Raw genomic sequence first — 56,790 nt, 5'->3', positions numbered from 1 at the left:
GCGAGCGTCGTCGCGCTGTCAGCGGTGAAGTTGCCGGAGATCTGGCCCGAACCGCCGGTGATCGGCTCACGAATGTTCGGCGCGCTCAGCACTTTGTTGTCGAGCACGATAGCGAAAGGCTTGCCGACGTTTTCGCGGGTGATTTCCGCAAAGCGGTTGGCGCCGGCGCTGTCGAAGCGGAAGGTGACGAGTGGCTCGTGCGTATTCGGATCGAAGCTGACGCGGGCGTCTGTGAGGCGGTCGCCGGCAAGCTCGATGCGATCGAGAACCGGATAGCTGTTGCCCTTGTCATCCTTCAGGATGGTAACACCGGGGCCGGGATTGTTCGGATCGACATTGTCGGCAAGCAGATGGAAGGACATCTTCGCGGTCGAGCCGAGCAGTTCGCGCAGACGCGACGGATCCTGTGCGCCCGGAAGCTGCACGAGGACGCGGTTGGGACCGACGCGCTGGATGGTCGGTTCGGCGACGCCCACCTGGTCGACGCGCTTGCGGATGACTTCCAGGCTCTGCTGGACGGCGGAATCGACGTTGGCGGCGATGCCGGCCGGCGAGAAGGACATGGCAATCGCGCTGCCGTTCGGCGTAATCGTCAGATCGGACTGGCCGGCGGAAAGGCCGGACGCGATCGTATTGGCGAGGGTCCGCAACTGAGTCACCGCATCGCCGCTCTGCGACGGATCAGTCAGAGTGACGACGATCTGATCACCATTGCGAACGATCGAACGGGTCAGGATGTTCTTGTCGCGCAGGACACGGCGCGAGTCTTGCAGCAGCGATTGCAGCCGGCCATTGGTCAGGTCCTTCTCGTCGACTTCGAGGACGAGATAGGAACCGCCACGAAGGTCGAGGCCGAGGGAAACCTGGCTGTGCGGAAGCCAGGACGGCATTTTGCTTAAGACCGACTGCGGCAGCACGTTCGGCAGGGCGATGAGAAAGCCAAGCACGATGATCACCGTATAGGTGAGCACCAGCCATCGTGAGGTGCGCATGAATATTATCCTTGAATACGCTAATGCCAGCGGAGCTTGCCGCTGGTGAACTTGGGGTCATGTCGGAGATGCGCCGTTAAGCGCGGGAACCGGTCAGACGAATGCAGCCGGCGGCGCGCGGGCGAGATAGGCGCGGAAAGGAAGCGATTCGTGCCGTGCGGCTGTGCCGCGTTCGCGCGGCTGCCGCGGATTGCTCAGAAGTCCGAGCGAGGGAAGGGTCGCAAGCGTTGCCGATCCGATATCGTGCCAGGTGGCTTTCGGCGTGACCGTGCGGTCGGCGACGACTATGCCGCGCACCGGATCGCGCAGGGCGACATAAAGCGGTTGGTTGTCCTTGCCGGAGGAGAAGGCCTCCGCATCCGCCCGCGCGGCGAGATTGATGCCGCCGCCGAGCGCCAGTCCGAGGTAGGCGAAAAAAGCGACAAACAGCGAGGCGATCACACGCGCTCCGGCGCGTCGCGTCATCCTGCTATCGTTCTCTTCGCTGTCGGCAGCGCCGAATTCGAACGGGTTCAACGGTTCAAAAGGCCTTCATTCCTTTGCCGGAGCGGATTCCGACGGTTCGGTGATGATATCAGGACGCTGCGCGTCTTCATAGTACGGCCTGTCATGATGCACTTGCGCAAGCCGGTCAACCATGCCCAGCGCGATTTCCCGCTCTCCCATGATCACCGTATCGGCTCCATATTGCTTGAGCACATCAACCTCGGCGTCGGAATGAGCGCGGGCGACGATCAGGATCGATGGATTGGCCGCGCGTGCCTGCTCGGCGGCACTGCAAGCTTCAAAGGTATTCGGAATAGCAATGACCAGGCTGCTGGCGCCGGAAATATTGGCATATGCCAGAACCTCCGCGGAGGCCGCATTGCCGTAGATCGCCTCGATTCCCTGCCGGGTGAGGTCGCCGATCCGCTTGTCGGAATCTTCGATGACCACAAAGGGCGTACCGGACGATTTAAGGCTCTCCCCGACGATGCTGCCGACGCGGCCATAGCCGATCAGCACCGCATGGCCCGTCAGTGTAACGGCGTGCAGCTCCTCACCGACCTCGTGGGCCATTGGCTGATCCGCGGAGGCAGGCGAGACTTCGCCCGCTGTCGACCGTTCTGCTTGCACCGCCGGCTCCGTGCTTTCCGGCATCTCGCTTTGCGGCCTGGTTTCCTGCGTCTTGCGCAGCCAGTCGCAGGCTATGAAGACAAGCGGGTTGAGAATGATCGAGATGATCGCGCCGCCAAGGATCAGATCGCGGCCTTCGCCAGGCAGCAGGCCGAGATCGAAGCCGAGCGCGGCGAGGATGAAGGAGAATTCGCCGATCTGCGCCAGGCTGGCGGAGATGGTCAGCGCCGTGCTCATCGGCTTGCGGAAGGCGAGCACGATGAAGAAGGCGGCAACCGACTTGCCGATCACGATGATGAACACGGTCGCCAGCAGCGGCAGCGGATTGTCGATCAGGATGTTCGGATCGAACAGCATGCCGACCGAGACGAAGAACAGCACGGCAAAGGCATCGCGCAGCGGCAGGCTTTCCTGCGCGGCTCGGTGGCTGAGCTCGCTTTCCGACAGGATCATGCCGGCGAAGAAGGCGCCGAGTGCCAGCGACACGCCGAAGAGTTTCGCGGCCCCGAAGGCGACGCCGAGCGCAATCGCGAGGACACCGAGGCGGAAGAGTTCACGCGAGCCGGTATGGGCGATGCGGTGTAGGATCCAGGGAATGATCCGCCGGCCGACGACCAGCATCAACCCGACGAAGGCGGCGACCTTCAGCAACGTCATGCCGATAATGCCGGTGATGCCGAGATCGAGGCCAAGCAAGCGGCTGAGGCCGGCCGATAGCGGCTCGGCCGTGCCATGACCGTCGGCCGAGATGCTGGCTGCAGCCGGGATGAGGACGAGCGCCAGCACCATGGCCAGGTCCTCGACGATCAGCCAGCCGACCGCGATCTTGCCGCGCTCGCTTTCGACCAGCCGCCGCTCCTGCAAGGCTTTCAGAAGGACGACCGTCGAGGCGACGGAGAGCGCGAGGCCGAAGACCAGGCTGCCACCCAGCGGCCAACCCATCAAGGCGCCAAGCCCCCAGCCGAGCAGGGTGGCGAAGGCGATCTGGACGATCGCGCCGGGAACTGCGATGCCGCGCACCGACAGCAGGTCCTTCAGTGAAAAATGCAGGCCGACGCCGAACATCAACAGGATGACGCCAATTTCGGCGAGTTCCGGCGCAAGGCTCTGGTCGGCCACGAAGCCGGGCGTATGCGGACCTGCAAGCACGCCCGCGATGAGATAGCCGACGAGCGGCGGCAGCTTGAATCGATTGGCGATGGCGCCGAAGATGAATGCCAGCACAAGGCCCATGACGATGGTCGAAATCAAGGGCGTGTCGTGCGGCATCGCTGTCTCCTTCGATACTGGAAATCCCGTGCGGTTTATGACATATTTGGCTTATGTTGACCAATATGGGTGAATTTTGATCGTGAATCAAGGCCGCTACCCGATGATTCTTACACCCGCACTCTGCCGCGCGGCACGCGGGCTGCTCGACTGGACACAGTTGGATATAGCCGAGAGAGCCGGCGTGTCGCGGAGTACGATCCGCGATTACGAGGGCGGGCGCCACGACATTCACCGGGCGACCGAGGCGCAACTGCGTCTGGCCTTCGAAGATGGCGGGGTCGTCTTCGTGGAAATGCCGGAACTTGGTTGGGGCGTCTGCCTCCGTCCGGCTTCCGACCGCGGTTAGAGCGGTTTCGCGTTTCACGGAATCGCTTTCCCGCTCTATCCCTTTGTTTTTACGCATTCCGGACGGAAAACCGCTTCGCACTTTTCCTGGAATTGCTCTAAGGCTTGGGCGCCAGGCAGCTTGGCGAGAGACGGTAGGCGTAGAGCGCCCTGCCTTTCATATTGCCGAAATCCGGCGACCAATTCTTGATGAGTTCCGAGCGCCCCGCGGTGCAATCGAACGGTTCGTCGTCGATATAAAGCACCTCGTCTGTCACGGTGGGTGGCAGCGAAAAATTCTGCTCGTAATAGCTCTTCGGGAAACCGCCGGAATTGCGGGCGTAGATATGATAGGGCTTGCCCTTCAGCGTATAGAACAGATCGGCAAGAATATCGCGGTTATCGGCGACGATGGTTGAGGTATTCGCCTGCGCGGCGATATCGGCGATCTCTAGGCTGATGGCGCTGCGGCCGACATATCGTTTCATGACCAGATCGCCGTTCGGCAGCTTGATGTCATAGGCAAACACGGTCAGGACCGGCAACAGGAAGGCAACGACCGAGCCGATGACCAGCGAAACGACGAGACCCTTCTTCGTCAGGCGGTGGAGGAGCCAGACGGCGAGGATCGTGCCGGCGGCATAGGCGGTAACCGCCCAATTGGCATAGGCCTTGGCAAACAGCGCCTGCAGCGTGATCAACGCCACGACCGGAACTGACAGCCAGACGAGCAGCTTTTCCCTGTCGTCGCTTTGCCCGCGGATCATCCGCCAGGCGGCCCAGAGCATGCCATAGAAGATGACGGGACCGACGACGCCGAACTGCGCGCCGACGAATCCGAGCGCGGCGAGCAGGTGCTTCACCAATCCGCCGCCTTTTCCATCGCCATTCCAATGGGCAATACTTTCGGTGTGGCGCACCGTTGCTGCATCATGAGCGAAATTCCACCAGAGATTCGGGGAAACGACGATCGCGCCAGCGATGGCGGCGATGAGCACGTCCCGCCAGGCAATGCGTGCCGAACGCAGTGTCAGCATGGCGATGCCGACGCCCGGCAGCAGAAACAGCACCGAATATTTCGTCAGGAAGGCGATCCCGAGGCTCACGCCGAGGATCAGCGCCTCGGTGATCGAAGAGCGCTTGGTGAGGCCGAGAAAGGCCCAGATGGCAATGGTGACGAACAGGATCTGGATCGTGTCCGTCGACATCAGCACGGCCGAAAGCGAGGCCGCCGGCAGGGTGACGAAGATGACACCGACCCAGGGCTCGATCTCCCGCCCGGCATCCCCCTCGATCAGCCGCCGCGTCGTGCGCATCAGCATCAGGGCGGTGGCGAGATGGAAGAGAGGCGCCGAAACGCGGATCCAGAAAGTCGAGTCCGATCCCGATATCGCATTGAAAAAGCGAATGACCCAGGCGATGACCGGCGGCTTCGAATAATAGCCGAAGTCGAGGTTCTGGCCCCAGAACCAATATTGAGCCTCGTCGACGAAAAGGTCCGTTCTATTGAAGAACAGCATCACCACACGCCAAAGCGTGACGCCGAAGATGATTGTAAGACCAAGCCGCAGTGAAAGTGTCTTGTGGCTCGTTTCGGTATAGGTGGTGTCGGACATCAACAGGTCGATCTCGGTGCCGGGTCGTCAGGCTTCATACGGAAGTATCGAGCCCGACGCTAGTTCTCGCAGAGAGAACGACGGTAAAAGCGCGGCCGATACCACGCGTTCAAGTATCTTCACAAGATATTTGGTCGTCTGTAGACGGCTGAAGCGGGATGCTCAGAGTACGCGCGGAGCGATTTTGCTGCGGGCCTCGTTGATGAGGCTCAGGAACACGAAGGCAGCAAGCGTCATGCCGGCCGTCAACGAAGCAGTCAAACCAAGAACAATCATTGCTCTCTCCGTATCGACATCGAAGGTGTCTCTACTTACCGGATTAGAGCATGAAGCTTGCCTGTGACTTGCGGCTACTTCGCTTTTTACTCAAAACGGCCGCCGACAGAATTCGAACCCGAAATAGTTTAAATCAAAACGGGATAGCGGACGGGGCTTATTAACCTTCAAGCAAGGAATTAACCATAAACATTGAACTAGCACGTCGGAATGGGAAAACTGTCACTCGTTCTCACCAGGCATGAAGCCGCCCCGTCGTACCGGGTCAGATCCGGTATCCATGTCATCAAACGGTCCGAACACAGACTGTGATGAACGAGCGAGCTTCAGCGTCCCGGTCAATAGCGGACCGGCGGCGGCGTGCGCCTTTCCTCGTCTCCTCATCGCATCTGAACCGGATCATTCAGTGGTTTCGCCGGCGTTGTCTACGCCCGGCAGTTCGGTGGGGACGATTTTGGCGCAGGATTCGCCATCAGATCAGGCAGGACGGGCGCAGGCGGGCAGCCTTCGCGACCGCTTGCGTTTTGCTGGTCTCGATGCCGAGCAGTGCGAAATCGTGCGCCGCAACCGGCCGATGCTGGACGCGCATCTGAAAGCCGGCCTGCGCGATCTCTTCCACCGTCTCCAGACTTTTCCGGACGCCGCCCGCAATTTTACGAGCGAAAGCCAGCTCGAACGGCTGCAAGACCTGCAATCCTCGCATTGGGGTGTGCTGACGGACGCCCGTTTCGACAGCCTCTATGCCGAACGCGTCAAGGTTCTCTCCGACAGCGAAAGCAAGATGGGGCTTGACCCGCGCTGGCACGTCGCCGGTCATGGCGTGGTTCTGGAGCATGTCCTTGCCGGTATCGTCGGTGAGATGGGCGGCCGCGCCATCCTGCCAAGCGCCAAGCGCCGAGCCCGCGAGCTGAGCGAGCTTATCACCGCCGCCGTCCGCCTCGTCATGGTCGATGTCGAAATCGCCGTATCGCTGCGCTTCAACGAGCTGCGGCTCAACCATCAGCGGGCGCTTGCCGAACAGCGCAGCGCCGATCATGCCGAAGCCGCCGGCCTCTTCGCCGATGTTATCAGCAGCCTCGCGGAACGCGATCTGACCTCCCGCTTGCCTGCCGATGGTCCGGAAGCCTATGCCGAACTGGCGCAGACGCTGAATGCCGCCCTGGACGATATCCACCAGCAATTTGCGGCATTGTCCGGCAGAGTGCAGGCGGCCGATGCGGCGACGGATGCCATCGCACGCGATTCCCGCTCCCTCGCTCAGAATTCGATGGAGCAATCCCAGGGGCTTGCCGCCTCGGCAAGGCAGCTTGCCGAACTGGCTGATCAGGTTCGCAGCAATGCCGCGAGCACCCGGTCAGCAGAGCGCGCCGCCGCCTCCACCCGTGTTGCAGCCGAAGACAGTGGCCGGGTCGTCGGCCAGGCGATTTCCGCCATGGCCGATATCGAAACTTCGGCGGAAAAGATCGGCCAGATCATCGGTGTCATCGACGAGATCGCCTTCCAGACCAATCTTTTGGCGCTCAACGCCGGTATCGAAGCCGCGCGCGCCGGTGATAGCGGCCGCGGCTTTGCCGTCGTCGCCCAGGAAGTCCGCGCGCTCGCCCAACGCTCCGCCGATGCGGCCCGGGAGATCAAGGTGCTGGTGACAGGCACCAAGGCGCAGGTCGATGCCGGCGTGCAGATGGTCGGCCGCACGCAGGAAGCGATCGGCGGCATCGTCCGCCAGGTGACCGATATTAACGACGCTATCTCCGGCATCGCAGCCGCCACCGATGAACAGGCAGCCGGTCTGCGTACGGTGACGACGGATATCGGTGGCTTCGGCGAACGCGCCGCTGCCACCGAAAGCCTCGCCCGTCGCTCGAACGAAGGCGCCGATCATCTTCATACCGTCATCCTCGAACTTGGTCAGACGATCCGCGAGTTCCGCCTCGAGCGCGAGCGCCGCCACGCGGCTGTGCCGCGGCCGGTGACCGCAGCGCAACGCTTGCCGATCGCCTGGCGCGACGAAGGGGCTGCCGGGCGTGACGAGGGCAGTGCTGCCGAATTCGAATTTCCGCTTCGCAGGGCCGGGCTTGGAGGCGAACGGAATGTTTACTGACATCTCTATTTTATGCGCATGCGGGCTGTGGGACCCGATTTTAGGCAACAAGGAATAAAGCGATGCCGAGCAGGAAGGGCGAAAAGACAATCAGTCTGGCTGCGGTGCTGGACCTCAATGAAGCCTCGACGCTTCGCGGCAAGTTGGTGGGGCTGCGCGGCAGCAATGTCGTGATCGACGCATCCGGCGTCGAGAGGATCGGCGCCTTGTGCGTCCAGGTCATCATGGCAGCCGCCAAGACTTGGGATGAAGACAAGCTGTCCTTCACCTTTTCGAAGGTGTCGGATGCATTTCAAAAAACGATGCAGTTGATCGGCGTCGACATCGATCACCTGCTTGCCAAGGAGATCCGGCAATGAAGAAAAAAGTACTGACCGTGGATGATTCACGGACCATTCGAAACATGCTTCTCGTCACCCTCAACAATGCCGGCTTCGAGACCATTCAGGCCGAAGACGGCGTCGAGGGTCTCGAGGTTTTGGAAGAAGCCAATCCCGACGTCATCGTCACGGACATCAACATGCCGCGCCTCGATGGTTTCGGCTTCATTGAGGGCGTCCGTCGCAACGACCGGTACCGGGCCATCCCGATCCTGGTGCTGACGACCGAAAGCGACGCCGAAAAGAAGAACCGTGCCCGTCAGGCCGGGGCGACGGGCTGGATCGTCAAGCCCTTCGATCCCGCCAAGCTGATCGATGCCATCGAGCGTGTAACCGCTTAAACAGGATCTGTTCCTATGGATATGAACGAAATCAAAGAGATTTTCTTCCAGGAGTGCGAAGAGCAGCTCGCCGAACTGGAATCCGGTCTCCTGAAAATGAATGATGGCGACCGGGATCCGGAAACCGTCAACGCTGTCTTCCGTGCCGTTCATTCCATCAAGGGTGGGGCAGGGGCCTTTGGTCTGGATGACCTTGTCGCCTTTGCCCATGTCTTCGAGACCACGCTCGATTGCGTTCGATCCAACAAGCTGGAGCCGACCCAGGATGTCCTGAAGGTCATGCTCAAGGCCGCCGACGTTCTGGCGGACCTGACCAACGCCGCCCGTGACGGCGGCAGTGTCGATCAGGCCCGTAGCAGGGGCCTGGTCAAGGAACTGGAAGCGTTGGCCCATGGCGAATTGCCCTCGGCACCGTCAGCCGCTGAAGCTGCGCCGAAGCCCGTGAAGGCGGCAGCGCCCGCACCGGCGCCTGCTCCTGTCAAAGCCGCACCCGCTCCCACGGATGACAGCGGTTTTCAGCCGATCCCCTTCAGCTTCGACGATGATTTCGGTGGCGACGAAGCGTCTGCGGGCATGCCGGAATACGAAGTCAGCTTCAAGCCGCGCTCCGACCTCTACGCCAAGGGCAACGATGCCACGCTGCTGCTGCGCGATCTCACGCGCGTCGGCGAAATGAGCATTCATTGCAATATGGACGCCCTGCCGGGCCTCGATCAGCTCGACCCCGAAGGCGCGTATTTCAAGTGGACGATCTCGGTCAAGACGGACAAGGGCGAAGACGCTATCCGCACGGTCTTCGAATTCGCCGAATGGGATTGCGAGCTGGATATCCGGCTGATCGAAGACGCTGCCTCGCCTGTCGGCGGTGATGAAGAGCTGCCGATGATCCCCGTGCCCTTCGATCTCTCCGCTCTGGACGGTGACGAGCCGGCTGTGGAAACTGCCGAAGCGCCGAAACCGAAAAGCGATGCCGCTGCCGCTGTTGCCGCCGCTGAAACGGCCAGCAATGTCACGCAGCTTGCCGCTGCCGCCGCTCGTGTCGAAAAGAAGGAAGCAGCGGCAGCCGCCGCCGCTGCCGCTGCCAACGCCGCCGCGCAGAACAATGCCGCCGCTGGCGCCGGGCAGACCATCCGCGTCGATCTCGATCGCGTCGACCGGCTGATCAACCTCGTCGGCGAGCTTGTCATCAACCAGGCGATGCTCTCGCAGAGCGTCATCGAGAACGATAACAATGGCGCGTCCTCCATCAATATGGGCCTCGAGGAGCTGCAGCAGCTCACACGCGAGATCCAGGACAGCGTCATGGCGATCCGCGCCCAGCCGGTGAAGCCGGTCTTCCAGCGCATGTCGCGTATCGTCCGTGAAATCGCCGACATGACCGGCAAGTCGATCCGCCTGATCACCGAGGGTGAAAACACCGAAGTCGACAAGACGGTCATCGACAAGCTGGCCGAGCCGCTGACCCATATGATCCGCAATGCCGTCGACCACGGCGTTGAAACGCCGGAAAAGCGCACGGCGCTCGGCAAGAACCCGGAAGGCACGGTTCGCCTGACGGCAAAACATCGTTCCGGCCGCATCCTGATCGAACTCGCCGACGACGGCGCCGGCATCAACCGCGAAAAGGTGCGTCAGAAGGCGATCGACAACGATCTCATCCCCGCCGATGCCAACCTTTCGGACGAAGAGATCGACAACCTGATCTTCCTGCCGGGCTTCTCGACGGCCGATAAGATCTCCGACATTTCCGGCCGCGGCGTCGGCATGGACGTGGTCAAGCGCTCGATCCAGGCGCTCGGCGGCCGCATCAATATCAGCTCCAAGCCCGGACACGGCTCGGTCTTCACCATGAGCCTGCCGCTGACGCTGGCCGTCCTCGACGGCATGGTGGTGACGGTCGCCGGCCAGACCCTGGTCGTGCCGCTGACGGCGATCGTCGAAACCTTGCAGCCCGAGGCTTCCGCCATCCACTCCTTCGGCGCCAACCACCGCCTGATCTCGATCCGCAACAGCTTCTGCCCGCTGGTCGATGTCGGCCGCATCCTGAACTTCCGCGCCACGCAGGCCAATCCGGTCGACGGTGTTGCGCTGCTGGTGGAATCGGAAGGCGGCGGACAGCGTGCTCTGATGGTCGATGCCATCCAGGGCCAGCGCCAGGTGGTCATCAAGAGCCTCGAAGCGAACTACACGCACGTGCCCGGCATTGCCGCAGCAACGATCCTTGGCGATGGGCGCGTTGCTCTCATCCTCGACGTTGATGCCGTGGTCGGCGCCTCCCGCGGGCAGTCGCTGAAGGCTGAAATATCGTACGCAGCGGCGGGTTGAGCCTATGTCATATGCCGTCAAGAACCTGACCCAGGGTGCCCGTGAGCTGATCGCCTTTCGCATCGGCGATCAGGAATTCTGCGTCGATATCATGTCGGTCCGTGAAATCCGCGGCTGGACGCCGGCGACGGCCATGCCGCATGCGCCAGCCCATGTCCTTGGCATTATCAACCTGCGCGGCGCTGTCTTGCCGATCGTCGATCTCTCGGCCCGCCTCGGCATGAAGCGCGCCGAGCCGACCGCGCGTCATGTGATCATCGTGGCGCAGGTCAAGCGTAAGGTCGTCGGCCTGCTGGTCGACGCCGTGTCCGATATTCTGACGGTCACCGACGACAATATTCAGCCGACACCGGAAATCTCTTCCGATTATGAGCGGCAGTTTGCACGCGGCATCCTGGCGATCGACCGCCGCATGATCTGCCTTATCGAACTCGAAACCCTGTTCCCGGACAGCGAAAGCGAAGCTGCATGAGCATTATGGGAGCGACAGATTTCAGGGCATCCCCGGACGAGGTGCTGGCCAGCGGCGAATATCCGCTGACACGGCGCGATCTCTCTGAAATTGCCGCCATGATCTACTCGGACGCCGGGATTTCTCTCAACGAGACCAAAGCCTCGCTGGTCTATTCGCGGCTGTCGAAACATATCCGCGCGCTGGGTTTGCCGGGCTTTCGCGATTATTGCCAACTGGTCTCCTCGCCGGCGGGCGCGGCGGCGCGGCGCGAGATGCTGTCGCATCTGACGACGAATTTCACCCGCTTCTTCCGCGAGAACCATCATTTCGATCATCTGCGCGACGAGGTTCTCCCCGGCCTTCTGGCGCGCGCCAAGAGTGGCGGTCGCGTTCGCATCTGGTCGGCTGCCTGTTCCGACGGACAGGAGCCCTATTCCATCGCGCTCACGGTTCTGTCACTGCTGCCGAACGTCGCCGAGCTCGATTTCAAGATTCTGGCAACGGACATTGATCCGAAGATCCTCGGCCTTGCTCGCGCGGGTGCCTATGACGAGACGTCGCTCGAGACGGTTTCGCCCGCCATGCGCAAGCAATGGTTCCAGGAAGTCGAGGTCCAGGGGCGCCGCAAGTTCCAGATCGACGATCGCGTCAAGCGGCTGATCACCTTCAACGAGCTGAACCTGATGGCGCAATGGCCGTTCAAGGGCCTGTTCGACGTCATCTTCTGCCGCAACGTCGTCATCTATTTCGACGAGCCGACGCAGACGAAGATCTGGTCGCGCTTCGCCGGCCTGCTGCCGGAGAACGGCCATCTCTATATCGGCCATTCCGAGCGCGTCTCCGGCGAGGCCAAGCACGTCTTCGACAATATTGGCATTACCACCTATCGCCGCATTGCCAATTCCACCGGGAGGAAAGCATGAGCGCTCCCGCCCGTGTTCTTGTTGTCGACGACTCCGCAACCATGCGCGGCCTGATTACCGCCGTTCTGAGCTCCGATCCGGAGGTCGACGTCATCGGTCAGGCCGGCGACGCGATGGAAGCGCGTGCGGCGATCAAGGCACTCAATCCGGACGTCGTGACGCTCGATATCGAGATGCCGAACATGAACGGCCTCGATTTTCTCGAAAAGATCATGACGCTGAGGCCCATGCCGGTCATCATGGTATCGACCATGACGCATCGCGGCGCCGAGGCGACCCTGACGGCCCTTGAAATCGGCGCGTTTGATTGCGTCGGCAAACCTGCTCCCGGCGAGCCGCGTCCTTTCGGCGATCTGGCGGAAAAGGTGAAGGCGGCCGCCCGTTCGCAGCGGCAATATAGCAAGCCTGCCGCCAACAATACACAGCCGCCGGCGACCGCGGATTTCCGCGTCGGCCGCAAGATTGTCGCGATCGGTTCGTCCACCGGCGGCGTCGAGGCATTGATCGCGGTCCTGCAGAAATTCCCGGCCAATTGCCCGCCGACCGTCATCACCCAACACATGCCGCCAAGCTTTACCCGCAGTTTTGCCGAACGGCTCAACCGCCTCTGCGCACCCGTGGTGCAGGAGGCGACCGATGGTGCGCGGCTGGAAATCGGCAAGATCTACCTGGCGCCCGGCGGCGATCGGCATTTGCAGGTCGCCAATACATCGGCACCCCATTGCCGCCTGGTCGACCGCGGACCTGTCAACGGCCATCGTCCATCCGTCGATGTGCTCTTCGATTCAGTCGCCGAGCTCGCCGGCCGCAACGCGGTCGGCGTGATCCTGACCGGCATGGGGCGCGACGGCGCCGCCGGCCTTCTGAAGATGCGCCATGCCGGCGCACGCACCATCGGTCAGAACGAAAAGACCTGCGTGGTCTACGGAATGCCGAGGGTTGCGTTCGAGTTGGGTGCAGTCGAGCAGCAGTTTCCGCTGAACGCCATTGGCGAGGAAATTTTGAAAGTAACAGCCGCCCGCAAGGAAGGGAGCGAATAATGTCTCTAGCGGAGAAAATCAAAGTTCTGATCGTCGACGATCAGGTCACCAGTCGTCTGTTGTTGAGCGACGCGCTGACGCAACTAGGTTTCAAGCAAATCACTGCTGCCGGTGACGGCGAGCAGGGCATGAAGATCATGGAGCAGCAACCACATCATCTGGTGATCTCCGACTTCAACATGCCGAAGATGGATGGTCTCGGCCTCTTGCAGGCCGTGCGCACCAATCCGACGACGAAGAAAGCGGCCTTCATCATCCTGACGGCGCAGGGCGACCGTGCGTTGGTGCAGAAGGCCGCCCAGCTCGGCGCCAACAACGTTCTCGCCAAGCCCTTCACCATTGAAAAGATGAAAGCGGCGATCGAGGCCGTGTTCGGAGCATTGAAATGATCGTCGAGGGTGCTGCCCGTCGCGTGCACATCATTCAGGGCGAGTACAAGGTCATCAACGACCCGGACGTGGTGCTGTCGACCATTCTCGGCTCGTGCGTGGCGGCATGCTTGCGTGATCCGATTGCGGGCGTCGGCGGCATGAATCATTTTCTGCTGCCGGGAACGGCTGCTTCGCCGACGAGTGGTGGTGATGCGACGCGTTACGGCGTGCACCTGATGGAGCTTCTGATCAACGGCCTCCTGAAGCAGGGCGCGCGTCGTGACCGGCTGGAGGCGAAGATCTTTGGCGGTGCGAAGACGATTGCCACCTTCTCCAATGTCGGCGAACAGAACGCTGCCTTCGCTATGCAGTTCCTGCGGGATGAAGGCATTCCGGTCGTCGGCTCCAGCACCGGCGGCGAGCATGGACGCAAGATCGAATATTGGCCGATCTCCGGCCGCGCCCGGCAATACCCGTTGACCGGCGCCGAAACGCAGAAGACCGTGGCTCTGGAACAGCGCCCCGTTGCCGCCCCGAAGCCGGTCGACAACACGATCGAATTTTTCTGATCAACGAGGACTACCTCATGACCACCATTCCGCGTCCCGAACCAATCGCCATGCAGGAAGCTCTCCCAGCCATCCTCATGCGCATAGTCTCGGAATTGCACGACGTCGCCTACCTGATCGAGCGCATCGAACCGCAACTGCTCGATCTCAGCGGCGTCAACGTGCTGGAATCGCCCGACTCTATGAAGGTCATGCAGGGCATCGATCTCGCCGTGCAGAAGACGCGGGGCATTGCCGAGTTCATCGACACCATCACCGGCGACATACCGGATGGCTGGATGGTCGATGTTGCGACGGCCCTGAGCCTGGTGAAGCTCGCCGAAATGCAGAAAGCTCTCGGCGGCGGCGGTCGCCATGGACATTCCCAACCCTTGGCCAAGGCCGCCGGCGACTTCGATTTCTTCTGATCGGAGCGCCGGCGCCTGATATTGTTTTTCTTATATTATCTCGGATAAATTTTTCGAGTTCTTCATTTTTCCTGCCCGGGACGAAACGCTCGCACAAGTTTCGATTTCTATCTTCGCTGCAGGGCACAAAGCCATCAGGTCTTTGACGAATCGTGCGAGAACAGAATGAATCTGTTAAATCAATTAGTTCCCTTGTTCAGGAATCTGCAGAACCTGGGGAGGACACGCCTGCTGATCATGGCGGGCGTCGGCGTCGTTTCCATGGCGCTGATTCTGTTTGCAGCCCTCTACGTCAATAAGCCTGCCCAGGAAACGCTCTATGTGGGCCTGGATGCAACCGATCTGAACCAGATCAGCATTGCGCTTGCCGAAGCCAACATCGGTTTCCAGGTGGGTACGGACGGCACCAGCCTCACCGTGCCGGCGGGCATGACCGGCAAGGCGCGCCTGCTTCTCGCCGAGCGCGGCCTGCCGAACAGCACCACCGCCGGCTACGAACTCTTCGACAATGTCGGCTCTCTCGGTCTGACCTCCTTCATGCAGGAAGTGACCCGCGTGCGTGCGCTCGAAGGCGAAATCTCCCGCACGATCACCTCGATCACCGGCATTAGCGCGGCACGCGTCCACATTGTCATGCAGGATGTCGGCAACTTCCGCAAAGCGGACCAGAAGCCGACGGCCTCGGTCATGATCCGGGCGAACGCCGAAGCGGGGCGCAAAGCGGCCCAGGCCATCCGCCATCTCGTTGCCTCTGCCGTTCCAGGCCTGGAAGTCGACGATGTTACGATCCTCGATTCCACCGGCCAATTGCTCGCCTCGGGTGACGATCCCGGCAATGGCGCGCTGAACCGCAATCTCGGCATCGTGCAGAATGTTCAGGACGAGGTCGAATCGAACATCAACAAGGCGCTTGCTCCATTTCTCGGCATGGACAATTTCCGCTCCAGCGTGACGGCGCAGCTCAATACCGATAGCCAGCAGGTGCAGGAAACCACCTACGATCCGGATTCGAAGGTCGAGCGCTCGGTTCGCACCACCAAGGAAGCGCAGAAATCGCAGCAGCGCCAGTCGGATACGGCAGCGACCGTTGAGCAAAACATTCCGCAGGCTGCCCCGCAGTCCGGTGGCAGCGGACCGACATCGAACGACCAGTCCGACAAGCGCGAAGAACAGACCAACTACGAAATCAACAGCAAGACGACCGCGACGACCCGCAACAGCTACAGGGTCGAGAAGCTCTCGGTGGCCGTGGTGGTCAACAAGGGCCGCATCGCCCAGATGGTCGGTCAGCCGGCCGATCAGGCGAAGGTCGACGCCTATATCGCCGAGATGCAGAAGATTGTCGCGACCGCTGCCGGCGTCGACACCACCCGCGGCGACGTGGTGACCGTCAATGCGATGGACTTCCTCGACAATCAACTGCTCGAGGACACCTCTTCCAGCTTCAACATCATGGATATGCTGAGCCGTAACATGGCTGGCATCATCAACTCGGCTGCCTTCGTCGCGGTTGCCTTCCTCATCGTCTGGATGGGCTTCCGTCCGCTGATCCGCTCGCTCGGCGGCGGTGTGGCCGGTGGCGCGGCTCTGCCGGAAGCGGCGGGCCTGGAACTGCCGGATTTCGCTCCCGCCGTCGGCGGGCCGGGTGCCGCCCTGATGGACGGCTTTGGCTCGGACTTCGGCTTCGACAGCACCGACGATCTGCTGACGATGGGCGAAGACGGCGGCACCTTCAACCGCCGCGTCAAGGAAGGGCCGGAACGCCGCCTCTCGCGCATGGTGGAAATCAGCGAGGAACGCGCCGCGAAGATCCTCAGAAAATGGGCCGTCGACAACGCTGCCTGATGAAAAGACCGGGAGATATTCCCGGTCTTTTCATGTCATCGGAAAGAACGCCGCTTGATCGTGCCAACTCTGGGTTTTCGCAAATATTTGCTTCACGTATGCGTACCGAAATCGAGTGACCGAACCTGTTGGCAAGACATTTCCTGGTCGGAAATTTCGTTGCTGGGTAGAAAGAATCGACTTACAATCATCATACCTATTCGGAGTTGCGTCGAAGCGGCGCGAATCAGACCATGAGATCCGTGTTTGGTGAATTCAGCGAATTTGGAGATGCCAGCACGCGGAGAAATCAGTCTATAGTTGGTTGATTGCGATTTGGGCGATTCGCATGCGCTTGCCGAAATCGAATTTATATATTAGCGCGCTTATCGCGTCATACGTCCGTATGGAATCGTATGGGGCGGAGTAATAAGTTGAGTTGGTGCAGATGCCTTTGCGAAGATCGATGCCGTCTTCGAGGTTATGCGCCGGGTCCAGACCGAGCAATGCTCTCGTTGGCGTTAGAGCGCCTAACAGCGGCAGGAAATGCAAAAAATGGACGTGCAGATATTGCAGGGGAGCAAAGGCGACAAGGATGTGCGATTGGCCGCGTCCGCCAATGCCATGTCGCGCGATCAACTCGTTCAGCAGTTGAGCGCCATTGCCGGCCCTGCCTATCTCCAATCTGGCCTGCGCGTGTTGACGGATTATGTCGGCGCCTCCCACTATCTTCTGGCCCGCTGCGACCTGATCCAGGAAAGCGGTCTCGACTTCGTCGTGTCCTCCGATTGGCCCTTCGATCTTGTTCGCCGTCTTGCTTCCGAGCTCACGAGCGGCTACGGCCGCACGGGCGAGCTTGAGAAATGCATGTCGCTGTTCCAGCCGAATTTTGCGTTCCTGCCGGATGATGTCGAGCTGCCGGAAGGCGTCAGCCGCCAATATTGCTCGCTGACCTTCAATGTTGGCCGCACGCGCTTCTCGCTGATGCTGCTTGCCCATGATGGTCTGTTGCTGTCGCCGGAGCGGCTGCGTGACGCCGGATTGCTGTCGGGTTACTTCGCGAGCTTCACGCGCTGCGTGGAAGGCAAGTCCGAGCGCGATTTCGATCTCACCGAGCGTGAGCTGGAATGCTTGTTCTGGATTGCCGAAGGCAAGACAAGCGACGAGATCGCCATGATCCTCGGCATCTCGCGCAACACCATCAACAACTATATCACCAGCGTCATGCGGAAGACCGCGACCAAGACGCGATCGGAAGCGATCGCCTTTGCTGTCAGAAACAACCTCGTTTGAAAGCCCGATGAATGCGATATCAGCCGGTTAGGACGACGGACACGCCAAGCGAAGGAAGGCTCGGCCGTTCGCATCGGATATCCAGCCGTTCTGATCTCTTCCCGAAGCTTGTGTCGATGCAGAAGCTGATCGACGCGCAGAATTTTGCAGTATATCGCCTCAGCGGCTCCGGCCTGCCGAGCAAGCAGCGCCTAGTCTGCGAGCTGGAAAATTGGGGCTCGACCAATACCGTCCTCAACAAGGCCTTTGTCGAAGCCTATGGCGAGGCGATGATCGAGCATATCGAAAAGTCGCTGCTGCCGCTGATGTGGAACGGCCGTGATAGCGACAGCACCGCCGAGACGCCCGATTTTGCCTCGTTCACCCAGCGCCTGAAACCGCATCTCCTGCCTTTTGCCGGCGTCGCCTTTCCGGTGCGCCTGGGATCGGTCGGCAACGGCTATGTCGTGTTCGCCGCAAAATTCATGGATCTGACGAGCGATATGATCGTCGAGCTGCATGGCCGTAGCTGCCAGATCATGATGGATCTCCTGTCGCTCGACGAGCGGCGGTCGCCGGCCGCCGAAGCGCTGAGCGAACGCGAGATCGCCTGCCTGCAGCTTGCAGGTGATGGCCGGATCAGCGAGGAAATAGCCGAAAAGCTGGGGCTGTCGGTGCACACCGTCAACGCCTATCTCGGTTCAGCGACGATCAAGCTCGACAGCGTCAACCGCATTCAGGCAATCGCAAAAGCTATCCGTTTCGGTTACATCAGCTAAAGCGCTTCTTTGGATCCAGAGCATCTTATCCGCTATCGGCTATTCCCAGCGGATAAGATCTTCCAGAAATTGTAGAAAGCAAAAGGCGAGCGGTTCCGCGCCTGACTGAAAGCCGAAGCGCGCACGAATGCCGAGATGCCTCAGCGGACCTTCATCATGAAAGTGGGGATGGTTTGAGCCTTGTTCAGGCTGCGCGCGTCGTTCCGCCGATCGCGTAGCGGGCGTCCCGCAGGCTGCGGGCGAGAAGCGCAGTGTTCTCGTCCGGATCGGCCGAGGCTTTGTCGAAGGCGATATGGTTGATTTCGATGCCGGCATGATGTTCGGCCAGCGCGAGCTTGGCATAGACGGTGACGCCGCGCGGTTTGATTTCGAGGTCGATGGTGACTTCCGCCGGCCCGCCCCATTCAAGCTTGTAGTCGCCCCCAAGGCCGAAATTGACGGTGCCCGGATGGAAATAAAGCTCGGCCGCCGACGCCACGAGGTCGGCAAGATTGCCATAGCGCTCGAAGCGCAGCAGCGAAATCAGATCGGCCGCGTCGAGGAGCCGCAATTCGCTGGCGACCGGGCTGATGGCTTCCGCGAGAATTTGTTCACGTTGGGCAGAGTAGGGGGATTTTTTCATTCGATTTATCGTACCCGTTTTCTGTTCGACTGCGTGGCATAGATCCTATGGATCAGCTCTGCGACGGCCTTGTAAAACACTGACGGGATGACACTATCTACCGAGACTTGCGCAAACATGGAGCGCGCGAGTGGCGGATCTTCGAAGACGGGGATGCCATTTGCCTCGGCGATCTCCCTGATTTTGAGGGCGATGAGGTCCTGCCCCTTGGCGACGACGATGGGTGCGTCGTTTTCCTCCCGGACATAACGCAGCGCCACGGCAAAATGGGTCGGATTGGCGATGACCAGCGTGGCACGCGGCACCTGCTTCATCATGCGCCGGCGGGCACGGTCGCGGGCGATCGAGCGCTGCCTCGATTTGACGATCGGGTCGCCCTGGGATTGCTTGTGCTCTTCCTTGACCTCCTGCTTCGTCATTTTCAACTGATCGACCCAGTGGTAGCGGGTCCAGAGCACGTCGCCGATGCCGACGACGGCTGTCGCCAGCAGCACGATGGTCAGAATTTTCTGGATGATGGTCGTCAGCCGCACGAAGATCGTCTGCGGATCGGAAACCAGCGAATCGATCGCATGGAAGAACTGCCCGCGCAGCACAAAGAACATGATGACGCCGACCAAGACGATCTTGGCAAGCGACTTGCCGAATTCCACCAGACCCGACGTGCTGAAGATGCGGCCCCAGCCCGCCACCGGCGAAATGCGGGAAAACTGTGGCGCGATGCGGTCGAGAACGGGTGTCGGCAGGTTCTGGAACATCGAGGACCCGATGCCGAAGGCGAAGAACAGCACGACCGCGGGCAGCAGCAGATTGCCGACTTCCCAGCCGATGCGGATGAACAAGGAAATGACGTCAGACCCCGTCTCGAGCTGCCACTGATCGGGTTTTTCGAAGAGGTCGCGCAGCACCTCGCCCATGCGCCCGACGCGCTCCGGCAGGAAGAAGGTGACGTAGATGACGGTCGCGAGCATCGACGCAAAGAGCGTCGCTTCCTTGGAGTGAGGCACATTGCCTTTCTCCATCGTGTCGCGGAGTTTTTTCTCCGTCGGTTTTTCTGTTTTACTGTCCTTGTCTTCGTCAGCCAAAGAAGCCGTCCTTCATGAAACGGAAAGAGGCCGTGCATCATGCACGGCCTTGTTCTGAACAGTCTAAGACGATTTAGGTGAGTCGCGCTGAGATCACGCGGCTTCTTCCACAGGCGTCTTGTCTTTTGCCTTGAGTTCGATCTGGCCGGAATTGGAAAGCCGGATGGCTTCCTGGGCGATGGCGCGCCGCGCGATGGCGATTTCGCGCGGATTGATGCCGGTGGTGATCTGCAGGTCGGATTCGATCATGCGGCGCTGGCGCGGGCTGATCGAACTGAGCACGATCTCGCGAATTTCGGACGAGGAACCACGCAGCGCCATGGTGAGAATGTCGGCCGCGATGTCGTTGAGCAGCATGACGCGGCTCGGCTGCGGCATGAGCGTGAGGTCGTCGAAGAGGAAGATCTTCGGACGCACCTTGTCGACCGATTCCTTGTTGAGCGTTTCCAGCGATGTGAGCAGCGTATCGACCTGCGGCTTGTCCAGCTCGTTCATCAGCTCCGCCACCTTCGTCGAGCCGGAAGCATTGCGTTCGGCATCGATTTCCGCCATCAGCCCCAGCACGCGGTTTTCGATGATCTGCGCCGCTTTCGGGCTGACATCCTTGAGATTGACGGTGCGGTTCATGATGTCGGCGCGTTGCGCCTCGGGCAGTTGCAGCAGAACCTTGGCGCCGAAGGAGGACGGCATCATCGACAGCACATAGGCGATGGTTTGCGGATGTTCGCGCAGGAAGAACTTGGCGACGAAAATCGGATCCGCCTCGCCGAGGCGATCCCAGATCGAAGTTTCGTAAGCCTGGAAGGCGGTGCGCCGGCCGAGAAGGCTGTCGACCTCGTCGGGTGTCAAGCCTTCCTCGAGAATGCTTTCGATTGCCTTGGCGTTGTCCATCAGACCCGCGCCTTCGGTGAAGAGATCCTCGAATTCCGCGACGAGCTGCGCCAGCTCGTCCGGCGGAATAACCCTCAGCGACTGCGCAGACGCGATGATGAGCTGCAATTCATGCTGCGTGAAATATTTCAGCAGCCGTCCCGCAACCTGTTTACCCATGGCAAGGAGAACAGCAGCAGCCTTCTCAGCCTGAGATAACGGTTGCTCGGCGAGGGCGCCGCCGCTGAAATCGTCAAAGTCCATCATGGTCTTCGTCTCCGTCCCGAACAGGGAGTGGGCTTATTCTGAACAGAGTTCAGTTTTTCTTCGTATTCGATACTTCGATGAGCTTGATACCGAACCTGGTGTCATCATGTTCCAGCACGGTAATTTCGCCCCGGCCGATTCTGCGGCCGTTCACGGTGATCTCGACGGGCTCGCCGATCTTCTTGTCGAGCGCGATAATTGCGCCTTCGGTCAGGTTCATCAGGCCGGAGACCTGCATGCGGCTGCTGCCGAGCACGATCTGAACGTCGATCGGGATGTCCATGATCAGGTCGAGATTGGCGGTCAGCGCGCTGCCCGGAGCTGACGGTTCGGCGAAGGAGGAGCCGCCGAAATCGCTGGCGCCGAAAGCGGAGCCTGCATTGTCGTCCCCGAAATCGCCGCCGAAGGCCGAAAGATCCGTGCCCGGCTCGGCCCCGAATGCATCGGCGCCGAAATCCGGCATGCCACCGTCGGTGTCTTTCTTCAGCACGCCGCGCAGGCCGTCGATGGCCTCATCCAATGCGGCGTCGCTGTTTTCAACTTCCAGCGATTCCTCGCCGCTTTTCTGTGTCGTCTTCCTAGCCATGAAATCACTATTCCAGTTGAAACTTGCCTCAAGCTGCCGTGGGTGCCCCAGGCACCCGCCAGCCGGTCAATTCATCAGGTGTCGAAGAAGCTCGTCGTCGGAATTCACATTGTCCTTGACGCGCACCGTGTAATTTTCGCCCGAACGGCCGAATTCGCAGATGTAGAGGTCCTTGCTGTTGGCGCTGACCTCGACGCGAACATCGCCTGCGTCCATGAAGGGAATGACATCGCCGACGGCGAGTCTCGAAATTGTGTTCAGCGTCAGCGATTCCAGCTGGATGCGGGCCTCGAGCGTCACCTGTGAGCGACGCACCTGTTCGCTGAGCTGCTCCGTCCATGCTTCCGACGCTGCGGACGGGTTCTTGGCTCGCGGTGGGCTGACGACGGTCCGCAGCAGAACCTGCTGCGGTATGATGACGACGATTTCCGAGACGGTCTTGCCGAGCGAAATCATCATGGTGATGGCAGCGGCGAATTCATCGACCTGGTCGGCAGCCGGCTTCGGGCGATTCTCGATATTATACGGCGGATCGAGATTGGGTTCGAAACCGCCAGCCGCATTGACCGCCGAGCGCAGCACGTTGGCGATCTTGTCGAACACCATGACGGCAAGGTCGAGCTCGATGATCGAAAGCGGCCGCGGAAGGGGTGCCTCGATGGTCTCGGGCAGCGCGCCCAGCATGTGCTCCATCAGGGTCATTATGAAGCCTGTGCCGCAGCCGAGAACGAATTGCGGTGCCCAGTTGCGTAGCGAACCGTTCACAAGCGCGCAGTTGCCGCCGAGGCCGGCGATAAGATCGTTCATCAGTCCCGACTGGCAGCCGGAATAGGCGACGGACACGTCGAGGCCCGTTTCGCTCTTGATGAAGTCGGGGAGGAATTCGCCGTAGACCTGGCCGAAGGCGGCGGCGAGCTTTCCGACGGTTGCCTGATCTCCGAGGCCGCCGGTCAGCTTGGCGAAGAGGGCGCGGTCCATCGTATGCGCCTTGGCGGATGATTGCTGGCTCATGGTCGTCAGGCCGCCTTGCTCTCACCGCCGGGATTCATCATTTCCTGCTCGACGGCATCGATCGACGGCCGTTCGTAGGAGGAGATGGTCTTGCGGCCGTATTCGAGTGCCACCTGCGGCACGGAGCCGTTCATGTAGGCCAGCAGCGTCTGCTTGACGATCACGTAGAGGCGATGCTGCTTGCTGCGTACGATCTTGATCTGCGACACGAGGGGCGCGCAGACGGAATAGGAAAGGAGAATGCCGAGGAAGGTGCCGACCAGCGCCGAGCCGATGAGGTGACCGAGCACTTCCGGCGAATCGTTGATGTGGCTCATGGCCTTGATGACGCCGAGAACGGCGGCGACGATACCGATGGCCGGGAAGGAATCGCCCATGATCGTGATGGCATGATAGGGCTTCATCTTGTCGTGCAGGATAGTGTTGATTTCCTCGTCCATCAGCGCCTCGATCTCGTGGGAGCGGGCGTTGCCGATGATGATGAGGCGGACATAGTCGCAGATGAAGGCCGTCAGTTCCTTGTTCTTCAGCACCGTCGGGGCGGCTTGGAAGATTACGGATTCGTCCGGGTTGTCGATATGGGCTTCGATTTCGTTGCGTGACTTGGTGCGCAGATCGCGCATCAGCGCGTAGAGCACGCCGAGCGTATCGAGATAATTGCGCTCCTTCGGAACCGAATGCTTGAAGGCCTCGCCCAGCGCCTTGCCGGAATCCTTCACGACCTTCATCGGATTGGCCATGATGAAGCCGCCGATGCCGGCGCCCGCGATGATGACAAATTCGAAGGGCTGGAACAGCGCGTCCACATGCCCGCCCATCGCCATGAAGCTGCCTATGATGCAGCCGCAGGTCACTACAAATCCGATAATAATATTCATCGCCAGTCCACACCTGAACGTTGCTTCCTCCGTTGAAGTAGGAGACCTGCCTTGCGTGAGGCTGTTCGGCGCGCTTCGAAGCGGCCTTTCGCCGTGTCAGCTTCGCACAAGCCAGTGCTGGCAGAGTATCGGGTAAGGGCATTCATGCCCGGCTAACGACATGTCGGAGCGCCGCGATATCTGGCGTTTCCTTTCCCGTTATTCTCCAATGTCCGGAGGGCTTGAAAAATGCAGTCTGGTATTTATGTGGCGCTGTCATCGCAGATGGCGCTCGAGCGGCGTCTGACGACGATCGCCGATAACATGGCCAACGTGAATACCACGGGTTTTCGTGGCACCGAGGTCAAGTTCAATCAAGTCCTCAGCAATACCGAAAACAAGCTCAACGCCAAAGTCGCCTTCGTCTCGCAAGGCAACGACTATCTCTCTACCGACAACGGCGAACTGGAAAACACCGGCAATCTCTTCGATTTTGCGGTCAAGGGCGATGCTTGGTTCGGTCTCAACACGCCGGCTGGCATGGTTCTGACGCGCGATGGCCGCTTTACCATGACCGAGAGCGGCGCCCTGGTCTCCACCAGAGGCTATCCGGTGCTTGATCCCGGCGGCGCACCGATCCAGCTCGACCCCGGCGGCGGCGCGCCGAGCGTCTCCTCGGATGGCACGATCGCTCAAAACGGCAAGCAGGTCGGCAAGATCGGGCTCTATAGCTCCGATATCAGCAAGGGCTTCCTGCGCTATGACAATAGCGGCGTGTTACCGACGGACTCCCCGCAGTCCGTCGTCGACCACTCCCATATCGGTATCGCCCAGGGCTATCTCGAAAATTCCAACGTCAACGGCATGCGGGAAATGACCCAGCTTATCGAAGTCAGCCGCGCCTTCGACAATATCTCGACGCTTACCAGCAGCAGCGAAAGCACGCTCACGGACGCCATCAAGACCCTCGGCGGCAGCCAGTAAGAGGGTCGGATGATGTTCGAGGATGGGATGCCCGAGGGCGCGATGTCGCCGAGATTCTCGCGGATGGCCGCTTTGGCGGATCAATATTTGATGGCGGAAAACACGGTTGCCGATGGCGGCCATGTACGCACCATCGCGGCCGGGCACTACACCGTCGCCGGCCTTTCCAGGCATGTGCGCCTCGGCGAGTTCGTCGCCCACCGTTCCCCGACCGGCATCCATCTCGGCGAAGTTGTCCGCGTCGAGCCGGAATTGACCTACGTCTGTCCGATCGAGCCGGGCGAGCCGATCGGCATCCACGACGTCATCATCCGCAAGGGCGCCTTCCGTATCGCGCCGACGGATAGCTGGTGCGGGCGTACGATCAACTCGCTGTGCGAGCCGATCGATGGCCTGGGACCGCTGACGGCAGGCATGGACTCGCGCTCGATCTCCAACACCGCGCCACCCTCGATGACGCGCAAGCGCGTCGAGACGGGTTTCAAGACCGGCGTGCGCGCCATCGACATCTTCTCGCCGCTCTGCCTCGGTCAGCGTCTCGGCATCTTCGCCGGTTCCGGCGTCGGCAAGTCGACGCTGCTGTCGATGCTCGCCCGGGCCAATGCTTTCGACAAGGTGGTGATTGCGTTGGTCGGCGAACGTGGCCGTGAAGTGCGTGAATTCATCGAGGACACGCTGGGTTCGCACATGCAGAAGTCGATCGCCATCGTCGCGACCAGCGATGAGAGCCCGATGCTGCGCAAGATGGCGCCATTGTCTGCCATCACCATCGCCGAGCATTTCCGCGACCAGGGCGACAATGTGCTGTTGATCGTCGACAGCGTCACCCGCTTTGCCCATGCCATTCGCGAAGTGGCGACGGCCTCCGGCGAGCCGCCGATCGCGCGTGGTTATCCGGCCTCGGTTTTCACCGAACTGCCGCGCCTTCTGGAGCGTGCAGGACCAGGTCCGGAAGGGACCGGCACGATCACCGCGATCATCTCCATCCTCGTCGACGGCGACAATCACAACGACCCGATCGCCGATTCCACCCGCGGCATTCTCGATGGCCATATCGTCCTGCAGCGCAGCCTGGCGGAGGAGGGGCGCTATCCGCCGATCGATCCGTTGGCCTCGGTGTCGCGCTTGGCGCGCAAGGCCTGGACGCCGGATCAGGAAAAGCTGGTTTCGCGCCTGAAGGCACTCGTGCACCGCTATGAGGAAACCCGCGACCTGCGTCTGATCGGCGGATACCGCCAAGGCAGCGACCCGGATCTCGACATGGCCGTCCGCCAGGTGCCGATCATCTACGACATTCTGAAACAGACCCCCGGCGAACGGCCTTCGGCCGACGCCTTCACCGACCTTGCGACCGCGTTGAAAAACGGCTCGGCCGCAAACATCCAGCCGAGAGCGAAATGACGTTTCCACGAAATGTCGTTCGCTCCAACCACTTGATTTCGCATCATCCCGTCCGAAACCGCTTCACGCATTTCGGACTATGCCGAGGGAGAGGCCAGACGTGAGAGAATCCGATGCAGACGAACCGGTCGCTCCGCTGAAACCGGCAAAAAGGCGGACCTTTGCCGATAAGGCCCTGGCTGGCACCGGTCTGTTGCTCGCCGGTATTTCGGCTTTCTTCCCCTGGTATGTGTTCCTGAACCCCGACAAGTTCGGCATTCACGTTGCCGAGGGCGAGCGCACCCGCGATCTGCCGAATTGGCCGGGACGCGAGATCGTCAACGTTTCGCCGCTTGCCATGGTCAACAAAAATCCCGATGGGCCGAAAGATTTCGCTCCCGATCCGCTGACGACGGCAACGGTCAGCAATGTTGGACGCGAGGACGACAAGGGCCAGCCGGCCGAAGATCAGCCGTTTCCCGGCAAGTCGCCGTTCCATTTGCTGCACGTCGCAAACGGCCGGGCGCTCATTGAGGATGACACCGGCATGTATGTCGTGCGTGTCGGCTCGATCCTGCCCGATAACAGCCGCTTGGCGACGATCGAGCAGCGCGACGGAAAGTGGGTCATCGTCACTTCCACCGGTGACGTCTACGGCCACAATTGAGAGCCCGCAATCGCCTGCGTATCAGGCTTAGTAAAGACTTTAGCAAGAACGCATCCCCCGCAAGTCCCACGCAAGATTATCCCTCTAGGGTCCTGCTGTAAGAACGGAGAGAAGCCCATGCAACCCATTCAGCTCTTTGACCTGGCCTCGCGGCAAGCCGAGTGGCTCCAGGTTCGCCAGGAGGTCGTTGCCGGCAATATCGCCAATGCCAATACCCCGAAGTACCACGCCAAGGACGTCACGCCGTTTCAAGCCGTTCTCGACAACGAGAATGTCGGCATGGCGAAGACCAACCCGGCGCATTTTTCGGGCAATGAATTCAGTGAGAGCGGCGACGTCAACGTCGAGGAAGCGTCGCTCAATCAGGAAATCGGCGTCCAGGAGTCGGGTAACACCGTCGGCCTGGAAGACGAGCTCGCCAAAACCGGCGACATCCAGCGCCAGTACGGTTTGAACACCGCGCTGGTCAGCTCCTTTCATCGCATGATGTTGATGACCGTAAAACAATAGATGAAGTGAAGATGTTATGGACCCTTTATCAGCCGCGTTGAAGATTGCGGGCTCCGGCCTGGAGGCCCAATCGACCCGCCTGCGTGTTGTTTCCGAAAATATCGCCAATGCCCGTTCGACGGGCGACACCCCCGGTTCCGATCCCTATCGCCGCAAGACCGTGACGTTCGGCGCCGAGCTCGATCGCGCCAACAACCTGACCACGGTGGGTGTGAAGAAGTTGGGCGAGGACACCAGCAAGTTCGTCGAGGAATACGACCCAGACAACCCGGCGGCGGACCCGAAGGGCTATGTGAAGATGCCCAACGTCAACGTCCTCGTTGAAATGGCCGATATGCGCGAAGCCAATCGTTCCTATGAGGCCAATCTGCAAACGATCAAGCAGTCGCGCGATCTCATCAATTCCACCATCGATCTCTTGAAGAATGCACAATGATTGACGCTATCAAGAATGTCTCCTCCCTTTCCGCAGTCCGCGGTCTCGGCAACATTACCACCGACGAAAGCTCCTCTTCGTCCAACAGCCTGGCGCCGACGCTTGGAACAACGCTTGGAAATGCGACCGGCGCAAGCTTCGCCTCGGTCATGTCCAACGTGGCGAAAGACACGGTCAATACGCTGAAGGAAGCCGAAAACGCCTCCTTCGCCGGCATCAAGGGCACGATGAGCACCCGCGAAGTGGTCGACAAGGTCATGCAGGCGGATCAGACGCTGCAGACGGCGATCGCGCTGCGCGACAAGATGGTCTCCGCCTTTCTCGATATTACGAAAATGCAGATTTAGGGCGGGTGGCCCCGCTCCCATTATTTGATTTGGCGCGATTTTGTTTAAAGCCGCTTTGCGGCTTTCGGGATCACGCTCTAGCTCGAAGGACGAAGACATGAGAGCGCTCGCTATTGCCGCGACGGGCATGGACGCCCAGCAGACCAACCTCGAAGTAATCGCGAACAACATCGCGAACATCAATACGACGGGTTACAAGCGTTCCCGCGCCGAGTTCTCGGACCTTTTGTACCAGACCGAACGCGCCAAGGGCATTTCCAACCGGCCGAACCAGGCCGTGGTGCCGGAAGGCGCCAATATCGGTCTCGGCGTGCAGACGACGGCCGTGCGCAACATTCAGATCCAGGGCGAACTGTCGCAGACGCAGAACGATCTTGACGTCGCGCTGGTCGGCCGCGGATGGTTCCAGATTCAGATGCCCGACGGCACGACGGCCTATACGCGCGCCGGTTCGTTCAACAAGAGCGATACGGGCCAGATGGTGACCGCGGACGGCAACGTGCTGGAGCCGGGGATCACGATCCCGAACAATGCCAGCAACATCGTCATCAACGAATCCGGTCAGGTCTCGGCGACGATCGGCACCGCGACGACGCCGACCGTTCTCGGCCAGTTGCAGATCGCCAACTTCGTTAACGAAGCCGGTTTGCAGCCGATGGGCAGCAACCTCTTCACCCAGACGCCGGCCTCCGGCGATCCCGTCGTCTCCGATCCCAATACCAACGGCTTCGCCTACATGAAGCAAGGCTATCTGGAATCGTCGAACGTCGATGCGGTCAAGGAAATCACCGATCTGATCAGCGCGCAGCGTGCCTACGAGATGAATTCCAAGGTCATCACCACCGCCGACGACATGGCGCAGATCGTCAGCAAAGATCTGAAGTAACGAGAGGACGGGCCGAACATGAGGGTTCGCCGGATGAAAAGCTTAGCAATGGCCTGGCTCGCCGCGGCGAGCCTCTCCGTCATGTTCGTGTCGGCCGCTCCCGCCGGCGCAACGGGCACCGATGGCACCAGCCTGGGGACCGCCGTCGTGCCGACCGAGACGATTTATCCGGGAGATATCATCAGCAGCGGCCAGCTCGAAGAGGTCGACGTCACCAATCCGAATCTGACCGGCGATTACGCCAAGCGGATCCGGGATGTAACCGGCTTGGTGTCGAAACGCACGCTTTTGCCTGGCCGAACCATCTCCATTTCGGCGCTGCGCCAGCCCTTCGCCGTGACACGTGGCTCCAATATCCGTCTGGTGATGAGCATGGGCAGCATGACGATCACCGCGGCTGGAACGCCGCTGGATGACGGCGCGGTCGGCGATAGCGTACGAGCCCGCAATCTGGACTCCGGCATCATCGTCAACGGTACTGTTCTCGAAAACGGCACGATCCGAGTGGTCGCAAAATGAGAAGCCTTCGCCATTTCCTCGGAGTTTTGCTGGCATTGCCGAGCCTGATCGTCGCCGATCCGGCGCTGGCGATGCAATCGCGCATCAAGGACATAGCCTCGCTGCAGGCCGGCCGCGACAACCAGTTGATCGGCTACGGCCTGATCGTCGGTCTCCAGGGAACCGGCGACAGCCTGCGTTCCTCGCCCTTCACAGAACAGTCCATGCGCGCGATGCTGCAGAATCTCGGCATTTCGACGCAGGGTGGCCAGTCCGCCGCCAAGAATACCGCCGCCGTCATGGTGACGACCAATCTGCCGCCCTTCGCCAGTCCCGGCAGCCGCATCGACGTCACGGTCAGCTCGCTGGGCGATGCGACGTCGCTACGCGGCGGTACGCTGATCATGACCTCGCTCAGCGGTGCCGACGGGCAGATCTATGCCGTGGCGCAGGGCTCGGTCATCGTTTCGGGCTTCCAGGCCCAGGGTGCGGCCGCGAGCGTCACCGAAGGCACCACCACCGCCGGCCGTGTGCCGGGCGGCGCCATCATCGAACGCGAGCTGCCCTCGCGTTTCAAGGATTCCGTCAATCTTGTCCTGCAGTTGCGCAATCCGGATTTCTCCACCTCGATCCGCATCGCCGATACGGTCAATGCCTGGGCGACCTCGCATTTCGGCGGTCCGATCGCCGAGGCCAAGGATTCTCAAGAAGTTGCGATCGAAAAGCCGAAGATGGCGGATCTGACGCGGCTGATGGCGGATATCGAAAATCTCGACGTCCAGACCGACACGCCTGCCAAGGTCGTCATCAATGAACGCACCGGAACGATCGTCATCGGCGCCGATGTCCGCGTCTCGCCGGTCGCCGTCAGCTACGGCACCTTGACGGTTCAGGTCAGTGAAAACCCGCAGATCGTGCAGCCGGAGCCCTTCTCGAACGGTGAGACGGCCGTTCAGGATCAGACGGATATCACCGCCAGCAAGAGCGGCGGTCGCGTCGCCGTGCTCGAAGGACCCGATCTGAAGACGCTGGTCTCCGGGCTGAACAATATCGGCGTCAAGCCGGACGGCATCATCGCCATCCTGCAAGGCATTAAATCGGCCGGCGCCCTGCAAGCGGAGCTCGTGCTGCAATGACATCGATCACCATCGCCAGGAAATTGCTGACCGCCGGCTGCGTGGCGATGGCGTTGCTGCGGTCGGTCTCGGCCGCAACGGCGCAGGAAGCGCCGAAGCCGGTCGTCGACCCGGCTTCGAGCCAGGACGAGATCAAACAGTTCTGCACGAACATCGCGGACCCGGCCCGCGACCAGCGCTATCTGCTGCAGAAGCAGGAGCTTGAGAAACTGCAGGCCGATGTCGACCAGCGCATCGCCACGATGGACAAGCGCAAGGCGGAATACGAAGACTGGCTGAAGCGGCGCGACGACTTCTTGAAGACCGCCGATTCCGGCCTGGTCGACATCTACAAAAACATGAAGCCCGATGCGGCGGCGGCAAGCCTTAATGAGGTCAAGGTCACCGTAGCGGCTGCGATCATCATGAAACTCTCACCGCGCCAGTCGAGCCTCATTCTGGCGGAGATGGACGCGCAGAAGGCCGCTGTTGTCACCAACATCATCTCCAGCGCGTCCGATCCGAATACATCGAAGTCGAAGGACCCCTCATGAACATGCGTCTTACGGCCACGTGCGCAGTCGTCGTTTTCCTCGCCGGTTGTCAGTCGCAGGCTCTGAAGGAAATCGGCAGGGCGCCTGCCATGAGCCCGATCGGCAGCGGCCTGCAATATGCGCAGACGCCGCAGATGTTGCAGTATCCGAAGCGGCCGCATCAGGTGGCGCAGGGATACTCGCTCTGGAACGATTCGCAGGCGGCCCTTTTCAAGGATTCGCGAGCCCTCAATGTCGGCGACATCCTGACGGTCAATATCTCGATCAACGACAAGGCGAACTGGGATAACGAGACCAATCGCAGTCGCACGAACAAGAGCGATATGAACTGGGATATCACCGCCAAGATCTTTGGCTGGCAGCCGAGCACCAATGCTGACGCAACCTCCGGCTCCGACACCAGCACTGACGCCAAGGGCAAGATGCAGCGTTCCGAGCAGATCACTCTGCTTGTTGCCGCGGTCGTCACCGGCGTTCTCGAAAACGGCAACCTGATGATCAGCGGTTCGCAGGAAGTGCGGATGAACCAGGAGATTCGTATCCTGAACGTCGCCGGTATCGTCCGGCCTCAGGACGTCACGTCGGAAAACACGATCTCCTACGACAAGATCGCCGAAGCGCGTATCTCCTACGGCGGCCGCGGCCGTCTGACGGAAATTCAGCAGCCGCCGCGCGGCCAGCAGGCGGTCGACCTGCTGTCGCCGCTCTGACGGCCGGGCAGCCACACGGTATTTTGCTAACAGGCGGACAGAGACATGGCAGCAGCGGCAGACGCATCGGAAAAAGGCAAGGGATCGCCGCTGATCATGATGATTGTCGGGCTGGTGATCCTGACGGTTCTCGGCGGCGGCGGCGGCTGGTTCCTCGGCACCATGGTCTCCCCGAAGATCAAGACGGCGACGGCCGTGGCAAAGGCTGCGGAGCAGACCCCGACCGGCGAAAAGCAGGCAGCGGCCGCCGCGGAAGCAAACGGCATCATTCAACTCGATCCGATCACGACCAATCTTGCCTATCCCTCGCAAAACTGGATCCGGCTCGAAATCGCGCTGATGTTCAAGGGCAAGCCGGACGCGCAGCTTGCGGAGGCCATCCATCAGGATATCCTCGCCTATGTTCGCACCGTTTCGCTGCAGCAGGTCGAAGGCCCGCGCGGCTTCCAATATCTTCGGGATGACGTTCAGGAACGTGTTGACCTTCGCTCGGAAGGGCGGGTATCGAAAGTTATGTTCAGAACTTTCGTGATCGAATGATTCGATTATTATTTGCTTTACTTATATTGGTTTTCGCTGCGTTTTCGCCTGAGATGGCGATGGCGCAGCAATTGCCGCAACAGCTCCCGACGGATCTCTTCAATGTCCCGGTGAACGGCTCGGTCGCGGCCTGGATCATTCGCACCTTCGGGCTGTTGACGATCCTGTCGATCGCGCCAGGCATCCTCATCATGGTGACGAGCTTTCCGCGCTTCATCATCGCGTTTTCGATCCTGCGTTCGGGCATGGGCTTGTCCACCACGCCGTCGAACACGATCCTGCTGAGCCTCGCGCTGTTCATGACCTTCTACGTCATGTCGCCGACCTTCGATCAGGCCTGGAAGGATGGCGCGCAGCCGCTGATGGCCAATCAGATTTCGGAGGCCGATGCCGTTCAGCGCATCGCCGAGCCTTTCCGCACCTTCATGTCCAACAACACGCGCGACAAGGACATTAAGCTCTTCGTCGATCTGGCGCAGGAGCGCGGGCAAACTGTCGTGGTCGACAACAAGATCGATTATCGCGTGCTGATCCCGGCTTTCATGATCTCGGAAATCCGCCGTGGTTTTGAAATCGGCTTCCTGGTCGTTCTGCCGTTTCTGGTCATCGACCTGATCGTCTCGACCATCGTCATGGCGATGGGCATGATGATGCTGCCGCCGACATCGATCTCGCTGCCCTTCAAGATCCTTTTCTTCGTGCTGATCGACGGCTGGAACCTGCTGGTCGGCAGCCTTGTGCGCTCTTTCCACTAAAGCAATTCCGGGAAAAGTGCGAAGCGGCTTTCCGTCCGGAATGCGTAAAAGCAAAGGGATAGAGCGCCGTGCGTTCATATGAGCGCACAAAGGTCGCTGTAGTCTTTTGAATCTAGAGCATCTTATCCGCTTGCAGGTGATGTCACCTGAGCGGAATGCTCCAATCGCCTGCCGCCGGTGGGACCGTCATCGGGAGCGGAGCTTCCGATGAAGAGAGGTCCTTATTCTGCGGCGATCGCTGCAGCATCCTGACTTTCGACCAGGAACGGTTCGGCTCGCGCCGGCAGTGCCGGCACGTCCATATGATCCGGATCAAGGCCCTGCTTGGCGCGTGCGACCATCATTTCGTAGGCGGTTTCCACGTAACGGGTAAGGCGTTCGGCATCGAAGAGCGGCTTGATGTAGCGATTGGCCGCCAATGTCTCCTTGAGCGCGGCAATGCGCTCCGGCTGCCTGGCGAGCTCGACGGCCATATCTTCATAGGCTTTGACATCGGCCGCCACCAGCTCCGGTACGCCGATGGCGTTGAGCAGGCTTTCGCTGACGCGCGAGGCGAAGTTCGTGCCCTTCATCGTCAACACCGGCAAACCGCCCCAGAGCTGTTCCGAGGTCGTCGTGTGGCCATTCACCGGGAAGGTATCGAGACCGAGATCGGCCAATTGCTGGCGGTCGATGTGATCCTCATAGCGGATACGCGTGGTGAAGATGATGCGCTTGCGGCTGATGCCGCGCGCCTCCAGGCGCGTCCACAGGTTGGCCTCGGCGCGCGGGTTGCAAAGCAGCCAGAGCACGCTGTTCTTGGTGCGCTTCAGTATGTTGCACCAGATATCGATCATGTGCGAGGTGATCTTGCGGTTGCCGTTGAACGAGGCGAAGACGAAAGCATCCTCCGGCAGGCCATGCTGCGCACGGGTCGTCGGCCGCGGCTTCGGGCGATATATCGGATCGTTCGGCTGATAGCATTCGGGCAGGCGGCAGAACTTCTCGTGGAAATGCGGCTTGGAATAATCCGGCAGAACGTAGGGATCGCCGATAATGTAGTCGAGGTCGATGTTGACGGCGGAGCCCGGAAAGCCGAGCCATGCCGTCTGAATCGGCGCAGCCTTGTGGTTGAGGATGCGGACGCGGCTATCCTTGGTATGTCCTTTCAGATCAACCAGGATGTCGATCTGATGGGCACGGATCGCCTCTGCCGCCGCCTGATCGGAGAGGCTGCGGACATCGACCATGGTACCCAATTTCGAATAATCGAATTCTTCCTCTTGCTGAGATGACGGCTTGGAATGGTCGAAGAGGACAATCTCGAATCGATCCTTGTCGTGCAGTTCCAACGTCCGCTGCATGAGCTTCATTGTCGCATGGCCCGGCCAGAAGTCCGATGAGAGATAGCCGATGCGAATCTTGTCGCCCCATGTATGCGGCGCCTTTCGGCGCGCCTCTGCGTGCCCGGCCGGCAGCGGTACCGTGTCGTGCACTGCGAACTTGTTGATCGCTTCGTCACCGCACCAGTGCAGATGGAAGAAGGGATTGTCCGGCCTGATATAGTCGAGGTTTCCGGCAGCCGTCGCCGCCAGGATCGGCGCCATATGTTTGTCCACTGTCGCAAGATCGGACAGTTCGCGGGCGAAGATCAAATGGAGCGTGCGAAAGATGATGTTGTCTGGATGCTTCTTGAACAGGGTTGCGACGATGTGCCTGTTGCCGTCGTCGTAAAGGTCATCGGTCAACAGTTTTGACGCCATCAGCCGATGTTTGAGCTCCGGCCCTTCCACGAGCACGGTCCTGAAGCCGGCCAGCAGGTCCCTTTGCTGACGGCTCAGAAAGATGCTGGAAAGGGAAAAGGCAAGATCCGGATCCTTGAGCGCCCGATTGAGAATCAGGCTACCGATCGAAAGCGTTGCATCTTCGTTGCCGCAGGCAAAGTGCAGCAGCAGGGCTTCCCGCAGATAGTCTTCGCGATAAGGCTTCTGCCGGCCCGCCAGTTCATAGGATCTCGCCGCGTCCGCTCTGAAGCCGAGTTTGAGCAGCGTCTTTGCCAGCAGGGCATAGGTCTTCGGCGATGTATCGACATTGAGCAGCCCGTTCAGTGTTTCGAGCGCGCGCGTATATTGTCCCTTTTGATAAAAGCTGGACGCTGTCCCATAGGCGTTTTTCGTATTCACGAGCGAGAACTCCGAGCGAACTTTGGACGGTCTCCGGCAAAGGCCGGAGTCCGTCATCATGGATTCGGGGGATAATCGCGCGCGTAGCTTGCCTGAAACCGAAGCAATGGTTGAACCCCTTTACGCATCGTTAGCTACGTTGTTGTCGGATGCTTTTGCGGGTTCCGCGTTTAAGGAATTCGCAAGCAATGCATGCGAGTTTACCTGCGACATGACGGGTTTGGTCCTCTAGGAAATGGGACCGAGGAGCATGAAGCCGCTCCGTCATCGCCGGTATTTGAAGTCCGGTATGTCCTCCTTTTCGTATTCAGTTTCCAGGGGACACACTTATGACCAGCATCGTAACCAACAATTCCGCTATGGCCGCTCTGCAGACTCTGCGCGGCATCAGCAACAACCTGCAGAGCACGCAGGACGCTGTTTCTTCCGGCCTGCGCATCTCCAAGGCTTCCGATAACGCCGCCTATTGGTCGATCGCCACCACGATGAAGTCCGACGACAGCGCTATCGGCGCCGTCTCCGACGCGCTCGGCCTCGGTGCCGCCAAGGTCGACACGGCATCCACCGCAGTCACCAGCACCCTCGACATCGTCGGCCAGATCAAGGACAAGCTCGTCACCGCCATGGAAGGTTCGGTTGACAAGGGCCAGGTCCAGGAAGAAATCGGCCAGCTTCAGGAACAGCTCCAGAGCGTCGCTCAGTCCGCTTCGTTCAACGGCGAAAACTGGGTCATGGCTGCAAACGGCGACTCCGCTTCGGTTGTTTCGTCCTTCATCCGCGGCACCAACGGCACCGTTTCGGTCAGCACGACGTCCTACGCCTTCAACACCGGCGCAACGGGCAACGTTCTGTTCGGCGCGAATAACGGCTCGATCGACACGTCTTCGGGTATCCTTGGTACCCAGGACTCCACGGTTGGCGCTTCGGTCTTCAGCCTGGACATCACCAACATGACCTCCGGCCAGATCTCCAGCGCCCTCAACATGGTTCAGACCGCTCTGAACTCCATGACCAGCATGGGTTCGAAGCTCGGCTCGATCTCCAGCCGTATCGACCTGCAGACGACCTTCGCTTCGTCGCTGTCCGACTCGATCGAATCGGGCGTTGGCAAGCTGGTCGACGCCGACATGGAACAGGAATCGAGCAAGCTCTCTGCTCTGCAGACGCAGCAGCAACTGGCTATCCAGTCGCTCTCGATCGCCAACTCCTCCACGCAGTCGATCCTGTCGCTGTTCCGTTAAGAAGAAGGACTGGCGCTCGACGCCAGCCGAAATTTCTAAACACCAAGTTAACCGCGCCTGTCTAAGGCGCGGTTTTTTTTATATTTTTAGACCGGGGTCGGTTCAGGTTTTCTTAACCATATTGCTGTTTTCTAACACCATTGAAACGGCGAGTTAACCTTAACCGAATGGGTTAACAGGCATGATGCTGAGTGCCGTTACCGGTTTTTAGGTCCGGAATGTCCCTTATTTAACCGCTGCCAAAGGGGCAAATATTATGACGAGCATCCTTACCAACAACGCTGCAATGGGCGCACTGCAGACACTGCGCGGCATCAACAGCGACTTGCAGTCCACGCAGAATGCCGTTTCCTCGGGCCTGCGCATCTCCAAGGCTTCCGATAACGCCGCCTATTGGTCGATCGCCACCACGATGAAGTCTGACGACAGCGCTATCGGCGCCGTCTCCGACGCCCTCGGCCTCGGTGCCGCCAAGGTCGACACGGCTACCACCGCAGTCACCAGCGCCCTCGACATCGTCAGCCAGATCAAGTCCAAGCTTGTAACCGCCATGGAAGGCTCGGTTGACAAGGGCCAGGTCCAGGAAGAAATCGGCCAGCTCCAGCAGCAGCTCGAGAGCGTCGCTCAGTCCGCTTCGTTCAACGGCGAAAACTGGGTCATGGCTGCAAACAACGATTCCGCCTCGGTCGTTTCGTCCTTCATCCGCGGCACCAACGGCACCGTTTCGGTCAGCACGACGTCCTACGCCTTCAACACCGGCGCAACGGGCAACGTTCTGTTCGGCACGCAGGCTAACGGCTCGATCGACACGTCTGCGGGTATCCTTGGTACCCAGGACTCCACGGTTGGCGCTTCGGTATTCAGCCTCGACATCACCGGCATGACCGGCGGCCAGATCTCCACCGCCCTCAACATGGTTCAGACCGCTCTGAACTCCATGACCAGCATGGGTTCGCGTCTCGGCTCGATCTCGACCCGCATCGACCTGCAGACGACCTTCGCTTCGTCGCTGTCCGACTCGATCGAATCGGGCGTTGGCAAGCTGGTCGACGCCGACATGGAAGAAGAATCGAGCAAGCTCTCTGCTCTGCAGACGCAGCAGCAGCTGGCCGTCCAGTCGCTCTCGATTGCCAACTCCTCGTCGCAGAACATCCTGTCGCTGTTCCGTTAATAGGAAGAACCGGCGCCTGGCGCGCCGGCTCAAATTCCGAAACAACAAATTCACCGCGCCTTTCCAAGAGGCGCGGTTTTGTTTTCAGGGTGGTATCTACTTAAAGCGCGTCGCGATCTTTCAGATTCCACCGGTCTTCCGGTGGCGCACAGCATCGATGAAGCCATCAAACAACTTGCGCATGGCAACCTGCTTGTAGGGATAGATGGTGGCGCTATCCATGTTGTGGACGACCATCGCCACGTCGAGCTCGAAAACCAGCAGACGTCCGTCGGGAAGTTCGGCGCAATCGATACCGAAATAATCAAGCCCTATGTGACGATAGAGAGCTTCGAAACTCTCCTTGTGGCGGACCGCGAAATCCATATCGAAATTCTCCATCCAAGCCTGTTCGACAGCCCGCTTCGCCGGGCTTTCCGCCATGCCGGCGCTGAGATAATGCACGATCCAATGCTCGGAAAGCGCCATATGGCTGGCGAAGGCCTTGCCTTCGATAAATACGATGCGCTGCTTGTTGTAGAGCCCGTCCGGCCCGCGGAAATCGATGAAAGGCGCGACGTAGAGCTCGGGAGCCGACTGCGTGGCCAGCCATGCGGACAGTCCCGAAATATCGGCGATACGTTCCATTCCATTGCCGGCATGGGTACTGATCGGACGAACGACGAGCGGAAATGAGAGGCCCGGCGCGCATTCGTCCAGGGCTTTTGTGCCCGCACCGACTGCGACAAGGTCCTCGCGTGGAACGCGGTACGTGCTCGGCGACAGAATGGAGGGCTCATTGGCCAGCATGCCGCTGACGCCATCGCGCGTCAGCCGGCTGATCAGTTCCGGATCGTCGTTCATGATCGGGCCGTCAAAATCGGCCAGCAGCGTCCGCATCCGTTCAAGCACGGGGGCGTTTTCGGTCGATTCGCCGATCGCCATGAACGCAACGTCGTGGTCCGGCAAATCCGTGAGCGCGGTCGTTTCCGCGTCCACGTAATGCAGCCAAAGAACACAGTTGCTATCCGCCAGCAGAAAATCCAGCGGCGTGTTCGCCATGAAGTTGCCCGGCGTCACGAAGGCCAACAGCCGGGGCCCTTGTCCATCCCCGTGGACGACGCAAAAGTTGCGGCTGAGCTCCACCGCGCCCCGCAGGACCTGATGAGCCTCTTCGGAGCGGCCAAGCGTCTGCAGGATCGTCCCCAGGTCGAACATCGCCGCCGCGTCTTTGCCATTGGCTCCGATCCGCTGCATCAGCTCGTTCCAAAGCGGCGTCACGTCGGCGCCGGCATAGATGAGCGACACGATCCTCTGCATGCCCAGGATTCGCCTGGCGCCTCCGATTTCGTCAGAAGCGCGAGCGGCCACGAGGCCGGATGTCATCAGCATTGGAGCAAATCCTGTCGAGAACCGAGTTTCAGAACGCCGTCAATCAGCGCGTCGATATCCATCTGCCGCGTGCGATGGTTCACGATCGCGGCGCGGATTGCCGGTTGTCCGTTAATGTGGGTGAGGGACGGGGCGACGCGCCCCTCGGCGTGGAGATGTTCGATGATCCGGGCATTGACTTGCGGCGGCGCGTCACCGTCGGGGCCGACATAGGCAAAGCAAACGATATTGAGCGCAACCGGCGCCAAGAGCCGCAAGGCGGGTTCCTGTTCGATCCGGCGTGCGAGACCGCGTGCCAGGACACAGTTGGCAGCCATCGAATCCCCCAAAGCCTTGACGCCATAGGTCTTGAGGGTGAACCAGGTTTTGAGCGCGCGGAAGCCGCGTGACAGGTCCGGGCCGTAGTCGCAAGGCCACCAGTCACCGCCGGCCAGACCCGAGGCGGCACGGCTGAGATAGGCGGCTTCCGAAGCAAACGTCTGGCGCTGCCATGTGCTGTCGCGCACGAGGAGGAAGCCTGCATCGTATGGCACCTGGCCCCATTTGTGGAAATCGAAGGCCAGCGAATCGCAGGTTTCGATGCCGGCGAACAAATGCGCCAGATCATCGCAAAGGATACCCAGCGCCCCCAACGCACCGTCGACGTGAAAATGCAGGTCGTGGGCGTCGGCGATACCGCGCAAAGTGATGAGGTCGTCGATCGCTCCGGTATTTACCGTCCCTGCGCTTCCGATGATGAGGAACGGCGTGTGTCCCGCCTCCTTGTCGCGCATGATGGCACGTTCGAGGGCCGCAATATCGATCTGCCCGGCCGCGTTGACCGGGATTCGCCGGAGCTGATCGCTGCCGACACCCGACATCTCGAATGCGCGCGGCACGCAACCATGCACTTCGCTCGATGCGTAGCCCACGAGCCGCGGCTCGTTCGATAGACCCTCAGCGCGGGCATTTGCACCGAGCTTTCTACTGCGCGCGAGCAGGAGGGCGACAAAATTGGCCTGCGAGGCGCCGGTCAGGAACAGGCCGCCAGCGGTATCCGGAAATGAGAATATTTGCCGTGTCCACCGGATGATCTGACGCTCGACCTCGATCGGCATGTGGTCGCGCCCGCCGAGATTGGCGTTCAGACCGCCGGCCAGCATCTCCGCCAACATGCCGGCGACTGTTCCGCCGCCCTGCACCCAGCCCATAAATCCTGAATGGATATTGCCGCTGCCATAGGGAAGAACATTGTCGCGGAACATGGCATGGACATCCGCCAGATCCGTCGGTTCGACCGGTAGAGGCGCGTCAAACAGGGCGCGCGCAGGCGACGGTGCTGGTTGCCAGACGGGCTTTTCGGAGAGCCTTTCCAAATGGTCGAGCATATCGTCCAGCATCTGGTGACCCTGCTTGCGCAGGCTTTGCCAGTCGTCGGGGTCGAGGCTTGTCCGTTGCCGCGGTCCATCCCACGGTGATCCGCCGTCTTGTAAACTTAACATGTCGACCCCGCATGGGCTGATATACCGACGTTGTAACCACGCCGTTTCCGGCCGGACAGTCGCCCGATCATGACAATCTTATGCCGCCCAAGGTGGCGCGAAGCTGACCTGACGCGCCGATGGCCTCCTGCAGGAAATATGATTTTGTTAACTTTCCGGTTTTGTTGTTAACCTTTTATTAAGCCTGGTAGTGTCATCTGCGGCTAACGCAACGGTTGGTTAACGTCTCTTAAGAGCCAGTTAACAGGCATGACGCTGATTGCCGTTCCCGGCCGAAGACCGGAATGTCCCTTCCAATTTCAGCCACAAGGGGCACCTCTCCATGACCAGCATTTTGACCAACGATGCAGCAATGTCTGCTCTCCAGACTTTGCGCTCGATCAACAATAATTTGGAAGACACCCAAAACCGGGTCTCTTCCGGCTATCGTGTCGCCAAGGCCTCCGACAACGCCGCCTATTGGTCGATCGCGACCACCATGCGTTCCGACAACAGCGCGCTTTCGGCCGTCTCCGACGCTCTGGGCCTCGGTGCCGCCAAGGTCGACACCGCCTATACGGCAATGGACAATTCCATCAATGTCGTCGAGCAGATCAAGGACAAGCTTGTCGCGGCCACGGAAAACAGCGTCGACAAGGCGGATGTTCAGGAAGAAGTTTCGCAGCTTCAGCAGCAGCTTGAGAGCATTGCGCAGTCCGCTTCGTTCTCTGGGCAGAACTGGATGATCGGAGCCAACGGCGCCTCCGCATCGGTCGTGTCCTCCTTTGTCCGCAACAATGACGGCACGGTCGAGGTCAACAGCACCAGCTATAGCTTCGATACGGGATCGCAGGGCAACGTGATGTTCGGCGCCAATGCCGATGGTACGATCGACACGAGCTCCGGTATCCTTGGCACCACGCAGAATATCAACGGCACCGCCTATTCCGTCTTCAGTCTCGACATTACCGGCATGACGAGCGGCGGCATCGGCCAGGCGATGAACCTAGTGCAGTCGGCTCTCAACGCGATGACGAGCACCGCTTCGCAGCTCGGCTCGCTGTCGACCCGCATCGACCTTCAGACAAGCTTCGTTTCAACGCTGAGCGACACGATCGACTCCGGCGTCGGCAAGCTGGTCGATGCGAATATGGAAGAGGAATCGAGCAAGCTCTCGGCGCTTCAGACGCAGCAACAATTGGCGATCCAGTCGCTGCAGATCGCCAACAACAGCGCGCAGAACGTTCTGGCGCTCTTCAAGTGAGCCTTGACCGGAGCTTACGTTAGGAAAGCGCGGCGGCATTTCTTTCTTGCCGCCGCGCATAAGCTTTTGTTAACGTTCCGGGGTAACTGATTTGCAGTATCTGCGCAGAGCCCCGGTGTTCGATCAATTTCGTCGGAACCGATTTGAGGGCTTGATCTAGCGACGAGCCGCGTTGGGATCATTCCCGCTGGCGGGCATGAGGCCGTTCGTTGCTGCCGGACCCGTCCGGCCTGCCGTTTCCAATAGAATTACGGATCTCCCGATGAGCAGTGTAACGACGAACCCCGCCTCTTTGGCCGCGCTGACGGTATTGCGCGGCGTCAACAAAGATCTTGGTGTCGTGCAACAACAGGTTTCATCCGGCCTGCGCGTCGAGAACGCGGGTGACGATCCGACCTATTGGTCGATGTCGAAGACGATGCAGTCGGACCAGAGCAGTCTTTCCACCATTACCGACGCGCTCGGCCTCGGGGCCTCGAAGGTCGATACCGCCTCCACCGCCATGGATTCGGTCGTCGATCTCGTGACCCAGATCCAGGCCAAACTGGTTTCGGCCAAGGAGCCAGGCACCGACAAGAGCGCGGTCAATGCGGATATTGAGCAGCTCAAGAACCAACTGCAGTCGGTCACGCAATCCGCGTCCTTTTCCGGTGAGAACTGGCTCTACAACACCGATGCGCAGCCCGATACCGAGCAATCCGTCATCAGCAATTTTACGCGTGGCACGAGCGGTCAAGTCAATCTGGTGACGATCGATTACGATAGTTCGCAGACCCTGATGATCGACACGGCCGATGCCAGCCGCGGACTGCTGACGAAGAATATCGATGCCAGCACGTTCGACAGCAGTGGAACGTCGACGGAGCGTAACTATTATCTCCTGGCTGCGGATTCCGGTACGCCGCCGGACGACGGCACCGAAATTTCCATTTCCGACAGCACGACGGACGATGAAATCACTGACATGATCAATGTGACGAACTCGATCCTGAAGTCGGTTACTTCAGCCGATTCGACGCTGGGCGTGATGAAATCGCGTATCGACGATCAGACTGATTACATTTCCAACCTCAGCGATGCCGTCAAGACCAGCGTCGGTAACCTTGTCGATACCAACATGGAAGAGGCATCGGCGCGCCAAAGCGCGCTGCAGACGGCGCAGCAGATGGGCATTCAGGCGCTGTCCATCGCCAACACCATGGCGAGCAAGGTGTTGATCCTGTTGCAGGCAAAGTGAATTTCATGTCGTGCGGCAAGGAGGGTTGCTCCTGCCGCATTCATCCTCGCACAAGTTTGACCCCCTACGGTCCATCGCAATGGCATGGCTGCGCTATTTCCGGTGACGTTCGGCGTCACGCCCGGAAAGCGTGGTCGCAGGACGGAAACCGGAAGCGTGATGATCGACGTTTTGAGCATGGGAATTCAAGGGACCTGTCGGGAAATCAGCTCGCGGTCTTCTGCGGATGAAAACGGGAGGATGTCAGCATGAGCCCGACGCTATCCCGCTACCTCAAGGATTTCAGCGCCGAGCCGCCTCCGCCTCCGTCCGCCGGCATACCGGATATGCCGTTCGAAGAGACTTTGGACTTTCCAGAAACTCCGGTGGTGGTGCCGATCGATATCGAGGCGGAACGCCGCGAAGCCTATGCAGAGGGGCACGAAGCCGCAACGCAGGAATTGACGCAAAAGCATCAGGCCGAGCTGGAGACTATCGCCGAAACACACCGAGGCGAGATGGATGCCTTGCGTGCCCGATATGAGGAGCGCGCGGCGGAGAAGATCGTCAACGGATTGAAAAAAGTCGCCACGATGCTCGGACAGGCGATCAGCGCGGAAGCTGCCGTCGCACTTGCGCCGATCATGACGGAAGCGCTGACGGCCAGGGCCGTCGCCGATCTCGCCGAACGGGTGACGGCAGCCATTCTCGATGGCGCGGCAGGTCCCATTACGGTCAGTGGCCCCCGTCATCTCTTCGAGGCCCTGCATGCCAGTATCGGCCAAAACGGCGTCTTGTTGCGCCACGTCGAGGCTCGCGATGTCGATCTCACCGTAACGATCGGGGAGAGCGTGCTCGTAACCCGCATGTCTGCCTGGGCCGCTAGCCTGAAAGAGATTCTGAAATGAGCGACGGCGATCAAAATCAGGGCAAACACGAGATCATCATCGTCAAGCGGCACGGCGGCGGTGACCATGAGGGCGGCCATGGCGGCGCATGGAAGATTGCTTATGCCGACTTCATGACGGCGATGATGGCCTTCTTTCTGGTGATGTGGCTGGTGAACGCCGCAAACGAGGAGACGAAGGCCTCCGTCGCCTCCTATTTCAATCCGATCAAGCTCGCCGACGAAAAGCCAACCGAGAAGGGGCTGAAGAAACCCGTCGACAAGGCGGACGGGCAAAAGAACCAGGCGAAGTCGAAGAACAAGGAAGACAATCCGAACGACGGCAAGTCCGCCAAGACCGGCGAGGACCAGACCTCGACGTCGGGTGACCAGACGAATTATTCCGAAGCGGATTTCTTTGAAAATCCCTATTCGGTCCTTGCCGAGATCGCTCAGCAGGTCGGTCAGCAGGCCAATGTCAGCGCCAAGGGTGAGGGGGGCGCTGCCCAGTCGGGTCCCGCCACCGGTGCGGATGGTGGCCAGGCCTATCGCGATCCCTTCGATCCGGATTTCTGGACCAAGCAGGTTCAAGTCTCCAGCGCCTCGAAGAAGGCGAACGAAGAACAGGACGCAAAATCCGACAAATCGCCGAAGGGCGAAGTCATTGCCCTTTCCAAGGCAACCGCCGCCGATACCGGTCAGCCGGCCACCCAGCCGGAGAATCCGGAGGACCAGCCGACCCTGAGCGATCCGCAGGCGTCGACGGATCAGCAGACTAAGGACCAGCAAAACAAGCAGGCTGCAAAGCAGACGCCGAACCAGCAGACCGCAAGCGCCGCTGCCGCCGAGCAAAGCGATGCTTCGACATCTGAAGACAATTCTGCGGCGGCGCAGAACAAGGACGTCGCGCCGACGAAAGATCAGCAGCAGGACGCCAAGGACCTGCAGGAGGCGATCCAGAAGCAGATCGGCGGCGTTGCCGGTCAGCTCGCCGAGGGTCTTCAGGTCATGCCGGCAGAGGGTGGTCTTCTCGTGACGATTTCCGACCAGACCAATGACCCGATGTTCAACATCGGCTCGGCCGTTCCGCGCCAGGAGATGGTGCTGGCGATGGCAAAGATCGGCAAGATCCTTGGGGATCGGAAAGGGTCTATCCTGATCCGCGGCCATACCGACGGGCGTCCCTATATGGTCGATGGCCACAACGACAATTGGCGCCTGTCGCTCGACCGCGCCCAGAGCGCCTACTACATGCTCGTCAACGGCGGGCTGGACGAGAAGCGGATCGCGCAGGTTTCGGGCTTTGCCGACCGCCGGCTGAAGCTGCCTGACGATCCCTTCAACGACGCCAACCGCCGCATCGAGATCCTGATCCAGGGCGCTTCAAGCCAGGCCGCCAAGAACCAGACCGACGGCAGCAATCAGGATCCGGTCAAGCCGGTTCCGGTCAAGCCGAGCCAAGGCAAGCAAAATCAGGGTAAACAGGGCCAGGGCAAGCCGAGCCAAGGCAAACAGGGATAGTCCATGGCGCGCATTCAGCATCGTCATCGCGTCGCGCTTGCTCTGACCCTCGGCATGGTCATGCCGGGGATCGCTGGTGCGGAGGGTCCGGACAGCCTGCCGCCCTACAAGATGCTGCGTTCGCTCGAATTCATTCAGGACTCCGTGGTGGCAGGCGATAGTTCGGCCGGCGAGATGCAGCGTTTCATGCTGTCGACCATTGACGAGCGCCTGCGTACCGCCGATAAGTCCGCTTTCGACGACAGCCGCAATGTCGATGCCGCGCTGATCTACGCGATGAGCGGCGGCAATCCCGCGACGCTGGAATATCTGATGTCGCGCGACCTCAACGGCAATTTTGACAATCGCGTCGCCGACGTCTTGAGGAAATATCTGAACGGCAAGGGGCTGCTGGTGGTCAACACGCTTGCCGATATTGCCCGGGAATATCGCGACAAGAAGATTGGTCCCTATCTTTCGCTCGTAGCTGCCAACGTCATGTCCGCCAAGAACCCGAAGGCGGCGCTGAAGTTTTATGACTGGGCGCGCCTGACGTCGCCGGGCACCATCGTCGAGGAATCGGCGCTACGCCGCTCCCTTGCGCTGTGCGCGGACACTGGGATGGTGCGGGAGGGTCTGGATTATGCGCAGCGGTATACGAGGCGCTTCCTGCACTCGCCCTATGCCAGCCAGTTCGCCAACCTCTTTGTGCAGCTCGTCGTCGATCACAACACCGACGTCAAGCAGCAGGATATTATCGATATCCTCGCGTTCATGGACCCGCCGAGGCAGCGGGAAATCTATCTGCGAATGGCGCGCCGCGCCGCGATCGCCGGTAAAGCCGATCTCGCCGCGCTCGCGTCCGGTCGCGCCCAGGCGATCTCCAACGATGGCGGCGATGCGTTCGGCGCGCTGGCGGGCTTCTATGGCGGTGTTGCCGGCGTGTCGACACCCGATTTAGGGGCGGCAGTGCGCAACATAGACCAGATGCCAGCCGGCGAATTGAACGCGCAGGATCGCGCTCTGCGCGATGCCGCCAAGGCGGTGGCGGACGAAATTCTGCGTGAGCCGGAGCCGACAAGCCTGACGCAAGTCTCACCGCCTAATCTGCCTAATCAAGAAAGTACTGAACACGATGCTGCTGTGACGAACCAACCTGGGGCCCAGTCCCCTGGCACGGCGGGTGTTGAGGAGGGAGCCCCGGCAAAGGCGGCTCACGCCCCGGATGAAGGAAGGCAGGAGGCCGACTCTTCATTTAAAGCATTCGTCACGACGAGCCGCTCGAAGCTTGACGCCATCGACGGCCTGTTGAAGCAGGAAAGTCATTGATCATGATGGATATCGGTATTGCCAGTGCCCCGCCCGGGGCCGATCTGGTTGCTGTTGCCAAAGGCGGGCGTTCGGCCAAGCAGGATGATGGTGACGGCAAAGGGTTTCTGGATGCACTGACCAGTTCGCGCGGCAACGGGCGAAAATCTGACACGGCCGCGAACGACGATACGGACACCACCGATGCGGCGACCGGTACCGATATCGATACCGACGCAAATGTGAATGCGGATCCGGCGAAAACTTCGGCTGGCGATCCGACGGCGACCGCTGCGGCCATGGATGATGGCAGCAACGCCGGAGCCGGCATGATCGATCCGTCCGTCGCCAATATTGCCGCCCTCGCTGAGCTTGCCAAAGGCTCCAAGCAGCCCGGCGGTGCCAAGTTCCCGCAAGGAGCGGACGCGGCAAATCTTTCAAAATCGTTGATGGATCTTCAGAAGTCGGCCCAGGTAGATGGCGCATCTGCCGATCAGGCTCAGGCGACTGATCCGGCCGGCAAGACGGATGCGGCCCAGGTTCTAGATCAGGCTCAGGCGCAGACCTCGGATCAGCTCGACGACATCGCGCAGCAACTGGCGGACGCGATCGCGGGCAATCAGCCGGTACAAGGCGCTGGCAATGGCGACGGCAAGACGCAAGCGCCGGGGAAGACGGGTAAGACGACGTCAGCGGATGACGACAGTAAGTCTTCGGCGACGCAAACCACCCAGACCAGCGGCGCAGCGTCGGATGCGCTATCGCTTTTGAACGTGCCGCAGGCGGCCAACGCGGTTGCGGCTGCGCCGCAGAGCGCAACGAATGTGTTTGCCGGCGCCGACACAAAGACGCAGACGGAGCCGGATCAGCCTTTGCCGAAAATTGCCGATGTGACGCTGAAAGATGCGTCGGCGGATGCCACGGATACCGGATCGGCAGTTTCTGGGACAAGCAGCGACGCCACGATCACGGCGCAGACGTTCAGGCTGGTGCGTGCCGATGGACGCGGCGGCTCGCTCGACATGTCGATCAGCAAAACCGGCAGCGACGATGCGGCGCAGGTCGACGTAAAGGCATCATCGGGCAGCAGCAATGCGGAGACCGTTACGGTGCTCGATTCCCGTCGCTACCTCGGTCTTGCGGCCAATTCCAACGCGACGCTCGTCACCGGCGCTCTCGCTGGAGATGGAGAATGGTCGAGTGCGATGCAGCCTAGTTCGGCGCTCTCCAACGCGGCGAGCTGGACGAGCACCGGCAAGGTCGTCAATACGCTCAAGATCCAACTGCATCCCAACGATCTCGGCCAAGTCACCGCGACCATGCGGCTTTCCGGCGATCAATTGAGTGTCGATCTCAAGGTGCAGACCAGCGAGGCCTATCGGCAGCTCCATGCCGATCAGAGTCACATGGTCGATGCGTTGCGCGCCCAAGGATATCAGGTCGACAATATCACCGTGACCCTGGCCTCGAACGCGGATCAACAATCGGATAGCGGCAGGCAATCCGGCTCCCAGGGACAGTCCCAGCAATCCCTATTGAATCAGGGGCAGGGTGGGGACGCACGACCAAAGGGGCAGAGCTATTCGGGGCAGCAGGCAAATGGCAATGATGGTAATCGCAGCACGGGCGAACGCGGCTTGGAAGACGGCACTGCTGGCAGTGCTCAGCGTTTACGCTCTGGCGACGTTTACCTCTGACGCCCTTGCCACCGCGAACGGCGCGCCGCCCGATAACGGCGCAGCCGGCCTGTGCGAGCGCGAAATCCAGTCGGCAGCGGCGAAATTCGGCATACCGGAAGGCATCCTCTATTCGGTCGGTTTGACGGAGACCGGACGCAAAGGCTCGCTGTATCCCTACGCCCTCAATGTCGAAGGCAAGCCGATCTTCCCGCCTTCGGAAGGCGCCGCCTTGCAGACCTTCGTTGCGGCCAAACAGAGCGGAGCGAAGCTGATCGACATCGGCTGCATGCAGATCAACCAGTATTTTCACGGCGAAAACTTCGCCTCCGTTGCCGATATGTTCGACCCGCATCGCAATGTCGAATACGCTGCCAAGTTCCTCCGCGACCTCCATGACAGGCATGAGACCTGGACGATGGCGGTAGCTAGATACCATGCCGGCCCGAACAACGACCCCGCCCAAAAGGTCTATGTTTGCCGCGTCATCGCCAATCTGGTCGCCACCGGATATGGAAAATGGACGCCGAACGCGGCGACCTTCTGTCAGAACTGAGTTAACCAAAAGTTGTATTTGGCTCTTCGTAGGCGGTCGCTAACCTATTTGGCATGGTTGACAACACGAAGATGCCATGAACTACGTATATTCGTAATATACTAACTAACCAATTTTTTATCGGTGTAAAACCAAGGGTACCCACTACATCTAGTGCAAATCGGCCCCCAATTCTTAATCAATTATTAATTCCCGTCACTCATTTCCGACAGTTGTTCGTGATTCGCCCGATTCGTACCCATAGTCCATCGAAACACCACACTGATTCGGAGGCGGACGAATGATCGTAGTGGTTGATGAGCGAGAGCTCGTTAAGGATGGTTATACTTCTCTCTTTGGGCGCGAGGGCATCCCGTCAACGGGGTTCGATCCCCGGGAATTCGGCGAATGGGTCACGACCGCTGCGGACGGCGATATTGCCGCCGTCGAGGCGTTTCTGATCGGACAGGGACAGCATGTGCACGAATTGCCGCGGGCAATTCGCGACCGGTCGGTAGCTCCCGTCATCGCCGTCAGCGATCAGCCCTCGTTGGAATCGACGCTGGCGCTCTTCGACTGCGGCGTCGATGACGTTGTCCGTAAGCCGGTGCATCCGCGCGAAATCCTGGCCCGTGCGGCTGCGATCCGCCGGAGGCTGAAGGCGATCACCAGCTACACCGACATCGGCCCGATTCGCGTCTTCGCCGACGGCCGTGACCCGGAGATTAACGGCGATGTCTTCGCCCTGCCGCGGCGCGAACGTCGCATTCTGGAATATTTGATTTCCAACCGTGGCCGCCGCGTGACCAAGACGCAGATCTTCAACGCGATCTACGGCATCTTCGACGAGGAAGTCGAAGAGAACGTCGTCGAAAGCCATATTTCCAAGCTGCGCAAGAAGTTGCGCAAGAAGCTCGGTTTCGATCCCGTCGATTCCAAGCGCTTCCTTGGCTACTGCATCGATTGGAATTGATGCTTCGACCGGGACTTGGCGTAGCAACGCTGGCCCGCGTGTAATTCCCTCCCAAAATTTCTTTCAAATTCCCAGGATTATACGCGGGCCCCGAACATCGATCGCGGTGTTCGAATGCGAAGGTGCGCCAACTCTTACCTTTACTGCGACCGTCGAGCGCTCCTAATGACGCGTCGCAGCAATCTCCGAAAAGCTGCTTCATGATGACCGGCTTTTCCTCTTTTCAGACAGCTTCACGCAAGGCCCGCCCCATACTCTCAGCCTTACGAGGAAAACGAGGATTCCAGATGAGCATTTTCGGCAGCATGAAAACCGCGGTTTCAGGGATGAACGCCCAGGCAAACCGTTTGGGTACTGTTTCTGACAACATCGCCAACTCCAGCACCACCGGCTACAAAGAAGCATCGACGAGCTTTTCCTCCCTCGTCCTGCCTTCCTCGGCCGGCAGCTACAGTTCCGGCGGCGTCCAGACGTCGGTGCACCGCGCGATCTCGCAGCAGGGCAACATATCCTACACGACCTCGAGCACAGACCTCGCAATCCAAGGCAACGGCTTCTTCGTCGTCCAGAGCTCGTCCGGACAGACATTTCTGAGCCGCTCCGGCGACTTTTCGGCGGACTCCTCGGGCAACCTCGTCAATTCCGCCGGCTTTACGCTGATGGGCTATCCCTACAGCTCCTCCGGAACGGCTTCTGTGGTCGTCAACGGCTTCAGCGGCCTGGAGCCGATCAATGTCAGCGAGAATGGCGTGACCGCCGTCGCCACGACGACTGGCGAGATGGAAGGCAACCTCGATTCCAATGCCGACATCGCGACCAGCAGCACCACCGGCTATCTGCCGTCCGAAAATACGTATCCGGTAACCGACGACACGAACAAGGTTTCGATCACCGGTTATGACAGCCAAGGCAACGCTACCACCTTCGACGTCTACTATACCAAGACCGCCGACAACACGTGGGATGTCACGGTCTACAATCAAGCAGACCTGGTTTCTGATCCGACGTCGGGCGGTGCTCTTTATAGCAGCGATCCGGTTGGCAGCACGGAGCTTGATTTTGACGATACCGGCGCTTTGACGTCAGGCGGAACGTTCGATCTCAGCTTCACCAGCGGATCGACGACGCAAACCATCGCGATGGATATGACGGGCTTCACCCAGGTCGCCACTGACTTCAACGCGACGGGTAGCATGAACGGCCAGGCTCCGAACCCGGTGACGAGCGTCACGATCAGCAAGGACGGCACGGTCAACGCAGTCTATAAGGACAGCTCCACCAAGGCCCTCTATCGTATCCCGCTCGCCACGGTGGCAAGCCCCGACAATCTGACGCTCGAGAGCGGCAACGTCTATTCGGCCAACGGTGAGTCCGGCGTTACGGTGACCGGTTTCCCGCAGACCGGCGGCTTTGGCTACATTCAGTCCGGCGCGCTGGAAGAATCCAACGTCGACCTTGCGACCGAACTGACGAACATGATCGAGGCGCAGAAAAGCTACACCGCGAACTCCAAGGTGTTCCAAGCCGGTTCCGACCTTCTGGACGTTCTGGTCAACCTGCAACGTTAATAAGTACGATAGGGTAGCGAGCCAGCCATGTCCCTCACAACAGCACTCAATAACGCGCAAGCGATATTCAACAATACCGGCACGCAGAGCAGTGTCGTATCGAACAATATCGCCAATGCCGGCAACGCGGATTACACCCGCCGCCAGGCGATGTTGACGACGGACATGAGTGGCGCGCAGGTCGTAAAGATCGCCCGCGCCGACGAGCCATCCTTGCAAAAGGCTTTCCTGGGCAGCACGTCTGACGATGCTGCTCAGCAGCGCCTGCTGAAGGGTTATGAGGATATCCAGTCCGGAACGATCGGCGGCAACGACAACGAGATCGCGCCGTCTACCTATCTTGCCGCCCTGCAAACGGCAATGCAGACCTATGCCGGTTCGCCGGCCAGCACCACCGCCGCGCAATCGGCCGTCAACGCTGCCCAGGATCTCGCAAACTCCCTGAACAACGCCACCACGGCCGTCAACGGAATTCGTACCGATGCCGACAAGGAAATCAGCTCGGATGTCGACTCGCTGAACAGCCTGCTGGCGCAGTTCGAGCAGGCGAACGATGCGGTCAAGACCGCGACTGCGACCGCCGGTCCCACGTCTTCTGCGCTGTCGGATGCGACGGACCAGCGCGATGCGGTCCTGAAACAGATTTCCCAGATCGTCGGTGTCACCACGGTAACACGATCGAACGGCGACATGGCGCTCTATACCAGCGGCGGTACGACGCTGTTTGAGACGATACCGCGTCAGGTCACCTTCACGGCGACGAACTCCTATACGGATGGCACCGTCGGCAACAGTGTTTACATCGACGGCGTAGCGGTCGATCCCGGTGAGGGCGCGGACACGACGGCGCAGGGCAGCCTTCAGGCGGCGCTCCAAGTTCGTGACGACGTTGCTCCGACCTATCAGAAGCAGCTCGACGAAATCGCACGCGGCCTCGTGTCGATGTTTTCGGAGAAGAACCAGTCCGACTCCACTCAGGATGCGTTGCCAGGCCTTTTCACTTGGAGCGGCGGTACCGTGGAGACCGATACCACCGCTGTCGCCGGCATGGCCGGTACGATCGCGGTCAATCCGGCGCTGATCACCTCAGAAGGCGGCGATCCGACCCTTCTGCGCGATGGCGGCATCAACGGTTCCGACTATGTCGTCAATTCCAGCGGCGACAGCGGCTATTCCGATCTGCTCGACTCCTACGTCACCGGCATGGACACGAAGATGGACTTCGATCCCGAGGCAGGCTCCGACACGACGGCCAGCATCATGGATTATGCGTCCGATTCCATCGGCTGGCTGGAAGACCAGCGCAGCTCGGCAAATACGGCGGCGGAAAATACCTCCGCGGCGCTGTCGCGTTCATCGGAAGTCTATTCGAACGAGACCGGGGTCAATCTCGACGAAGAGCTGACGCTGATGATGGACATCGAGCAATCCTACAAGGCGGGAACGAAGATATTGAACGCCGTGAACGAGATGCTTCAATCGGTACTGGATATTGCGAGCTAAGCCATGAAACTTTCCTTCATTTCAAGCGCAGCCATTCAGAACGCTATGCGTCAGACGATCCGTCAGTCGCAAAATGAGATGACGGATGCTTCGACCGAAGCGACGACCGGCGTCTATGCGGATATCGGCGTCGCGCTAGGGAGCAATACTGCACTTAGCGTCAATCTCACGCGGGAAGTCACACGCATCGATTCCCTGCTCAGCAGCAACTCGATCGCCGATCAGCGCATGTCGTCGTCACAGACGGCTCTGAGCGACATGTCGTCTCAGTCTCAGAAGCTGATGGATCAGTTGGTGGCGCTGCGTGGCAACACCGATGGAAGCAGCGTATCGCTGACGCAGCAGACGGCGAGTGCGACGCTTTCGAGCTTCATTTCCGATGCCAATACCATGGTCAACGGCGAGTATCTCTTCGCCGGCACCAATACCGACGTGCAGCCGATGACCGACTACACCGCCGATGCGACGACCTCTATCCAGACGGCGCTGGCGCAATATGCCAGCGACAACGGCACGACCGTCGAAGATCTGACCGGCGACCAGATGACGGATTTCATCACCACTGAGGTCGAGCCGATGTTCACGTCGGACTCTGCTTCTGCGCCGGACAATTGGGCAAGCTGGTCGGCCGCTTCGGATCAGAACATGTCGAGCCGCATCAGCAACTCGGAAGTGATCGATTCCTCGACCAACGCCAATGAACCCGGCATGCGCTACCTGGCGCTCGCAACCACCGTCGTCAACTCGTTGATGGATTCGAGTTTGGGCTTGAACCAGGACGCGTTGAATGCGGTCAACGACCAGGCAACCAGCTATACGCGTCAGGCGATCGATGGAATCAACGACCAGTCGAGCCAGCTCGGTCTGTCGCAATCGCGTCTCTCAGATGCGAACACATCGCTGAACGCACAGAAGGATATCATTAACACTAATATCGGCGACCTTACCGGAGTCGACCCTTATGAGGCTTCGACCAAGGTCAACAGCCTCGAAACTCAGCTTGAGACGGCATATACTATCGTCTCCAAGATACAGCAGCTGAGCCTTGTAAATTACCTTTGATGATCAAAGGCATGTAATGACCAAGAAGGATGCATGAATGTATCAGTTCTCATATGCGGAAGTCATGCAGGATGCAGTGGCCGACGCCAAGGAGCGAGAACGTCAAGTTCTGGACCGGTCGGTAGCTCTTCTCTCTGCGGCCCGTGACAAGGGGAAGTACGGCCGCGAAGCGATCGAGGCACTGTTCTACACAAGACGTGTCTGGATCAGCTTTATCGAGGATCTAAAAAGTCCGGAGAACCAGCTTAACGTCGAACTGCGCGCCAATCTTATCTCCATCGCAATCTGGATTTTGAAGGAATGCGACCGGATCCGTAGGCGCCAGTCGGAAAATTATCAAGGCATCATCGATGTCACCACCATCATCAGGGATGGACTTAAATGAAAAGTACGCTTCGCATATCGCTTAAAGCCGGGGAAAGAATTTTTATCAACGGGGCCGTGCTGCGTGTTGACCGCAAGGTCGCCCTGGAATTCCTGAATGATGTGACCTTCCTGCTCGAGAACCACGTTCTCCAGCCGGAAGATGCGACGACACCGCTGCGCCAGCTCTATTTCATCGCGCAGATGATCCTCATCAATCCGGAAGGCAAGGAACAATCGACGGCGATGTTCCGCAAGTCGATCGTGATGCTGCTCTCCTGCTTCCGCAATGAGGAAGTGCTGGCCGAGCTGAAGCGGATCGATGGGCTCGTGGCCACCGGCCGTGCCTTCGACGCGCTCAAGGCGATCCGCGGGCTTTACCCGGTCGAAGACAACATTCTTCACAACCAGGAAATGCCGGCCGCGACGATCGAGCATATTCGCCGGGAGATCGCGCCGTGGCGGTAGATGCAGTCACCAGCACCACGTCTTCGACCAGCAGCAGTTCGAGTAACGCGGCGACAGCCTCGGCAAGCGCTACGGTGAACTACAATGACTTCCTGCAGCTCCTCATCGCGCAGATGAAGACACAGGATCCGACCGACCCGATGGATGCCAGCGAGCAAATTTCGCAGCTCGCCAGCTTCTCCCAGGTCGAACAGCAGATCCAGACGAACTCGCACTTGGAAACAGTGCTGCAGAATCAATGGATTTCGAATGCGTCGGACTATATCGGCAAGGAGATCATGAGTGCCGACGGCACGGTCACCGGCACGATCAAGGAAGTAACCGTCTATTCGGACGGTATCATTGCCGAAACCGAAGACGGCGACAAAGTGCTTCTGCAGGCGGGCGTCACAGTCGCGCCGGCAGGCACGACGATTGATACAGCTTGACTTTGTACAAAATCTCTTTGGAATTTCGGGTTTGTTGCGGCGGCGCTGATCTTCCGCGTACTGGCAGCGTGGCGCGCGCGGCACTCTCATTTTGAGGCAATTTGAGCGGGGTGAATCAATTCGCCGCAGTCTCTCTGACTTGCCTGTTTCGCGTGACCGGATTCGAACCGGTGGATGACCGATCATAATGAGAACTGCGTCGGGTCGGGTGATCCTGTTCCGCAAATCCTTCGCCAGTGGCTGTCGTCGTTTCGTCCCTGGTTCACGGCACCCAGCTGGGAGCATCTCCTGGTCCTGGTGATGGGTGCGATCCTGTCTCCAGGCAAACGAACAGTGACGTCCTGTTTGCGGATCACCGGCCGCGCCGAGGCTGGCAATTTTTCCCTCTACCATCAGCTCCTTAATCGCGCGCGTTGGAACCCGCGTACGTTGGCTTCGCGGCTGTTATCGGTCGTTGTCGCCAGCCTCGTACCCGATGGTCCCATTGTCATCGGTATGGATGACACCATCGAACGCCGATGGGGACCAAAGATTGCCGCGCGTGGCATTTATCGCGATCCAGTGCGCTCCAGTCACGGTCACTTCGTCAAAGCCAGCGGCTTGCGCTGGTTGAGCTTCATGGTTCTTGCCCCGGTCCCATGGGCCAAATGCATCAAGGCCCTACCAGTCTTAACGCTTTTATGCCCCTCAGAGCGCTACGACAAAAAGAGGGGACGAAGACACAAACTGCTGACGGATTGGGCAAGACAGGGCGTGATGCAGCTTTGCCGCTGGCTGCCTGGACGCGATCTCATTTTTGTTGGCGACAGCAGTTTTGCTGTCCACACATTGGCTGCAGCGCTGCCAGACAGGGCCACCCTCATCACACGCCTGCGTCTCGATGCCAGTCTGTTCACCCCGCCAGATCCGCGACACGAACACACGCTCGGTCGGCCCGCACAAAAAGGCATGCCCTTGCCCAAGCTCAAGGCGGTCCTCAACAATCCCAAGACCGTCTGGCAACGCGTCATCGCGTCAACTTGGTATGGCAGACAAACCGATAAACACCTTGATATCACGACAGGCACTGGCTTGTGGTATCGGCGGGGAACCCCGCCAAGGCCAATTCGCTGGGTCCTGGTTCGAGACCCGACCGGCCGCCGCGAACCGCAGGCGTTTATGAGCACCAATACCGAGCTCGAGCCGACCCAGATCATCGCCTATTTCGTTCGGCGCTGGCAGATCGAAGTGACGTTCGCCGAAACACGCGCCCATCTTGGTGTGGAGACCCAGCGCCAGTGGAATGGCAACGCCATCATCCGCACGACACCTTCACTTTTGGCCCTCTATAGTCTCGTGACGCTGTGGGCGGGAGATGTTCTCAGCCAAACCACGCGCCCTTACGCGGCGGCATGGTACAGGAAAACCGATCTGACATTCACAGATGCGATTGGCGCTGTGCGTCTCGTTTTGTGGAGCGACGATCTTTATCGACACTCACCGTCAAACCTGGAAATGCATAAAATACCGCCAGGGCGACTTGTCCGTATGGCGCAGGCGATTTGCTTCGCCGCATAATGTACAAAGTCAAGCT

57 protein-coding genes (1 of these 57 only partly in view) are annotated in these 56,790 nt (G+C 59.9%); 44 read left to right on the top strand and 13 right to left on the bottom strand.

Annotated features, from left to right (window positions below; genetic code table 11):
* The 3 genes from secD to PH547_RS17005 form a co-directional block, all read right to left on the bottom strand.
* Window positions 1–992 carry the 5' end (the start) of a protein translocase subunit SecD gene (gene secD, locus PH547_RS17015; RefSeq protein ID WP_104821972.1) on the bottom strand. It extends 1,564 nt beyond the left edge of the window, so 992 of the gene's 2,556 nt are visible here — the first part of the coding sequence; its start codon is at window positions 990–992; the stop codon falls past the left edge of the window.
* A 93-nt stretch (window positions 993–1,085) separates the two neighbouring features.
* Complete coding sequence (locus PH547_RS17010; protein WP_260303344.1) at window positions 1,086–1,457, bottom strand: hypothetical protein; 372 nt, start codon at window positions 1,455–1,457, stop codon at window positions 1,086–1,088.
* 66 nt (window positions 1,458–1,523) lie between these two features.
* A complete protein-coding gene (locus PH547_RS17005) occupies window positions 1,524–3,377 on the bottom strand; it encodes a cation:proton antiporter domain-containing protein (RefSeq protein WP_104821974.1) in 1,854 nt (617 codons plus the stop codon).
* A gap of 103 nt (window positions 3,378–3,480) precedes the next feature.
* Here PH547_RS17005 and PH547_RS17000 point away from each other — a divergent pair, with 103 nt between their 5' ends.
* Window positions 3,481–3,726, top strand: coding sequence for a helix-turn-helix domain-containing protein (locus tag PH547_RS17000; protein WP_104824980.1), 246 nt, complete (start codon window positions 3,481–3,483; stop codon window positions 3,724–3,726).
* A 97-nt stretch (window positions 3,727–3,823) separates the two neighbouring features.
* Here PH547_RS17000 and PH547_RS16995 read toward each other — a convergent pair whose 3' ends face one another.
* Window positions 3,824–5,320, bottom strand: a complete 1,497-nt coding sequence (locus PH547_RS16995) for an ArnT family glycosyltransferase (RefSeq protein WP_104821975.1) — start codon at window positions 5,318–5,320, stop codon at window positions 3,824–3,826.
* A gap of 730 nt (window positions 5,321–6,050) precedes the next feature.
* On the opposite strand from PH547_RS16995, the gene PH547_RS16990 reads away from it, so the two are divergent.
* The 13 genes from PH547_RS16990 to visR all read left to right on the top strand — a co-directional run bounded on the left by PH547_RS16990 (window position 6,051) and on the right by visR (window position 18,382).
* Window positions 6,051–7,697 (top strand): globin-coupled sensor protein, encoded by a 1,647-nt coding sequence (locus PH547_RS16990; protein WP_104824981.1) that lies wholly within the window; start codon window positions 6,051–6,053, stop codon window positions 7,695–7,697.
* A gap of 62 nt (window positions 7,698–7,759) precedes the next feature.
* Window positions 7,760–8,056, top strand: a complete 297-nt coding sequence (locus PH547_RS16985) for an STAS domain-containing protein (protein WP_028751176.1) — start codon at window positions 7,760–7,762, stop codon at window positions 8,054–8,056.
* Window positions 8,053–8,418, top strand: coding sequence for a chemotaxis response regulator CheY1 (cheY1, locus tag PH547_RS16980; RefSeq protein WP_104821976.1), 366 nt, complete (start codon window positions 8,053–8,055; stop codon window positions 8,416–8,418). The genes PH547_RS16985 and cheY1 overlap by 4 nt, the downstream gene beginning before the upstream one ends.
* A gap of 15 nt (window positions 8,419–8,433) precedes the next feature.
* A complete protein-coding gene (locus tag PH547_RS16975) occupies window positions 8,434–10,743 on the top strand; it encodes a chemotaxis protein CheA (RefSeq protein WP_285168925.1) in 2,310 nt (769 codons plus the stop codon).
* A 4-nt stretch (window positions 10,744–10,747) separates the two neighbouring features.
* A complete protein-coding gene (locus PH547_RS16970) occupies window positions 10,748–11,215 on the top strand; it encodes a chemotaxis protein CheW (protein ID WP_104821978.1) in 468 nt (155 codons plus the stop codon).
* Window positions 11,212–12,120 (top strand): protein-glutamate O-methyltransferase CheR, encoded by a 909-nt coding sequence (gene cheR, locus PH547_RS16965; protein ID WP_104821979.1) that lies wholly within the window; start codon window positions 11,212–11,214, stop codon window positions 12,118–12,120. The genes PH547_RS16970 and cheR overlap by 4 nt, the downstream gene beginning before the upstream one ends.
* Window positions 12,117–13,160 (top strand): protein-glutamate O-methylesterase CheB, encoded by a 1,044-nt coding sequence (cheB, locus tag PH547_RS16960; protein WP_104821980.1) that lies wholly within the window; start codon window positions 12,117–12,119, stop codon window positions 13,158–13,160. Before cheR ends, cheB begins: the two co-directional genes overlap by 4 nt.
* The gene (locus PH547_RS16955; RefSeq protein ID WP_004128537.1) at window positions 13,160–13,549 is read left to right on the top strand and encodes a response regulator; all 390 of its coding nucleotides are present in this window, start codon (window positions 13,160–13,162) and stop codon (window positions 13,547–13,549) included. Before cheB ends, PH547_RS16955 begins: the two co-directional genes overlap by 1 nt.
* The gene (gene cheD, locus PH547_RS16950) at window positions 13,546–14,100 is read left to right on the top strand and encodes a chemoreceptor glutamine deamidase CheD (RefSeq protein WP_104821981.1); all 555 of its coding nucleotides are present in this window, start codon (window positions 13,546–13,548) and stop codon (window positions 14,098–14,100) included. The genes PH547_RS16955 and cheD overlap by 4 nt, the downstream gene beginning before the upstream one ends.
* Before the next feature lie 17 nt (window positions 14,101–14,117).
* Window positions 14,118–14,507 carry a chemotaxis protein CheT gene (gene cheT / locus PH547_RS16945; RefSeq protein ID WP_104821982.1) on the top strand — a complete coding sequence of 130 codons (390 nt, stop codon included), beginning with the start codon at window positions 14,118–14,120 and terminating at the stop codon, window positions 14,505–14,507.
* A 165-nt stretch (window positions 14,508–14,672) separates the two neighbouring features.
* Window positions 14,673–16,352, top strand: coding sequence for a flagellar basal-body MS-ring/collar protein FliF (gene fliF, locus PH547_RS16940; protein WP_104821983.1), 1,680 nt, complete (start codon window positions 14,673–14,675; stop codon window positions 16,350–16,352).
* 534 nt (window positions 16,353–16,886) lie between these two features.
* The gene (visN, locus tag PH547_RS16935) at window positions 16,887–17,624 is read left to right on the top strand and encodes a transcriptional regulator VisN (protein WP_104821985.1); all 738 of its coding nucleotides are present in this window, start codon (window positions 16,887–16,889) and stop codon (window positions 17,622–17,624) included.
* 11 nt (window positions 17,625–17,635) lie between these two features.
* Entirely contained in the window at window positions 17,636–18,382 is a 747-nt protein-coding gene (visR, locus tag PH547_RS16930; RefSeq protein ID WP_104821986.1) for a transcriptional regulator VisR, read from the top strand.
* A 184-nt stretch (window positions 18,383–18,566) separates the two neighbouring features.
* Here the strand turns inward: visR and PH547_RS16925 are convergent, their stop codons facing one another.
* The 6 genes from PH547_RS16925 to motA form a co-directional block, all read right to left on the bottom strand.
* On the bottom strand, window positions 18,567–19,004 hold the full coding sequence (locus tag PH547_RS16925) for a hypothetical protein (RefSeq protein ID WP_104821987.1): 438 nt from the start codon (window positions 19,002–19,004) through the stop codon (window positions 18,567–18,569).
* 5 nt (window positions 19,005–19,009) lie between these two features.
* Entirely contained in the window at window positions 19,010–20,089 is a 1,080-nt protein-coding gene (flhB, locus tag PH547_RS16920; RefSeq protein ID WP_104821988.1) for a flagellar biosynthesis protein FlhB, read from the bottom strand.
* Between the two features lie 93 nt (window positions 20,090–20,182).
* Window positions 20,183–21,226 (bottom strand): flagellar motor switch protein FliG, encoded by a 1,044-nt coding sequence (gene fliG / locus PH547_RS16915; protein ID WP_104821989.1) that lies wholly within the window; start codon window positions 21,224–21,226, stop codon window positions 20,183–20,185.
* 49 nt (window positions 21,227–21,275) lie between these two features.
* A complete protein-coding gene (fliN, locus tag PH547_RS16910) occupies window positions 21,276–21,812 on the bottom strand; it encodes a flagellar motor switch protein FliN (RefSeq protein WP_104821990.1) in 537 nt (178 codons plus the stop codon).
* 66 nt (window positions 21,813–21,878) lie between these two features.
* Window positions 21,879–22,823, bottom strand: a complete 945-nt coding sequence (locus PH547_RS16905; protein ID WP_104821991.1) for a FliM/FliN family flagellar motor switch protein — start codon at window positions 22,821–22,823, stop codon at window positions 21,879–21,881.
* Window positions 22,824–22,828: 5 nt separating this feature from the next.
* Window positions 22,829–23,701, bottom strand: coding sequence for a flagellar motor stator protein MotA (gene motA, locus PH547_RS16900; protein ID WP_104821992.1), 873 nt, complete (start codon window positions 23,699–23,701; stop codon window positions 22,829–22,831).
* 228 nt (window positions 23,702–23,929) lie between these two features.
* On the opposite strand from motA, the gene flgF reads away from it, so the two are divergent.
* The 13 genes from flgF (at window position 23,930) to fliP (ending at window position 33,062) form a co-directional block, all read left to right on the top strand.
* Complete coding sequence (gene flgF, locus PH547_RS16895; RefSeq protein ID WP_104821993.1) at window positions 23,930–24,664, top strand: flagellar basal-body rod protein FlgF; 735 nt, start codon at window positions 23,930–23,932, stop codon at window positions 24,662–24,664.
* Between the two features lie 12 nt (window positions 24,665–24,676).
* Window positions 24,677–26,065 (top strand): flagellar protein export ATPase FliI, encoded by a 1,389-nt coding sequence (gene fliI / locus PH547_RS16890; protein ID WP_104824982.1) that lies wholly within the window; start codon window positions 24,677–24,679, stop codon window positions 26,063–26,065.
* Between the two features lie 100 nt (window positions 26,066–26,165).
* Window positions 26,166–26,711: a flagellar protein gene (locus tag PH547_RS16885; protein WP_285168923.1), complete on the top strand. Its 546-nt coding sequence runs from the start codon at window positions 26,166–26,168 to the stop codon at window positions 26,709–26,711.
* A gap of 117 nt (window positions 26,712–26,828) precedes the next feature.
* Entirely contained in the window at window positions 26,829–27,221 is a 393-nt protein-coding gene (gene flgB / locus PH547_RS16880) for a flagellar basal body rod protein FlgB (protein ID WP_104821995.1), read from the top strand.
* Between the two features lie 16 nt (window positions 27,222–27,237).
* Entirely contained in the window at window positions 27,238–27,657 is a 420-nt protein-coding gene (gene flgC, locus PH547_RS16875) for a flagellar basal body rod protein FlgC (protein WP_104821996.1), read from the top strand.
* Window positions 27,654–28,004 carry a flagellar hook-basal body complex protein FliE gene (fliE, locus tag PH547_RS16870; protein ID WP_104821997.1) on the top strand — a complete coding sequence of 117 codons (351 nt, stop codon included), beginning with the start codon at window positions 27,654–27,656 and terminating at the stop codon, window positions 28,002–28,004. The genes flgC and fliE overlap by 4 nt, the downstream gene beginning before the upstream one ends.
* Before the next feature lie 97 nt (window positions 28,005–28,101).
* Window positions 28,102–28,890 carry a flagellar basal-body rod protein FlgG gene (gene flgG / locus PH547_RS16865; protein WP_104821998.1) on the top strand — a complete coding sequence of 263 codons (789 nt, stop codon included), beginning with the start codon at window positions 28,102–28,104 and terminating at the stop codon, window positions 28,888–28,890.
* 33 nt (window positions 28,891–28,923) lie between these two features.
* On the top strand, window positions 28,924–29,409 hold the full coding sequence (gene flgA / locus PH547_RS16860) for a flagellar basal body P-ring formation chaperone FlgA (protein ID WP_245463923.1): 486 nt from the start codon (window positions 28,924–28,926) through the stop codon (window positions 29,407–29,409).
* The gene (locus PH547_RS16855; RefSeq protein WP_104822000.1) at window positions 29,406–30,524 is read left to right on the top strand and encodes a flagellar basal body P-ring protein FlgI; all 1,119 of its coding nucleotides are present in this window, start codon (window positions 29,406–29,408) and stop codon (window positions 30,522–30,524) included. Before flgA ends, PH547_RS16855 begins: the two co-directional genes overlap by 4 nt.
* Window positions 30,521–31,057: a MotE family protein gene (locus PH547_RS16850; protein ID WP_285168922.1), complete on the top strand. Its 537-nt coding sequence runs from the start codon at window positions 30,521–30,523 to the stop codon at window positions 31,055–31,057. Before PH547_RS16855 ends, PH547_RS16850 begins: the two co-directional genes overlap by 4 nt.
* Complete coding sequence (flgH, locus tag PH547_RS16845; protein ID WP_104822002.1) at window positions 31,054–31,767, top strand: flagellar basal body L-ring protein FlgH; 714 nt, start codon at window positions 31,054–31,056, stop codon at window positions 31,765–31,767. The genes PH547_RS16850 and flgH overlap by 4 nt, the downstream gene beginning before the upstream one ends.
* 45 nt (window positions 31,768–31,812) lie before the next feature.
* Window positions 31,813–32,307, top strand: a complete 495-nt coding sequence (locus PH547_RS16840; RefSeq protein WP_104822003.1) for a flagellar basal body-associated FliL family protein — start codon at window positions 31,813–31,815, stop codon at window positions 32,305–32,307.
* On the top strand, window positions 32,304–33,062 hold the full coding sequence (gene fliP, locus PH547_RS16835) for a flagellar type III secretion system pore protein FliP (RefSeq protein ID WP_283049118.1): 759 nt from the start codon (window positions 32,304–32,306) through the stop codon (window positions 33,060–33,062). Before PH547_RS16840 ends, fliP begins: the two co-directional genes overlap by 4 nt.
* 221 nt (window positions 33,063–33,283) lie before the next feature.
* Here fliP and PH547_RS16830 read toward each other — a convergent pair whose 3' ends face one another.
* Window positions 33,284–35,224, bottom strand: a complete 1,941-nt coding sequence (locus PH547_RS16830) for an O-linked N-acetylglucosamine transferase, SPINDLY family protein (RefSeq protein WP_285168921.1) — start codon at window positions 35,222–35,224, stop codon at window positions 33,284–33,286.
* A 329-nt stretch (window positions 35,225–35,553) separates the two neighbouring features.
* Here PH547_RS16830 and PH547_RS16825 point away from each other — a divergent pair, with 329 nt between their 5' ends.
* Both PH547_RS16825 and PH547_RS16820 read left to right on the top strand, forming a co-directional pair.
* Window positions 35,554–36,465: a flagellin N-terminal helical domain-containing protein gene (locus PH547_RS16825; protein WP_104822005.1), complete on the top strand. Its 912-nt coding sequence runs from the start codon at window positions 35,554–35,556 to the stop codon at window positions 36,463–36,465.
* A 256-nt stretch (window positions 36,466–36,721) separates the two neighbouring features.
* Window positions 36,722–37,636 carry a flagellin N-terminal helical domain-containing protein gene (locus PH547_RS16820; RefSeq protein WP_104822006.1) on the top strand — a complete coding sequence of 305 codons (915 nt, stop codon included), beginning with the start codon at window positions 36,722–36,724 and terminating at the stop codon, window positions 37,634–37,636.
* 120 nt (window positions 37,637–37,756) lie between these two features.
* On the opposite strand, the gene PH547_RS16815 is transcribed toward PH547_RS16820, so the two are convergent.
* On the bottom strand, window positions 37,757–39,007 hold the full coding sequence (locus PH547_RS16815) for an ATP-grasp domain-containing protein (RefSeq protein ID WP_285168920.1): 1,251 nt from the start codon (window positions 39,005–39,007) through the stop codon (window positions 37,757–37,759).
* The gene (locus PH547_RS16810; RefSeq protein ID WP_104822008.1) at window positions 39,001–40,488 is read right to left on the bottom strand and encodes a pyridoxal phosphate-dependent decarboxylase family protein; all 1,488 of its coding nucleotides are present in this window, start codon (window positions 40,486–40,488) and stop codon (window positions 39,001–39,003) included. The genes PH547_RS16815 and PH547_RS16810 overlap by 7 nt, the downstream gene beginning before the upstream one ends.
* Before the next feature lie 322 nt (window positions 40,489–40,810).
* Here PH547_RS16810 and PH547_RS16805 point away from each other — a divergent pair, with 322 nt between their 5' ends.
* From PH547_RS16805 to PH547_RS16735, 15 genes are all read left to right on the top strand, one after another.
* Window positions 40,811–41,731 carry a flagellin N-terminal helical domain-containing protein gene (locus PH547_RS16805; RefSeq protein ID WP_104822009.1) on the top strand — a complete coding sequence of 307 codons (921 nt, stop codon included), beginning with the start codon at window positions 40,811–40,813 and terminating at the stop codon, window positions 41,729–41,731.
* Between the two features lie 262 nt (window positions 41,732–41,993).
* The gene (locus PH547_RS16800; RefSeq protein ID WP_104822010.1) at window positions 41,994–42,968 is read left to right on the top strand and encodes a flagellin N-terminal helical domain-containing protein; all 975 of its coding nucleotides are present in this window, start codon (window positions 41,994–41,996) and stop codon (window positions 42,966–42,968) included.
* Window positions 42,969–43,216: 248 nt separating this feature from the next.
* Window positions 43,217–43,855: a hypothetical protein gene (locus tag PH547_RS16795; protein ID WP_104822011.1), complete on the top strand. Its 639-nt coding sequence runs from the start codon at window positions 43,217–43,219 to the stop codon at window positions 43,853–43,855.
* On the top strand, window positions 43,852–45,354 hold the full coding sequence (locus PH547_RS16790; protein WP_285168919.1) for a MotB family protein: 1,503 nt from the start codon (window positions 43,852–43,854) through the stop codon (window positions 45,352–45,354). Before PH547_RS16795 ends, PH547_RS16790 begins: the two co-directional genes overlap by 4 nt.
* A gap of 3 nt (window positions 45,355–45,357) precedes the next feature.
* The gene (gene motC, locus PH547_RS16785) at window positions 45,358–46,662 is read left to right on the top strand and encodes a chemotaxis protein MotC (RefSeq protein ID WP_285168918.1); all 1,305 of its coding nucleotides are present in this window, start codon (window positions 45,358–45,360) and stop codon (window positions 46,660–46,662) included.
* A 2-nt stretch (window positions 46,663–46,664) separates the two neighbouring features.
* Entirely contained in the window at window positions 46,665–48,338 is a 1,674-nt protein-coding gene (fliK, locus tag PH547_RS16780) for a flagellar hook-length control protein FliK (RefSeq protein WP_285168917.1), read from the top strand.
* Window positions 48,247–48,873 (top strand): transglycosylase SLT domain-containing protein, encoded by a 627-nt coding sequence (locus tag PH547_RS16775; RefSeq protein WP_245463924.1) that lies wholly within the window; start codon window positions 48,247–48,249, stop codon window positions 48,871–48,873. Before fliK ends, PH547_RS16775 begins: the two co-directional genes overlap by 92 nt.
* Before the next feature lie 280 nt (window positions 48,874–49,153).
* Window positions 49,154–49,825, top strand: coding sequence for a transcriptional activator Rem (gene rem, locus PH547_RS16770; RefSeq protein ID WP_104822015.1), 672 nt, complete (start codon window positions 49,154–49,156; stop codon window positions 49,823–49,825).
* A gap of 287 nt (window positions 49,826–50,112) precedes the next feature.
* A complete protein-coding gene (locus tag PH547_RS16765) occupies window positions 50,113–51,393 on the top strand; it encodes a flagellar hook protein FlgE (protein WP_104822016.1) in 1,281 nt (426 codons plus the stop codon).
* Between the two features lie 27 nt (window positions 51,394–51,420).
* Complete coding sequence (gene flgK, locus PH547_RS16760) at window positions 51,421–52,896, top strand: flagellar hook-associated protein FlgK (protein WP_285168916.1); 1,476 nt, start codon at window positions 51,421–51,423, stop codon at window positions 52,894–52,896.
* A 3-nt stretch (window positions 52,897–52,899) separates the two neighbouring features.
* Window positions 52,900–53,958, top strand: a complete 1,059-nt coding sequence (locus tag PH547_RS16755) for a flagellar hook-associated family protein (protein WP_104822018.1) — start codon at window positions 52,900–52,902, stop codon at window positions 53,956–53,958.
* A 37-nt stretch (window positions 53,959–53,995) separates the two neighbouring features.
* Window positions 53,996–54,343, top strand: coding sequence for a flagellar biosynthesis regulator FlaF (gene flaF, locus PH547_RS16750; protein ID WP_104822019.1), 348 nt, complete (start codon window positions 53,996–53,998; stop codon window positions 54,341–54,343).
* Window positions 54,340–54,789 (top strand): flagellar biosynthesis repressor FlbT, encoded by a 450-nt coding sequence (flbT, locus tag PH547_RS16745; RefSeq protein WP_104822020.1) that lies wholly within the window; start codon window positions 54,340–54,342, stop codon window positions 54,787–54,789. Before flaF ends, flbT begins: the two co-directional genes overlap by 4 nt.
* On the top strand, window positions 54,780–55,217 hold the full coding sequence (gene flgD / locus PH547_RS16740; RefSeq protein WP_285168915.1) for a flagellar hook assembly protein FlgD: 438 nt from the start codon (window positions 54,780–54,782) through the stop codon (window positions 55,215–55,217). Before flbT ends, flgD begins: the two co-directional genes overlap by 10 nt.
* Before the next feature lie 174 nt (window positions 55,218–55,391).
* Window positions 55,392–56,774, top strand: a complete 1,383-nt coding sequence (locus tag PH547_RS16735; protein ID WP_184806404.1) for an IS701 family transposase — start codon at window positions 55,392–55,394, stop codon at window positions 56,772–56,774.
* Window positions 56,775–56,790: the final 16 nt, after the last annotated feature.

The organism is Rhizobium cerradonense, assembly GCF_030182455.1.
Taxonomy (GTDB): domain Bacteria; phylum Pseudomonadota; class Alphaproteobacteria; order Rhizobiales; family Rhizobiaceae; genus Rhizobium.
Note: the sequence above shows the minus strand (reverse complement) of the source record. Positions and strands in the feature narration are given on the sequence as shown.

What these genes read in the sequence shown, in the direction of transcription:
- PH547_RS16995 (WP_104821975.1), bottom strand. Translation starts at nt 5,320, where the DNA reads ATGTCCGACACCACCTATACCGAAACGAGCCACAAGACACTTTCACTG.
- PH547_RS17010 (WP_260303344.1), bottom strand. Translation starts at nt 1,457, where the DNA reads ATGACGCGACGCGCCGGAGCGCGTGTGATCGCCTCGCTGTTTGTCGCT.
- PH547_RS16985 (WP_028751176.1), top strand. Translation starts at nt 7,760, where the DNA reads ATGCCGAGCAGGAAGGGCGAAAAGACAATCAGTCTGGCTGCGGTGCTG.
- PH547_RS16755 (WP_104822018.1), top strand. Translation starts at nt 52,900, where the DNA reads ATGAAACTTTCCTTCATTTCAAGCGCAGCCATTCAGAACGCTATGCGT.
- PH547_RS16905 (WP_104821991.1), bottom strand. Translation starts at nt 22,823, where the DNA reads ATGAGCCAGCAATCATCCGCCAAGGCGCATACGATGGACCGCGCCCTC.
- PH547_RS16795 (WP_104822011.1), top strand. Translation starts at nt 43,217, where the DNA reads ATGAGCCCGACGCTATCCCGCTACCTCAAGGATTTCAGCGCCGAGCCG.
- motC (WP_285168918.1), top strand. Translation starts at nt 45,358, where the DNA reads ATGGCGCGCATTCAGCATCGTCATCGCGTCGCGCTTGCTCTGACCCTC.
- fliI (WP_104824982.1), top strand. Translation starts at nt 24,677, where the DNA reads ATGTTCGAGGATGGGATGCCCGAGGGCGCGATGTCGCCGAGATTCTCG.
- fliN (WP_104821990.1), bottom strand. Translation starts at nt 21,812, where the DNA reads ATGGCTAGGAAGACGACACAGAAAAGCGGCGAGGAATCGCTGGAAGTT.
- PH547_RS16765 (WP_104822016.1), top strand. Translation starts at nt 50,113, where the DNA reads ATGAGCATTTTCGGCAGCATGAAAACCGCGGTTTCAGGGATGAACGCC.
- flgG (WP_104821998.1), top strand. Translation starts at nt 28,102, where the DNA reads ATGAGAGCGCTCGCTATTGCCGCGACGGGCATGGACGCCCAGCAGACC.
- PH547_RS16805 (WP_104822009.1), top strand. Translation starts at nt 40,811, where the DNA reads ATGACCAGCATTTTGACCAACGATGCAGCAATGTCTGCTCTCCAGACT.
- flbT (WP_104822020.1), top strand. Translation starts at nt 54,340, where the DNA reads ATGAAAAGTACGCTTCGCATATCGCTTAAAGCCGGGGAAAGAATTTTT.
- cheD (WP_104821981.1), top strand. Translation starts at nt 13,546, where the DNA reads ATGATCGTCGAGGGTGCTGCCCGTCGCGTGCACATCATTCAGGGCGAG.
- rem (WP_104822015.1), top strand. Translation starts at nt 49,154, where the DNA reads ATGATCGTAGTGGTTGATGAGCGAGAGCTCGTTAAGGATGGTTATACT.
- PH547_RS16810 (WP_104822008.1), bottom strand. Translation starts at nt 40,488, where the DNA reads ATGTTAAGTTTACAAGACGGCGGATCACCGTGGGATGGACCGCGGCAA.
- PH547_RS17005 (WP_104821974.1), bottom strand. Translation starts at nt 3,377, where the DNA reads ATGCCGCACGACACGCCCTTGATTTCGACCATCGTCATGGGCCTTGTG.
- fliG (WP_104821989.1), bottom strand. Translation starts at nt 21,226, where the DNA reads ATGATGGACTTTGACGATTTCAGCGGCGGCGCCCTCGCCGAGCAACCG.
- cheT (WP_104821982.1), top strand. Translation starts at nt 14,118, where the DNA reads ATGACCACCATTCCGCGTCCCGAACCAATCGCCATGCAGGAAGCTCTC.
- visR (WP_104821986.1), top strand. Translation starts at nt 17,636, where the DNA reads ATGCGATATCAGCCGGTTAGGACGACGGACACGCCAAGCGAAGGAAGG.
- cheY1 (WP_104821976.1), top strand. Translation starts at nt 8,053, where the DNA reads ATGAAGAAAAAAGTACTGACCGTGGATGATTCACGGACCATTCGAAAC.
- PH547_RS16925 (WP_104821987.1), bottom strand. Translation starts at nt 19,004, where the DNA reads ATGAAAAAATCCCCCTACTCTGCCCAACGTGAACAAATTCTCGCGGAA.
- PH547_RS16735 (WP_184806404.1), top strand. Translation starts at nt 55,392, where the DNA reads ATGACCGATCATAATGAGAACTGCGTCGGGTCGGGTGATCCTGTTCCG.
- fliP (WP_283049118.1), top strand. Translation starts at nt 32,304, where the DNA reads ATGATTCGATTATTATTTGCTTTACTTATATTGGTTTTCGCTGCGTTT.
- PH547_RS16800 (WP_104822010.1), top strand. Translation starts at nt 41,994, where the DNA reads ATGAGCAGTGTAACGACGAACCCCGCCTCTTTGGCCGCGCTGACGGTA.
- PH547_RS17000 (WP_104824980.1), top strand. Translation starts at nt 3,481, where the DNA reads ATGATTCTTACACCCGCACTCTGCCGCGCGGCACGCGGGCTGCTCGAC.
- fliF (WP_104821983.1), top strand. Translation starts at nt 14,673, where the DNA reads ATGAATCTGTTAAATCAATTAGTTCCCTTGTTCAGGAATCTGCAGAAC.
- fliE (WP_104821997.1), top strand. Translation starts at nt 27,654, where the DNA reads ATGATTGACGCTATCAAGAATGTCTCCTCCCTTTCCGCAGTCCGCGGT.
- flaF (WP_104822019.1), top strand. Translation starts at nt 53,996, where the DNA reads ATGTATCAGTTCTCATATGCGGAAGTCATGCAGGATGCAGTGGCCGAC.
- flgF (WP_104821993.1), top strand. Translation starts at nt 23,930, where the DNA reads ATGCAGTCTGGTATTTATGTGGCGCTGTCATCGCAGATGGCGCTCGAG.
- cheB (WP_104821980.1), top strand. Translation starts at nt 12,117, where the DNA reads ATGAGCGCTCCCGCCCGTGTTCTTGTTGTCGACGACTCCGCAACCATG.
- flgH (WP_104822002.1), top strand. Translation starts at nt 31,054, where the DNA reads ATGAACATGCGTCTTACGGCCACGTGCGCAGTCGTCGTTTTCCTCGCC.
- fliK (WP_285168917.1), top strand. Translation starts at nt 46,665, where the DNA reads ATGATGGATATCGGTATTGCCAGTGCCCCGCCCGGGGCCGATCTGGTT.
- PH547_RS16820 (WP_104822006.1), top strand. Translation starts at nt 36,722, where the DNA reads ATGACGAGCATCCTTACCAACAACGCTGCAATGGGCGCACTGCAGACA.
- flgC (WP_104821996.1), top strand. Translation starts at nt 27,238, where the DNA reads ATGGACCCTTTATCAGCCGCGTTGAAGATTGCGGGCTCCGGCCTGGAG.
- flgB (WP_104821995.1), top strand. Translation starts at nt 26,829, where the DNA reads ATGCAACCCATTCAGCTCTTTGACCTGGCCTCGCGGCAAGCCGAGTGG.
- PH547_RS16955 (WP_004128537.1), top strand. Translation starts at nt 13,160, where the DNA reads ATGTCTCTAGCGGAGAAAATCAAAGTTCTGATCGTCGACGATCAGGTC.
- cheR (WP_104821979.1), top strand. Translation starts at nt 11,212, where the DNA reads ATGAGCATTATGGGAGCGACAGATTTCAGGGCATCCCCGGACGAGGTG.
- PH547_RS16855 (WP_104822000.1), top strand. Translation starts at nt 29,406, where the DNA reads ATGAGAAGCCTTCGCCATTTCCTCGGAGTTTTGCTGGCATTGCCGAGC.
- PH547_RS16850 (WP_285168922.1), top strand. Translation starts at nt 30,521, where the DNA reads ATGACATCGATCACCATCGCCAGGAAATTGCTGACCGCCGGCTGCGTG.
- PH547_RS16815 (WP_285168920.1), bottom strand. Translation starts at nt 39,007, where the DNA reads ATGCTGATGACATCCGGCCTCGTGGCCGCTCGCGCTTCTGACGAAATC.
- flgA (WP_245463923.1), top strand. Translation starts at nt 28,924, where the DNA reads ATGAAAAGCTTAGCAATGGCCTGGCTCGCCGCGGCGAGCCTCTCCGTC.
- PH547_RS16825 (WP_104822005.1), top strand. Translation starts at nt 35,554, where the DNA reads ATGACCAGCATCGTAACCAACAATTCCGCTATGGCCGCTCTGCAGACT.
- visN (WP_104821985.1), top strand. Translation starts at nt 16,887, where the DNA reads ATGGACGTGCAGATATTGCAGGGGAGCAAAGGCGACAAGGATGTGCGA.
- PH547_RS16975 (WP_285168925.1), top strand. Translation starts at nt 8,434, where the DNA reads ATGGATATGAACGAAATCAAAGAGATTTTCTTCCAGGAGTGCGAAGAG.
- PH547_RS16790 (WP_285168919.1), top strand. Translation starts at nt 43,852, where the DNA reads ATGAGCGACGGCGATCAAAATCAGGGCAAACACGAGATCATCATCGTC.
- PH547_RS16840 (WP_104822003.1), top strand. Translation starts at nt 31,813, where the DNA reads ATGGCAGCAGCGGCAGACGCATCGGAAAAAGGCAAGGGATCGCCGCTG.
- PH547_RS16970 (WP_104821978.1), top strand. Translation starts at nt 10,748, where the DNA reads ATGTCATATGCCGTCAAGAACCTGACCCAGGGTGCCCGTGAGCTGATC.
- PH547_RS16775 (WP_245463924.1), top strand. Translation starts at nt 48,247, where the DNA reads ATGATGGTAATCGCAGCACGGGCGAACGCGGCTTGGAAGACGGCACTG.
- flgK (WP_285168916.1), top strand. Translation starts at nt 51,421, where the DNA reads ATGTCCCTCACAACAGCACTCAATAACGCGCAAGCGATATTCAACAAT.
- motA (WP_104821992.1), bottom strand. Translation starts at nt 23,701, where the DNA reads ATGAATATTATTATCGGATTTGTAGTGACCTGCGGCTGCATCATAGGC.